The 56,350-nt window shown below is 70.6% G+C and carries 56 protein-coding genes and 2 pseudogenes (1 of these 58 cut by a window edge); 30 read left to right on the top strand and 28 right to left on the bottom strand.

The features are described 5' to 3' along the window. The 3 genes in view from FHR82_RS43360 to FHR82_RS43350 are tightly spaced (at most 12 nt apart) and all read right to left on the bottom strand, a layout consistent with a single transcriptional unit that may run on beyond the window. Positions 1–182, bottom strand: partial view of an urease subunit alpha gene (locus FHR82_RS43360; protein WP_184816540.1) — the 5' end (the start) only. The gene continues 1,528 nt to the left of window position 1, outside the view; the window shows 182 of its 1,710 coding nt (coding positions 1–182); it begins with the start codon at positions 180–182; the stop codon falls past the left edge of the window. Beyond that, on the bottom strand, positions 179–526 hold the full coding sequence (locus FHR82_RS43355) for an urease subunit beta (RefSeq protein ID WP_184816539.1): 348 nt from the start codon (positions 524–526) through the stop codon (positions 179–181). Before FHR82_RS43355 ends, FHR82_RS43360 begins: the two co-directional genes overlap by 4 nt. 12 nt (positions 527–538) lie before the next feature. Then, positions 539–841, bottom strand: a complete 303-nt coding sequence (locus tag FHR82_RS43350) for an urease subunit gamma (protein WP_184816538.1) — start codon at positions 839–841, stop codon at positions 539–541. Between the two features lie 236 nt (positions 842–1,077). Here FHR82_RS43350 and FHR82_RS43345 point away from each other — a divergent pair, with 236 nt between their 5' ends. The 7 genes from FHR82_RS43345 to FHR82_RS43315 all read left to right on the top strand — a co-directional run bounded on the left by FHR82_RS43345 (position 1,078) and on the right by FHR82_RS43315 (position 9,092). Next, a complete protein-coding gene (locus FHR82_RS43345; RefSeq protein ID WP_184816537.1) occupies positions 1,078–2,232 on the top strand; it encodes a citrate synthase 2 in 1,155 nt (384 codons plus the stop codon). 194 nt (positions 2,233–2,426) lie between these two features. After that, a complete protein-coding gene (locus FHR82_RS43340) occupies positions 2,427–3,257 on the top strand; it encodes an ABC transporter ATP-binding protein (protein ID WP_221465031.1) in 831 nt (276 codons plus the stop codon). Next, positions 3,254–4,063: an ABC transporter permease gene (locus FHR82_RS43335; protein WP_184816536.1), complete on the top strand. Its 810-nt coding sequence runs from the start codon at positions 3,254–3,256 to the stop codon at positions 4,061–4,063. Before FHR82_RS43340 ends, FHR82_RS43335 begins: the two co-directional genes overlap by 4 nt. After that, positions 4,039–5,226 (top strand): sensor histidine kinase, encoded by a 1,188-nt coding sequence (locus FHR82_RS43330; protein WP_184816535.1) that lies wholly within the window; start codon positions 4,039–4,041, stop codon positions 5,224–5,226. Before FHR82_RS43335 ends, FHR82_RS43330 begins: the two co-directional genes overlap by 25 nt. Next, positions 5,223–5,843 (top strand): response regulator, encoded by a 621-nt coding sequence (locus FHR82_RS43325; RefSeq protein WP_184816534.1) that lies wholly within the window; start codon positions 5,223–5,225, stop codon positions 5,841–5,843. The genes FHR82_RS43330 and FHR82_RS43325 overlap by 4 nt, the downstream gene beginning before the upstream one ends. An 81-nt stretch (positions 5,844–5,924) precedes the next feature. Then, positions 5,925–7,283 carry a serine hydrolase domain-containing protein gene (locus FHR82_RS43320; protein WP_184816533.1) on the top strand — a complete coding sequence of 453 codons (1,359 nt, stop codon included), beginning with the start codon at positions 5,925–5,927 and terminating at the stop codon, positions 7,281–7,283. Positions 7,284–7,919: 636 nt separating this feature from the next. Continuing rightward, positions 7,920–9,092 carry a thioester domain-containing protein gene (locus tag FHR82_RS43315; RefSeq protein ID WP_184816532.1) on the top strand — a complete coding sequence of 391 codons (1,173 nt, stop codon included), beginning with the start codon at positions 7,920–7,922 and terminating at the stop codon, positions 9,090–9,092. 103 nt (positions 9,093–9,195) lie between these two features. On the opposite strand, the gene FHR82_RS43310 is transcribed toward FHR82_RS43315, so the two are convergent. From FHR82_RS43310 to FHR82_RS43295, 4 genes are read right to left on the bottom strand one after another with little or no spacing between them, the layout of a single operon-like run. Next, positions 9,196–10,371 carry an ABC transporter permease gene (locus FHR82_RS43310; RefSeq protein ID WP_184816531.1) on the bottom strand — a complete coding sequence of 392 codons (1,176 nt, stop codon included), beginning with the start codon at positions 10,369–10,371 and terminating at the stop codon, positions 9,196–9,198. Positions 10,372–10,376: 5 nt separating this feature from the next. After that, positions 10,377–11,051 carry an ABC transporter ATP-binding protein gene (locus tag FHR82_RS43305; RefSeq protein ID WP_184816530.1) on the bottom strand — a complete coding sequence of 225 codons (675 nt, stop codon included), beginning with the start codon at positions 11,049–11,051 and terminating at the stop codon, positions 10,377–10,379. Then, entirely contained in the window at positions 11,048–12,112 is a 1,065-nt protein-coding gene (locus tag FHR82_RS43300; protein WP_184816529.1) for a peptidoglycan-binding protein, read from the bottom strand. Before FHR82_RS43300 ends, FHR82_RS43305 begins: the two co-directional genes overlap by 4 nt. Beyond that, positions 12,109–12,654 carry a hypothetical protein gene (locus tag FHR82_RS43295; RefSeq protein WP_184816528.1) on the bottom strand — a complete coding sequence of 182 codons (546 nt, stop codon included), beginning with the start codon at positions 12,652–12,654 and terminating at the stop codon, positions 12,109–12,111. Before FHR82_RS43295 ends, FHR82_RS43300 begins: the two co-directional genes overlap by 4 nt. A 111-nt stretch (positions 12,655–12,765) precedes the next feature. On the opposite strand from FHR82_RS43295, the gene FHR82_RS43290 reads away from it, so the two are divergent. From FHR82_RS43290 to sepH, 5 genes are all read left to right on the top strand, one after another. Then, the gene (locus FHR82_RS43290; RefSeq protein WP_184816527.1) at positions 12,766–13,425 is read left to right on the top strand and encodes a response regulator transcription factor; all 660 of its coding nucleotides are present in this window, start codon (positions 12,766–12,768) and stop codon (positions 13,423–13,425) included. Between the two features lie 62 nt (positions 13,426–13,487). Further along, on the top strand, positions 13,488–14,651 hold the full coding sequence (locus FHR82_RS43285; protein WP_376706499.1) for a sensor histidine kinase: 1,164 nt from the start codon (positions 13,488–13,490) through the stop codon (positions 14,649–14,651). 54 nt (positions 14,652–14,705) lie between these two features. Next, entirely contained in the window at positions 14,706–15,830 is a 1,125-nt protein-coding gene (gene serC, locus FHR82_RS43280) for a phosphoserine transaminase (protein ID WP_184816526.1), read from the top strand. Beyond that, a complete protein-coding gene (locus FHR82_RS43275; RefSeq protein WP_184816525.1) occupies positions 15,831–16,667 on the top strand; it encodes a phosphoribosylaminoimidazolesuccinocarboxamide synthase in 837 nt (278 codons plus the stop codon). A gap of 129 nt (positions 16,668–16,796) precedes the next feature. Then, complete coding sequence (gene sepH / locus FHR82_RS47050) at positions 16,797–18,482, top strand: septation protein SepH (protein WP_260418211.1); 1,686 nt, start codon at positions 16,797–16,799, stop codon at positions 18,480–18,482. A gap of 128 nt (positions 18,483–18,610) precedes the next feature. Here sepH and FHR82_RS43265 read toward each other — a convergent pair whose 3' ends face one another. Continuing rightward, positions 18,611–18,856, bottom strand: coding sequence for a hypothetical protein (locus FHR82_RS43265; RefSeq protein ID WP_225944048.1), 246 nt, complete (start codon positions 18,854–18,856; stop codon positions 18,611–18,613). A 140-nt stretch (positions 18,857–18,996) separates the two neighbouring features. Between FHR82_RS43265 and FHR82_RS43260 the strand changes: the two genes are divergently transcribed. The 3 genes from FHR82_RS43260 to FHR82_RS43250 all read left to right on the top strand — a co-directional run bounded on the left by FHR82_RS43260 (position 18,997) and on the right by FHR82_RS43250 (position 23,569). Beyond that, entirely contained in the window at positions 18,997–20,781 is a 1,785-nt protein-coding gene (locus tag FHR82_RS43260) for an ABC transporter ATP-binding protein (protein ID WP_184816524.1), read from the top strand. A gap of 73 nt (positions 20,782–20,854) precedes the next feature. After that, the gene (locus FHR82_RS43255; protein WP_311771571.1) at positions 20,855–22,690 is read left to right on the top strand and encodes an ABC transporter ATP-binding protein; all 1,836 of its coding nucleotides are present in this window, start codon (positions 20,855–20,857) and stop codon (positions 22,688–22,690) included. Positions 22,691–23,155: 465 nt separating this feature from the next. After that, on the top strand, positions 23,156–23,569 hold the full coding sequence (locus tag FHR82_RS43250; protein WP_184816523.1) for a DUF5959 family protein: 414 nt from the start codon (positions 23,156–23,158) through the stop codon (positions 23,567–23,569). Between the two features lie 28 nt (positions 23,570–23,597). Here FHR82_RS43250 and FHR82_RS43245 read toward each other — a convergent pair whose 3' ends face one another. Both FHR82_RS43245 and FHR82_RS43240 read right to left on the bottom strand, forming a co-directional pair. Next, positions 23,598–24,194 carry a DUF2537 domain-containing protein gene (locus tag FHR82_RS43245; RefSeq protein ID WP_184816600.1) on the bottom strand — a complete coding sequence of 199 codons (597 nt, stop codon included), beginning with the start codon at positions 24,192–24,194 and terminating at the stop codon, positions 23,598–23,600. A gap of 24 nt (positions 24,195–24,218) precedes the next feature. Continuing rightward, complete coding sequence (locus tag FHR82_RS43240; RefSeq protein ID WP_184816522.1) at positions 24,219–25,004, bottom strand: TrmH family RNA methyltransferase; 786 nt, start codon at positions 25,002–25,004, stop codon at positions 24,219–24,221. Positions 25,005–25,155: 151 nt separating this feature from the next. Between FHR82_RS43240 and FHR82_RS43235 the strand changes: the two genes are divergently transcribed. After that, positions 25,156–26,652: a glutamate-cysteine ligase family protein gene (locus tag FHR82_RS43235; protein WP_184816521.1), complete on the top strand. Its 1,497-nt coding sequence runs from the start codon at positions 25,156–25,158 to the stop codon at positions 26,650–26,652. Between the two features lie 350 nt (positions 26,653–27,002). On the opposite strand, the gene FHR82_RS43230 is transcribed toward FHR82_RS43235, so the two are convergent. The 3 genes from FHR82_RS43230 to FHR82_RS43220 form a co-directional block, all read right to left on the bottom strand. Continuing rightward, a complete protein-coding gene (locus FHR82_RS43230) occupies positions 27,003–28,277 on the bottom strand; it encodes an MFS transporter (RefSeq protein WP_184816520.1) in 1,275 nt (424 codons plus the stop codon). Between the two features lie 89 nt (positions 28,278–28,366). Further along, positions 28,367–28,855, bottom strand: coding sequence for a MarR family winged helix-turn-helix transcriptional regulator (locus tag FHR82_RS43225; protein WP_184816519.1), 489 nt, complete (start codon positions 28,853–28,855; stop codon positions 28,367–28,369). A gap of 16 nt (positions 28,856–28,871) precedes the next feature. Further along, the gene (locus FHR82_RS43220) at positions 28,872–30,320 is read right to left on the bottom strand and encodes an NCS2 family permease (RefSeq protein ID WP_184816518.1); all 1,449 of its coding nucleotides are present in this window, start codon (positions 30,318–30,320) and stop codon (positions 28,872–28,874) included. Positions 30,321–30,340: 20 nt separating this feature from the next. On the opposite strand from FHR82_RS43220, the gene FHR82_RS43215 reads away from it, so the two are divergent. Next, positions 30,341–30,628, top strand: a complete 288-nt coding sequence (locus tag FHR82_RS43215; protein ID WP_311771569.1) for a DUF2530 domain-containing protein — start codon at positions 30,341–30,343, stop codon at positions 30,626–30,628. 489 nt (positions 30,629–31,117) lie between these two features. Here the strand turns inward: FHR82_RS43215 and FHR82_RS43210 are convergent, their stop codons facing one another. Both FHR82_RS43210 and FHR82_RS45490 read right to left on the bottom strand, forming a co-directional pair. Further along, positions 31,118–33,889, bottom strand: a complete 2,772-nt coding sequence (locus tag FHR82_RS43210) for an ATP-binding protein (protein ID WP_184816517.1) — start codon at positions 33,887–33,889, stop codon at positions 31,118–31,120. Next, the gene (locus FHR82_RS45490; RefSeq protein WP_221465040.1) at positions 33,886–35,985 is read right to left on the bottom strand and encodes a DUF3027 domain-containing protein; all 2,100 of its coding nucleotides are present in this window, start codon (positions 35,983–35,985) and stop codon (positions 33,886–33,888) included. Before FHR82_RS45490 ends, FHR82_RS43210 begins: the two co-directional genes overlap by 4 nt. Before the next feature lie 63 nt (positions 35,986–36,048). Here FHR82_RS45490 and FHR82_RS43200 point away from each other — a divergent pair, with 63 nt between their 5' ends. From FHR82_RS43200 to FHR82_RS43190, 3 genes are all read left to right on the top strand, one after another. After that, the gene (locus tag FHR82_RS43200) at positions 36,049–36,843 is read left to right on the top strand and encodes a glutaminyl-peptide cyclotransferase (RefSeq protein WP_376706498.1); all 795 of its coding nucleotides are present in this window, start codon (positions 36,049–36,051) and stop codon (positions 36,841–36,843) included. 67 nt (positions 36,844–36,910) lie between these two features. Further along, on the top strand, positions 36,911–38,896 hold the full coding sequence (locus FHR82_RS43195; protein ID WP_184816515.1) for an MFS transporter: 1,986 nt from the start codon (positions 36,911–36,913) through the stop codon (positions 38,894–38,896). A gap of 10 nt (positions 38,897–38,906) precedes the next feature. Then, positions 38,907–39,383: a DUF2771 family protein gene (locus FHR82_RS43190; protein WP_184816514.1), complete on the top strand. Its 477-nt coding sequence runs from the start codon at positions 38,907–38,909 to the stop codon at positions 39,381–39,383. Here the strand turns inward: FHR82_RS43190 and FHR82_RS43185 are convergent. From FHR82_RS43185 to FHR82_RS43165, 5 genes are all read right to left on the bottom strand, one after another. Then, on the bottom strand, positions 39,380–39,766 hold the full coding sequence (locus FHR82_RS43185) for a cold-shock protein (protein ID WP_184816513.1): 387 nt from the start codon (positions 39,764–39,766) through the stop codon (positions 39,380–39,382). The genes FHR82_RS43190 and FHR82_RS43185 overlap by 4 nt on opposite strands. Positions 39,767–39,861: 95 nt before the next feature. Continuing rightward, complete coding sequence (locus FHR82_RS43180) at positions 39,862–40,239, bottom strand: VOC family protein (protein WP_184816512.1); 378 nt, start codon at positions 40,237–40,239, stop codon at positions 39,862–39,864. A 53-nt stretch (positions 40,240–40,292) separates the two neighbouring features. Continuing rightward, positions 40,293–40,829, bottom strand: a complete 537-nt coding sequence (locus FHR82_RS43175) for a 3'-5' exonuclease (RefSeq protein ID WP_184816511.1) — start codon at positions 40,827–40,829, stop codon at positions 40,293–40,295. Between the two features lie 10 nt (positions 40,830–40,839). Continuing rightward, on the bottom strand, positions 40,840–40,998 hold the full coding sequence (locus FHR82_RS43170; protein WP_184816510.1) for a DUF397 domain-containing protein: 159 nt from the start codon (positions 40,996–40,998) through the stop codon (positions 40,840–40,842). Between the two features lie 2 nt (positions 40,999–41,000). Continuing rightward, on the bottom strand, positions 41,001–41,777 hold the full coding sequence (locus FHR82_RS43165) for a helix-turn-helix domain-containing protein (protein WP_184816509.1): 777 nt from the start codon (positions 41,775–41,777) through the stop codon (positions 41,001–41,003). Between the two features lie 170 nt (positions 41,778–41,947). Between FHR82_RS43165 and FHR82_RS43160 the strand changes: the two genes are divergently transcribed. Next, positions 41,948–42,145 carry a hypothetical protein gene (locus tag FHR82_RS43160; RefSeq protein ID WP_184816508.1) on the top strand — a complete coding sequence of 66 codons (198 nt, stop codon included), beginning with the start codon at positions 41,948–41,950 and terminating at the stop codon, positions 42,143–42,145. On the opposite strand, the gene FHR82_RS43155 is transcribed toward FHR82_RS43160, so the two are convergent. Then, positions 42,132–43,775 (bottom strand): AMP-binding protein, encoded by a 1,644-nt coding sequence (locus tag FHR82_RS43155; RefSeq protein WP_184816507.1) that lies wholly within the window; start codon positions 43,773–43,775, stop codon positions 42,132–42,134. The genes FHR82_RS43160 and FHR82_RS43155 overlap by 14 nt on opposite strands. 107 nt (positions 43,776–43,882) lie before the next feature. On the opposite strand from FHR82_RS43155, the gene FHR82_RS43150 reads away from it, so the two are divergent. From FHR82_RS43150 to FHR82_RS45485, 3 genes are all read left to right on the top strand, one after another. Beyond that, positions 43,883–44,185, top strand: coding sequence for an STAS domain-containing protein (locus FHR82_RS43150; protein ID WP_184816506.1), 303 nt, complete (start codon positions 43,883–43,885; stop codon positions 44,183–44,185). A gap of 185 nt (positions 44,186–44,370) precedes the next feature. Further along, positions 44,371–44,661, top strand: coding sequence for a hypothetical protein (locus FHR82_RS43145; protein WP_184816505.1), 291 nt, complete (start codon positions 44,371–44,373; stop codon positions 44,659–44,661). A gap of 44 nt (positions 44,662–44,705) precedes the next feature. Further along, positions 44,706–45,506: a hypothetical protein gene (locus tag FHR82_RS45485; protein ID WP_311771568.1), complete on the top strand. Its 801-nt coding sequence runs from the start codon at positions 44,706–44,708 to the stop codon at positions 45,504–45,506. On the opposite strand, the gene FHR82_RS43135 is transcribed toward FHR82_RS45485, so the two are convergent. Then, positions 45,474–46,301, bottom strand: coding sequence for a metallophosphoesterase (locus tag FHR82_RS43135; protein ID WP_311771567.1), 828 nt, complete (start codon positions 46,299–46,301; stop codon positions 45,474–45,476). The genes FHR82_RS45485 and FHR82_RS43135 overlap by 33 nt on opposite strands. 50 nt (positions 46,302–46,351) lie before the next feature. Then, positions 46,352–47,146, bottom strand: a complete 795-nt coding sequence (locus FHR82_RS43130) for an HAD-IIA family hydrolase (RefSeq protein ID WP_184816504.1) — start codon at positions 47,144–47,146, stop codon at positions 46,352–46,354. An 89-nt stretch (positions 47,147–47,235) separates the two neighbouring features. Between FHR82_RS43130 and FHR82_RS43125 the strand changes: the two genes are divergently transcribed. The 5 genes and pseudogenes from FHR82_RS43125 to FHR82_RS43105 all read left to right on the top strand — a co-directional run bounded on the left by FHR82_RS43125 (position 47,236) and on the right by FHR82_RS43105 (position 50,687). Beyond that, complete coding sequence (locus FHR82_RS43125) at positions 47,236–47,490, top strand: MoaD/ThiS family protein (protein ID WP_184816503.1); 255 nt, start codon at positions 47,236–47,238, stop codon at positions 47,488–47,490. A 45-nt stretch (positions 47,491–47,535) separates the two neighbouring features. Further along, positions 47,536–48,505, top strand: a pseudogene (locus FHR82_RS43120) (helix-turn-helix transcriptional regulator). Between the two features lie 332 nt (positions 48,506–48,837). Continuing rightward, positions 48,838–49,479, top strand: a complete 642-nt coding sequence (locus FHR82_RS43115; RefSeq protein WP_184816502.1) for a LysM peptidoglycan-binding domain-containing protein — start codon at positions 48,838–48,840, stop codon at positions 49,477–49,479. Between the two features lie 89 nt (positions 49,480–49,568). Beyond that, the gene (locus tag FHR82_RS43110) at positions 49,569–50,258 is read left to right on the top strand and encodes a helix-turn-helix transcriptional regulator (RefSeq protein ID WP_184816501.1); all 690 of its coding nucleotides are present in this window, start codon (positions 49,569–49,571) and stop codon (positions 50,256–50,258) included. 72 nt (positions 50,259–50,330) lie between these two features. After that, positions 50,331–50,687, top strand: coding sequence for a VOC family protein (locus tag FHR82_RS43105; protein ID WP_184816500.1), 357 nt, complete (start codon positions 50,331–50,333; stop codon positions 50,685–50,687). Positions 50,688–50,718: 31 nt separating this feature from the next. On the opposite strand, the gene FHR82_RS43100 is transcribed toward FHR82_RS43105, so the two are convergent. From FHR82_RS43100 to FHR82_RS43085, 4 genes are read right to left on the bottom strand one after another with little or no spacing between them, the layout of a single operon-like run. Continuing rightward, positions 50,719–51,624 (bottom strand): molybdenum cofactor biosynthesis protein MoaE, encoded by a 906-nt coding sequence (locus FHR82_RS43100; protein WP_184816499.1) that lies wholly within the window; start codon positions 51,622–51,624, stop codon positions 50,719–50,721. Continuing rightward, positions 51,621–52,100, bottom strand: a complete 480-nt coding sequence (moaC, locus tag FHR82_RS43095) for a cyclic pyranopterin monophosphate synthase MoaC (RefSeq protein ID WP_184816498.1) — start codon at positions 52,098–52,100, stop codon at positions 51,621–51,623. The genes FHR82_RS43100 and moaC overlap by 4 nt, the downstream gene beginning before the upstream one ends. Before the next feature lie 58 nt (positions 52,101–52,158). After that, the gene (locus tag FHR82_RS43090; protein WP_184816497.1) at positions 52,159–53,541 is read right to left on the bottom strand and encodes an NAD-dependent malic enzyme; all 1,383 of its coding nucleotides are present in this window, start codon (positions 53,539–53,541) and stop codon (positions 52,159–52,161) included. 10 nt (positions 53,542–53,551) lie between these two features. Continuing rightward, entirely contained in the window at positions 53,552–53,737 is a 186-nt protein-coding gene (locus tag FHR82_RS43085; RefSeq protein WP_184816496.1) for a hypothetical protein, read from the bottom strand. Positions 53,738–53,889: 152 nt separating this feature from the next. On the opposite strand from FHR82_RS43085, the gene FHR82_RS43080 reads away from it, so the two are divergent. Then, complete coding sequence (locus FHR82_RS43080; protein WP_184816495.1) at positions 53,890–56,178, top strand: helicase-associated domain-containing protein; 2,289 nt, start codon at positions 53,890–53,892, stop codon at positions 56,176–56,178. Positions 56,179–56,257: 79 nt separating this feature from the next. Here the strand turns inward: FHR82_RS43080 and FHR82_RS47045 are convergent. Beyond that, positions 56,258–56,350, bottom strand: a pseudogene (locus FHR82_RS47045) (ATP-binding protein); the annotation flags it as partial.

Raw genomic sequence — 56,350 nt, 5'->3', positions numbered from 1 at the left:
TGGCCCATGGACTCGCGGATGACCTTGCCGCCACCGAAGACCACCTCGTCGCCGGAGCCCGCCGGGCCGATGGCGCGGTCCTCGGTGACCTCGATGAGGAGATCGGTGTCCGCCAGGCGGATGCGGTCGCCGACGGTCGGGCCCAGCAGCGACGCGTACCGCGCCCGGTCGATCCCGGTCACGACTCGCCCTCGCAGGTTCCGGCGAGTCGCGGTTGCCTTGACTCGGTCGCAAGCTCCCTCGTGCGCAACCCCGGCACGACGCGGCGCCCGCCGAGCGGCACCAGCGACACCTCACGCTCGACACCGGGCTCGAAGCGCACGGAGGTACCCGAGGGGATGTCCAACCGATGACCTTCCGCGGCGTCCCGGTCGAACACCAGACCCGGGTTGGTGGCGGCGAAGTGGTAGTGCGAGCCGACCTGCACGGGGCGGTCGCCGGTGTTGCGGACGACCAGCGTCACGCGCGGCCGTCCGGGGTTCAGCTCGACCGGCTCGGCGGCCGGGAGGATCTCGCCTGGAATCACGGACCGGCTCCTCTAGACGATCGGACTGTGGACGGTGACGAGCTTGGTGCCGTCCGGGAACGTGGCCTCGACCTGGACGGAGTCGATCATCTCCGGCACGCCCGCCATGACCTGCGCCCGCGAGAGCACCGACCGGCCGCTCTCCATCAGGTCGCGCACCGAGCGGCCGTCCCGCGCACCCTCGATCACGTGATCGGTGATCAACGCGACCGCTTCGGGGTGGTTCAGCAGCACCCCGCGCTCGAGCCTGCGGCGCGCGACGTCGGCCGCGAAGAGGACCAGCAGCTTGTCGCGTTCCTGGGGGCTCAGGTGCATGGATGGTGTCTACCACCGTCTGCCGCCGTGTTCCGTGCCGGAAACGTACGCGTTACGCGCTGGAGACGTCCTGGTTCTGAATCGTTCTCCTTAATCGTGACCGAAACCACCGGTCGGGACAATTGCCACAGCGGTAGAAATAGGAGGAAGGTGGGTGAACCGCGCGGCGTCGGGGGACGCTGTCTGCGCACGCCGCGCGTGGTTGTCGGGGACTGGCGGAGAGGCTGGATTTGACGATGCACAGCGCGGTGCGGCAGGTCGAGAACACGCCCGGGAAGGCGGAGCCGGACGACGGTTTCCGACCGGGTCTTGAAGGCGTCGTCGCCTTCCGCACGGAAATCGCCGAACCGGACCGCGACGGTGGCGCACTGCGTTACCGGGGTGTGAACATCGAGGACCTGGCGGGCAAAGTCACCTTCGGCGACGTGTGGGCCCTGCTGGTCGACGGCCGCTTCGGCCAGGGCCTCCCGCCCGCCGAGCCGTTCCCCATTCCCGTGCACACCGGTGACGTGCGGGTGGACGTGCAGGCCGCGCTCGCGATGCTCGCCCCGATCTGGGACTACCAGCCGCTGCTGGACATCACCGACGTCGAGGCCCGCGAACAGCTCGCGCGCGGGTCGGTCATGGCGCTGTCGTACGTGGCGCAGTCGGCGCGCGGCATCGGCCGCCCGGCGATCTCGCAGAAGCGGATCGACGAGTGCGGCACGATCACCGAGCGCTTCATGACCCGCTGGCGCGGCGAACCCGACCCGGCACACGTGCGCGCGGTGGACGCCTACTGGGTGTCGGCGGCGGAACACGGCCTGAACGCGTCCACCTTCACCGCCCGCGTGATCGCGTCCACGGGTGCGGACGTGGCGGCGGCGATGTCCGGCGCGATCGGCGCGATGTCCGGCCCCCTGCACGGCGGTGCCCCGGCCCGCGTCCTGCCGATGATCGAGGAGGTCGAGAAGGTCGGCGACGCCCGCAAGGTGGTCGCGAACATCCTCGACCGCGGCGACCGCCTCATGGGCTTCGGCCACCGGGTCTACCGGGCCGAGGACCCGCGCGCCCGGGTACTGCGGCGGACCTGCCAGGAACTGGGCGCCGCGCGGTACGAGGTGGCGGCGGAGCTGGAGCAGGCCGCGCTGGCCGAACTGCGCGAACGCCGCCCGGACCGCGCCATCGAGACGAACGTCGAGTTCTGGGCGGCGGTGATCCTCGACTTCGCGCAGGTGCCGCCGCACATGATGCCCGCGATGTTCACGTGCGCGCGGACGGCTGGGTGGTGCGCGCACATCCTGGAGCAGAAGCAGACGGGCCGCCTGGTGCGTCCGTCGGCGAAGTACATCGGCCCTGGTCCGCGCGGTCCGGAAGAGGTCGAGGGCTGGGACACGGTCACCCAGTACTGACTCGTGTCATGAAGGGGCCCTTCATCACGCCGGGCGTTACGAAGGGGTCCTTCATCGCACCGAGCGTTACGAAGGGGTCCTTCGGGCATCGCCACCGCGACACACGGCTGACAGCCTGTCCATCGTTCGGTTGACACGCGGAATCAGTCGCGCGGACGTCCCGGCACACCCCGCCCGCGCGACACGATGTCCCCATGACCGCCATACAGGTTCGGGGACTGCGCAAGTCCTACCGGGGGCACGCCGCCGTCGACGGTGTGGACCTCGACATCCGGCAGGGTGAGGTGTTCGCCCTGCTCGGCCCCAACGGGGCGGGCAAGACCACCACGGTGGAGATCCTCGAAGGCCACCGCAAGCGGGACGCCGGCGATGTCGACGTGCTCGGCGCGGACCCCGCCACCGCGGGCCGGGCCTGGCGCGCGCGGCTCGGGATCGTGCTGCAGACGGCGAATGACGCCGCCGAGCTGACCGTCCGCGAGAGCGTGCGCCACTACGCCGCGTACTACCCGAACCCGGCGGGCCCCGACGACGTGATCGAGCAGGTCGGGCTCACCGCCAAGGCGGACGCGCGGGTCAAGTCGCTGTCGGGAGGGCAGCGGCGGCGGCTGGACGTGGCGCTCGGCGTGGTCGGGCGGCCGGAGCTGGTGTTCCTCGACGAGCCGACCACCGGGTTCGACCCGGAGGCGCGCCGCCAGTTCTGGGAGCTGATCCGCAACCTGGCGACCAGCGGCACCACGATCCTGCTCACCACCCACTACCTCGACGAGGCGGAAGCGCTCGCGGACCGGGTCGCGGTCATCGCGGGCGGACGGATCGTCGCCGAGGGCACGCCCGCCACGCTCGGCGGCCGGTCCACCGCGAAGGCGACCGTCAGCTGGCTGGGCCCGGGTGGCCGCGAGACGCGGACGACGGACACGCCGGCCGCGCTGATCCGGGAGCTGGGCGACCACGAGCTCCCCGAGCTGACCGTGACGCGTCCCAGCCTCGAGGACACCTACCTCAGCCTGATCGGAGCACCCCGATGACCACCGCCGCCTTACCGTCCACTGCCGGGCTCGGCCTCTCGAGGGGTGTGGCCGAGCTCAAGCAGTTCTTCCGCCAGAAGGACCACGTGATCTTCACGTTCACCTTCCCGGCGTTCATCCTGGTCCTGCTCGGGTCGATCTTCGACGACGCCTACCCGGGCGGGGTCACGGTCGGGCAGGTGTTCGCGGCCAGCATGGTCGGCGCCGGCATCGTGGCCACGTCGTTCCTCAACCTCGGCATCGGCGTGGCGCTCGACCGCGAGGACGGCACGCTGAAGCGCCTGCGTGGCACACCCATGCCCGCCGCGGCCTACTTCCTCGGCAAGGTCGTGCTGGTGGCGGTCGCCAGCCTCGCCGAGGTGGTGCTGCTGCTGGCCGTCGGCATGGTCGTCTTCGACGTCACGCTGCCGACCGAGGCGGCGCGCTGGTTCACGTTCGCGTGGGTGTTCGTGCTCAGCATCATCAGCTGCTCACTGCTGGGCATCGCGATCAGCTCGTTCGCGAAGTCGGCGCAGAGCGCGGCGGCGGTCACCAACCTGCCCTACGTCGGCCTGCAGTTCATGTCCGGGATCTACATCCCGATCAGCGAGCTGCCGGACTGGATGCTCACGGTCGGCGCCGTGTTCCCCGTCAAGTGGGCGGCCCAGGGCTTTCGCTCGGTGTTCCTTCCCGACAGCATGATGGTTCAGGAGGCGGCTGGATCATGGGAACTCGGGAAGACGGCGCTGGTGCTCGGCGGCTGGTGCGCGATCGGGCTGGTGCTGTGCCTGCTCACGTTCCGATGGACGAACCGTCGCGCGGGATAGCCGCGCACGCCTGGCGGCGCTGGTTCTGGCTGTGGGACCTGTTCTTCGCGCTCGGCTACGCCGCGATGCTGGTGTTGCTGTTCCGGGAAGACGACGCCACGAACACCGACCACGTCGTCGCGGTCAGCGCCCTCACCGCGTTCGCCCTGTGGTACCTGACGTTCGGCAGGCCGCGCATCACCGCGGAGGACGAGTCGGTCTCGGGTGGCCGGATCTACATGGCGGGCGCCGCCGCGCTGCTGGTGCTCGGCGTGGTGTTCCAGCAGTCGATGCTCAACCTGCTGTTCGCCTTCTGCCCGATGGCGTTCATGGCGCTGTCCCTGAACGAGGCGATCGTGGTCGTCATCTCGGCGAACCTGCTGCCGCCGCTGTCGGTCCTGGTGGAGGACGGCTACGAGGCGATGATGCGCGACCTCGTGCCCAGCACGGTGTTCCTCCTGCTGTTCTCGGTGCTGCTGGGCACGTGGGTCACCAGGATCGTGGCGCAGAGCGAGGAGCGGGCCGCGCTCATCAAGGAGCTGGAGGAGAGCCGTGAGGAGATCGGGCGGCTCTCCCGCGAGGCCGGGGTCGCCGCGGAGCGGGCCCGGCTCGCCGCCGAGATCCACGACACCCTCGCACAGGGCTTCACGAGCCTGGTGACGCTCGTGCAGGCCGCCGAGTCCGAACTGGACGGTGACACGGCCAAGGCGCGCAAGCACCTGACGCTGGCGGCCCGCACCGCGCGGGAGAACCTGACGGAGGCCAGGGCGCTCGTCGCCGGCCTCATGCCGACCGCGCTCGGCACCGGCTCGCTCGACCAGGCGATCCGGCGGCAGCTGGAGCGGTTCGCCGAGGAGACCGCGGTCGCCGTCACCTACCAGGCGGAAGGTGACAGCGTGGCGCTGCCGACGGTGCTGGAGGTGGTGCTGCTGCGGATGGTGCAGGAGTCGCTCACCAACGTGCGCAGGCACGCCGAGGCGACCGCGGTGACGATCTCGTTGCGGGTCAACGAGAACCACGCGACGCTGCGGGTGAGCGACAACGGCTCCGGCTTCGACCAGGCCATGCCCGCGGACGGTTTCGGCCTGCGTGGCATGCGCAACCGCGCCGCGCAGGTCGGCGGTACGTTGTCGGTCCACAGTGGAGAGAACGGAACGACCGTGGAACTGGAGGTACCCAGGTGATCCGGGTGATGCTCGTCGACGATCACCCGGTGGTCCGGGAAGGACTGCGGGGCATGCTGGAGGCCGAGCCGGACCTGACGGTCGTCAGCGAAGCGGGTTCCGGCGAGGAGGCCGTGGCGGTGGCGCGCGCGGTCGAGGCGGACGTGATCCTGATGGACCTGCGGATGCGGGACCTCGACGGCGTCGGCGCGACCGAGCAGATCCTCGCCGAGCACCCGGCGCGGAAGGTCGTGGTGCTCACCACGTACGAGACCGACGCCGACATCCTGCGCGCGGTCGAGGCGGGCGCGGCGGGCTACCTGCTGAAGGACGCGTCCCGCGCGGACCTGGCGAACGCGATCCGCGCCGCGGCACGCGGCGAGACCGTGCTGGCACCGTCGGTAGCGGGGAAGCTGGTCGACCGGGTGCGCAGGCCGGTGCCGCACACGCTGTCCGCCCGCGAGGTCGAGGTGCTCAGGCTGGTGGCGAAAGGTCTGACGAATGCGGACATCGGCCGGTCGCTGCACATCTCCGAGGCGACGGTGAAGACCCATTTGCTGCGCACGTTCGGCAAGCTGGGCGTGTCCGACCGGACCGCGGCCGTGACGACCGCCATGTCGCTGGGCCTGCTGCCATGACCAGCGGGTAATCGGCAGCGGCAAATGGTAACGCCCTGACAGGCGCGCGGTCGCGAGGAATGTTCGGTAAGAATGCGAGCCATGCTTCAGACCACCGAGTTCGCACTGCTCCGACGTGTCGCCGCCGAACAGGCGGAGAACCGGGCGCCGTCGCTCGTCACCGCGGTCGTGCGGGGCGGCGAGGTGCTGTGGAGCGGTGCGCGCGGCGAGGTCGACGGGGCCACGCCGACCACCGACACCCAGTACCGCATCGGCTCGATCACGAAGACGTTCGTCGCGGTGCTGGTGATGCGGTTGCGGGACGAGGGCAAGCTCGACCTGAACGACGCGCTGGACAAGCACGTGGCGGGGACGCCGTTCGGTCATCTGACCATCGCGCAGCTGCTGTCGCACACGGGCGGTCTCATGTCGGAGTCGCCGGGGTCGTGGTGGGAACGCAGCGTCGGCGGCGACTGGGACGCGCTGCTGGACCGGGCGGACGAGGACGTCGTCAAGCACCGCGCCGGGGAACGGTTCCACTACTCGAACATCGGCTACGGCACGCTGGGCAGGCTGGTGTCGGAGCTGCGCGGCATGTCCTGGGTGGACGCGCTGAACACGGAGATCCTGGCGCCACTGGAGATGGCCCGCACGACGCCCATGCCCGCGGCGCCGCACGCGCTGGGCTGGGCGGTGCACCCGTACGCGGATGTCCTGCTGCCGGAACCGACCCCGGACGCGGGCGCGATGGCGCCTGCGGGCCAGCTGTGGTCGACGGTGACGGACCTGTCCCGCTGGGCCCGTTTCATCGCGGGCGACTCGGGCACGGTGCTGCACCCGGACACTGTGGACGAGATGCGTGCCCCGGCCGCTGTGGAGGACGGCCCGGTGTGGACCACCGGCTACGGCCTCGGCCTCCAGACGTGGCGCGACAACGGCCGCAGGTTCGCGGGCCACGGCGGTTCCATGCCCGGCTTCCTGGCGAGCGTGGTGGTGGACCCGGCGACGACGACCGGTGCGCTGGCGATGACCAACGCGACGTCCGGTGTGGGCGTGTCCACGCTGACGGTGGACCTGCTGAAGCTGGTGGACGACTACGAGCCCGCCATGCCGGCGGAGTGGCGCCCGCTGACGGAGGTGTCGCAGGAGCTGCTGGCGCTGACGGGCACGTGGTACTGGGGCCCGACGACGTTCGTGCTGAAGCTGATGGCCGGCGGGTGGGTGGACCTGCGCCCGGCGTCGGGCGCGGGCCGGGGTTCCCGCTTCCGCCCGGCCGAGGACGGCGCGTGGGTCGGCCTGGACGGCTACTACGCAGGCGAAACGCTGCGGCTGCACCACCACGCCGACGGGACGGTCAGCCACCTCGACCTGGCGACGTTCATCTTCACCCGCACCCCGTACGACCCGAAGGCCCCCATCCCGGGCGGCGTCGACGACCGGGGCTGGCGCCCGGGCGACTGACGTCCCATGAGGACGTGACGCTTTCGGGACACGACCTGGAGCTGCTCTCGGCTGTTGGTGTTGGGGTGTTCGCCGGTGGGGTTCGCCGGTGGGGTGTTCGCCGATGGGTGTTCGCCGGTGGGGTGTGCCCTCCGGGGGCTCCTCGCCGGAGGGGCAGGTCTCTGGGATGGCCTCTCGGTTTTGCAGTTCTTCTTGCGTTGGGTGCGGGTCTGCCTGCCATCCCGTCGACCTCCCTCCGGGCTATCACACCGGCTCAAGGGGGCAGTCCCAGCATTTGCCGCCGGTTCCGTTGGTTGTGCCCCCTTGATCCGGTGTGATCGGGCTTCGCCAGGTCGACGGGATGGCAGGGAGCCCCTTGGTGGTCGGCTTCCGCCGCGTGCTCGGTTGGCTTTCGTGCCGTGAAAGGCGCTTTCAGGACGTGGCCCGATGGCATGAAGGGCCCCTTCATCACACCGCGCGTTACGAAGGGGCCCTTCATCACGGTGAGCGCAACGAAGGAGCCCTTCATCACACCGGGCGTTACGAAAGCGTCTTTCGGGGCATTGCGGCGACACCGGCCGCCCGGCTCACAAGATCGTTGGGGTGCCTAGTAGTCTCCGCGTGATCGTCTGTCGGGGATGGACTCATAGGAGCGTCATGCCCAACAGAATCGGCGCGGCCGTCATCGGCGCCGCCGCCCTTCTCGTCGCGACCGCGGCCCCCGCCACCGCCGACGCGGTCACCGGCAAGGCCGACTCGGACCTGAACGTCATCGGTTACCAGGTGAACGTCGGCGACGACTGGCTTGCCACGATCCCCACGAACCTGCTCGGCTTCACGCTGTCCGACGGCACGCAGCTCGGCATGTACTGCGTCGAGGTCCACACGGACATCGACGAAGAGCACGACATGGTCGAGCGCCCCTGGGCCGACTACCCCAGCGAGGACTCCCCCTTCAACGAGAACCGCGCGAAGATCAACTGGGTCCTGCACCACGGTTACCCGGCGAAGAGCATCGAGGCGCTCACCGCGCAGTTCCCCGACGCGCACGACGGCATCGACACCCTCGAGGCGATCGCCGCCACGCAGGCCGCCGTCTGGCACTACAGCGACGGCACCGACCTGAACCGTGACGACCCGCTGAGCGGTGACGGCTCCGACGAGCAGGACGCCGAGGACGCGCTCGCGCTCTACGACTACCTGACCGGCGCGGAGAACACCGGCATCGGTGAGCAGCCGACGCCGACCCTGTCGGTGAGCCCGGCGGAGCTGTCCGGCGCCTCGGGTGAGCGGATCGGCCCGTTCACCGTCACCACGTCCGGCACGATCGAGGAGCTGTCCGCGAACCTGCCGGACGGCGTGAAGCTCACCGACGTGGACGGCACCGAGCTGACCACCGCCACGATCGCCGACGGCACCGAGCTGTACCTGGACGTGCCGGCGGGCGCGGCGGACGGTGACGGTTCGTTCGAGCTGAAGGCGTCCGCGGCCGTCGACACCGGCCGCCTGTTCGTCGGCCAGAACTACGACGAGCACCCGACGCAGTCGCTGATCGTCGCGAAGTCGGAGAAGACCACGCTCACCGCGGGTGCGGGTGCCGAGTGGACCGCGGCACCGACCACTCCGCCGACGAGCACGACGACGACGACCACCACCACCACGACCGTGCCGCCGACCACCACGACCACCGACACCCCGGCGCCGCAGCCGAAGAACGACGACCTCGCCGAGACGGGCGCGTCGGTCTTCGCGCCGATCCTGATCGGTCTGGTGCTGGTGGGCGCTGGCATCGGCGCGATGTTCGTGGTCCGCCGCCGCAAGCGGGCCTGACGAGACCGCCGCTGGTGGCCGGCGCGAAAGCCCGGCCGCCAGCAGGCTTGACCACGTGCGCTGGTGGCCGGACGAGAACTCCGGCCACCAGCGCGGGCATGGCCTACGCCAAAGCCTCCGTCGGCGACAGGCGCGCGGCACGCATCGCGGGATACGCCCCCGCGAGAGCACCCACCACGGCCGCCACCGCCACCCCGCCGAGCAACGCGACCGGCGGGAACACGGCGGGCCAGTCCCGGACCAGCGCGTACCCCGCGGTCACCCCGACCCCGACGAGCACCCCCACGACCCCGCCGAGCAGCGACAACAGCACCGACTCCGCGAGGAACTGACCCCGCACCTGCCGCCGCGACGCGCCGAGCGCCCGCCGCAGCCCGATCTCGCGCCGCCGCTCCAGCACCGAGATCACCATCGTGTTGGCCACCCCGACACCGCCGACCAGCAGCGCCACCCCGCCGAGCCCGAGGAAGAGCGCGCTGAACGACGTCTCCGTGAACCGCTTGGCCGCCAGTGCCTCCGACGGCCGCGACACCCGCACCGCACCCGGCGCCGACGGGTTGATCGTCGCGCCGAGGACCGAGCGGACGTCCTCGACCGAGGCGTCGTCGGCCCGCACGTAGATCGTCGTCGGGTGCCCGTCGAAGCCGAGGTCGCGCGCGGCGGGCCAGCCGATCAGCGCGGCCCGTTCGATCTCCGGCGCCAGCGGCATCGCGTCCAGCACACCGGTCACCGTGAACCAGCGGCCGTCGAGCCACACCTGGTCCCCCGCGCCGACGCCCAGCCGGGTCGCGGCCACCGAACCCAGCACGACGGCCGGGAAGTGCTCGGTCACGTCGGACAGGAAACGGCCATCGTGCATGGTGGCGCGCAGCACCCGCGGCAGGTCGGTCCTGGCGGCGAGGACCGCGACCCCGGACGTCTCCTCGACCGGCACGCGGTCGGTGCGGCGGATCGTGGCGTCGACGGTCCCCGTCGCGGACACCGCGGTGACCGGCCCGATCCGCGCGGCCATCGGCACCGCGGTCGGCGGGAGTGACGCGTCGTCGCCCATGATCGTCTGGCCCGGCGCCGCGGTGAGCAGGTTCGTGCCGAGCGTCGCGAGCTGGTCCCGCAGCGCCTGCTGGCTGGACGCCGGGATCGAGATCACGGCCACCATGGCGGCGATGCCGATCCCGATCCCGAGCGCGGACAGCACCGCCCGCAGGGGCCGGGTCCGCATCCCGTGCGCACCGAGCCTGCCGACGTCGGCCGGGCCGAGCCGCCGGGGTCTGGGCAACATCGTCGTCACAGCGGCACCAGCCCGGTGTCCAGGCGGACCTCGCCGTCGAGGACCTCGATCCGCCTCGGGAGGGCCGCCGCCACCTCACGGTCGTGCGTGACGATCACGATCGTCGCGCCGCCGTCCCGCAGGTCCAGCAGGAGACGCAGGATCTCGGTTCCCGTCCGGCTGTCCAGGTTGCCGGTCGGCTCGTCGGCCAGCACCAGCGCGGGCTCGTTCACGATGGCCCGCGCGATCGCGACCCGCTGGCGCTCACCACCCGACAGCTCGGACGGCAGGTGCCACGCGCGATGCGACAGCCCCACCTTCGCCAGGGCCGCGAGCGCCAGGCCCCGCCGCTCGCGGCCCGGCACCCCGGCGTACGTCAGGCCCGTCGCCACGTTGTCCACCGCTGGCTGGCCCGGGGTGAGGAAGAACTGCTGGAACACGAACCCGATCCACTCCGACCGCAGCGCCGACAGCTTCCGGTCGGACAGCAGCCCCACGTCGTGGCCCCGGATCGCGACGGACCCCGACGACGGCCGGTCGAGCGTGCCCATCAGGTGCAGCAGCGTCGACTTCCCCGACCCGGACGGCCCGACCACCGCGACCAGCTCCCCCGTGCGAATCGACAGCGACACCTCGCGCAGCGCCCGCACCCCGCCCGGGTACGTCCGCGTCACCTCCCGCAGCTCGATCACGACGTGGTCACCACCGTCATGCCCTCGGCGAGGCCCTCGCCGGACACCTCGACCAGCCCGTCCGCGAACAGCCCGGTCGTGACCGCGACCAACTCCCCCGACGGCAGCTCGACGGCGTACCCGCCCTCGGCCAGCGCCAGCAGCGCCCCGACCGGCACGGCCAGCACCCCCTGCCGCGCACCCGAGGTGACCACGACGTCGACCGACCCGGAGTCCGCGGCGCCGATGGCACCCAGGTCACCGATCGCGATCGTCGCCGCGAACCCGGCCTCCGCGCCCGGCGCGTCCCCGGCGGGCGTCGGGTTCACGGCGGTGACGGTGCCCGGCACCTGCTTGCCGTCGACCGTCAGCGCCACCTTCGTGCCGACCGGCGCGAGGTCCTCCTGCGTGGACTCCAGTGCCACGGTCACCGAACGCAGCGTGCCGGTGTAGTCGTAGATCGGACCGCCCGCGTCGGCTCCCAGCGCGGCGGTCAGCGTCGCCATCCGGATCGGGCCCGGCGCCACCACCACGTCACCCAGCTCGATCGCGCCCGTCCGGTCCACGCCGAGCTTCTTCTGCCACTTCCCGATCGCGGCCGCCGTGCCCGCGGTGAACTCCTCGTCCGGCGTGCCGAACCCGCGGAAGCCCAGGTCACGCAGGTTCTCCTCGATCAGCCGCACGTCCGGGCCGTCGGTCATGCCCGCGCCGACCGTCCGGTACAGCGGCAGCCCGCCGAGGAACAGCACGACCGGGCGCGCGTCGACCTCGTAGAGCACCGCGCCGCGGTCGAGCACGGCGTCCTGCGCGGGCAGCGCGGTCACGGTGCCGGGGCGGCGGCCGGTCAGCGTCTGCGCCGGGCCGTAGCCCAGCTCGCCGGTCAGGGTCTCCCGTTCGGCCAGGTCCGTCTTCTCGACGACCGCGGTCGCGGGTGGGTCCGGCGCCTCGGCGGCGGCGACCGGCCGGTTGCCAAGGCGGGTCACCGCGACCGCCGTGCCGACCCCCAGTAATGCCAGTACGGTCACGCCGGCCACCAGCCAGCGCACGCGCCGCCGCCCGCGCGTCGCGTGCGGCCCGGTCACTTCCCACCACCCGACGAGACCGTGCCCTTGCCGTCGGAGCACTCCTCCATGGCCTTGCGGAACTTCTCGTCGTCCGGGCCCGCGCCCTCGATCTGGATGCCGGGGTTGTCCATGGTCGGGTCCTTGACGTCGATGCCGTGGTCGCGCAGGCACTGCGCTTCCGCACGCATCCGGTCCAGGTCCTCCGGCGACGGCTTCTCGGGCTCACCGCCGTTGGGCATGAGGTGCTTGCACTCCTGGTCCGCCTTGTCGACCTTCGCCCTGTCGCCGCCCTCGATCGACATCGAGATCCCGCCGTCCTGCGACACCTCGGGGTCCGGCATGTCGACGCCGTGCTCCCGCATGCACTTCGCGTACGCCCGCATCTGGTCCGCGGCCTCGTCGGGGTCGTCGGGTTCGTCAGGGTCGGCCTTGTCCGACGAGGAAGGCGTGTTCCCCTCGGACAGCGACGCGACCCCGTCGGGTTGCCCTCCGCCGCCACCGCATGCCGTGACCAGCGCGAACAGGCCGGCCAGCACCGCGATCCGCCATCGTGGGCCCATGTCGTTTCTCCCTCCGCTTGCTGGCAGCCAGTTCTACGAGGCGGCGGATTCGGCGCCGTTAAGCGAAACCGCTTATCCGGGCCTTATGCCCCGGCGGCGCACACTGACGCCATGCGGGTGCTGGTCGTGGAGGACGAACAGCTCCTCGCGGACTCCGTCGCCGAGGGACTGCGCAGGTTGTCGATGGCCGTCGACGTCTGCTACGACGGCGACGCCGCGCTGGAGCGGGTCGGTGTGCACGCCTACGACGTGGTCGTGCTCGACCGGGACCTGCCCGGTGTGCACGGCGACGACGTGTGCCGTGCGCTGGTGCGGGCCGGCGGCGAGGCGAAGGTGCTGATGCTGACCGCCGCCACCGAGGTCATCGACCGGGTCGCGGGCCTCGCGCTCGGCGCCGACGACTACCTCACGAAACCGTTCGCGTTCGCCGAGCTGGTAGCGCGGGTGCAGGCACTCGGTCGCCGGGCCATGCCCGCGCTGCCGCCGGTGCTGGCACGCGGCGGCGTGCGGCTGGACCGGCCGCGGCACCAGGCGTCGCGGGACGGGCGGCACCTGCCGCTGTCGCGGAAGGAGTTCGCCGTGCTCGAGGTGCTCATGCGGGCCGACGGCGCGGTGGTCAGCGCCGAGGACCTGCTCGAGAAGGCGTGGGACGAGCACGCCGACCCGTTCACCAACGCCGTCCGCGTCGCGGTCATGACGCTGCGCCGCAAGCTCGGCGACCCACCGGTCATCGAGACCGTGCCCGGCGCCGGTTACCGGATGACGTCGTGAGCGGAGCCCTCGGCGCGAACCACGGTGCCGGGACCGCCCGGGGCCTGCGCGGAGCCGCCGTCGTGCTGTCCGTGCGCACCCGTCTCGCACTGGCCTTCGGCGGGCTGTTCCTGCTGGCGGGCGTGATCCTGCTGTTCGTCAACTACGTGCTGGTCAGCCAGGCCCTGCCGCAGCCTTCCGCCTACGCGTCCAGCGTGGTCGAGGGCCGCGACGAGGGTGGCCTGACCGTCACCTACCAGGCCGTGGACGGCGCGGTGGCCGGCTACCGCGAGTCGGCGATCCAGACCATCCTGCTGATCTCCGGCATCGCGCTCCTGCTGGTCGGCGCCATGGCGGCGCTGCTCGGCTGGCTCATGGCAGGCCGCGTGATGCGCCCGGTCGAGCGGATCACCGCGACCGCCCGGCGCCTCGAGGCCGGGCGGATGGACCGGCGGATCAACCTCGACGGCCCGCACGACGAGCTGAAGGAGCTGGCCGACACGTTCGACGGCATGCTCGACCGGCTCGCCGCCTCGTTCGACAGTCAGCGCCGCTTCGTCGCGAACGCCTCCCACGAACTGCGCACCCCGCTCGCCGTGCAACGCACGATCGTGGAGGTCGCGATGGCCGATCCGGCCGCGAGCCCCGAACTGAAGCGACTGGGCGAGCACCTGCTCCACACGAACGAGCGAACCGAGCGCCTGATCGACGGACTCCTCCTGCTCGCGCGCAGTGACCGCGGGCTGGCGAGCCACCAGCTCGTCCGCCTCGACCACGTCGTCGCGACCGTCCTCGACGGGACGCGCCGGCTCGCCGACGAGGCCGCGGTGACGGTCGCGTCCCGGCTGGGGCCGCGGGTCGCCGCCGGTGACCCGGTGCTGCTGGAACGCCTGGTCACGAACCTCGTGCACAACGGGATCCACTACAACGAGCCGGGCGGTTCGGTGCTGGTGGAGGTCGGCGAGTGGCCCGCGCTGGTGGTCACCAACACCGGCCCGCGCGTGCCGGCCGAGGCGGTCGCCGGCCTGTTCGAGCCGTTCCGCAGGCTCGACGCCGACCGCACCTCGCACCGGGCGGGCGCCGGGCTGGGCCTGTCGATCGTGCGGTCGGTGGTCGCCGCACACGGCGGCGAGGTCGCGGCGGTGCCGAATCCCGGCGGCGGCCTGCGCATTAGCGTGACACTGCCATTCCAGCAGGTGGGAGTAACCGACCCCCGAGTGGCGCTCCGGGCGCATGGAGGAGACTGAGGGCGGCAACGGCGCCTGCAGACAACCCTCATCACGTGGAGAGAAGCCGCCCTGATGACGCAAGCCTCGACCGACCTCGTGCTTCCCGCCGACCTCAAGCCCGCCGACGGACGTTTCGGCTCCGGGCCCTCGAAGGTGCGCCCCGAGCAGCTGGCGCGCCTCGCCTCCGACGGCGCGGCGATCATGGGCACCTCCCACCGCCAGAAGCCGGTGAAGTCCCTGGTCGGGCAGGTCCGCTCCGGTCTGCGGGACCTGTTCTCGCTGCCCGAGGGCTACGAGGTGGTGCTCGGCAACGGCGGCACCACGGCGTTCTGGGACGCGCTCGCGTTCGGCCTGGTCCGCGAGCAGGCGCAGGCGTTCACGTTCGGTGAGTTCTCCTCGAAGTTCGCCAAGGCCGTCACCACCCCGTACCTCAAGGACCCGGTGGTCACCAAGGCCGAGCCGGGCACCGCGCCCGCGATCGAGTACAGCCCCGGCGCCGACGTGGTCGGCTGGGCGCACAACGAGACCTCGACCGGTGTCTCCGTGCCGGTGGCCCGCCCCGACGGCGCGGACCAGGCGCTGGTCGCGATCGACGCGACGTCCGCCGCGGCGGGCCTGCCCGTCAAGGCCGAGGACTACGACGTCTACTACTTCGCCCCGCAGAAGGGTTTCGCGTCCGACGGCGGCCTGTGGCTCGCGCTGATGAGCCCGGTCGCGCTGGAGCGCGTCGGCGAGATCGGCGCGAGCGGCCGCTGGGTGCCGGAGTTCCTGTCGCTGCCGACCGCGCTGGAGAACTCGCTCAAGGACCAGACGTACAACACGCCGTCCATCGCCACGCTGTACCTGATGGCCGAGCAGATCGACTGGATGCTCGCGGGCGGCGGTCTCGAGTGGACGACCGGCCGCTCGGCCGAGTCGGCGCGGCGCCTGTACGAGTGGGCCGAGAAGTCGGAGTTCGCGTCGCCGTACGTGGCCGACCCGGCGCACCGGTCCAACGTGGTCGGCACGATCGACTTCGCCGAGGGCACCGACGCGGCGGAGATCGCCAAGGCGCTGCGCGCGAACGGGGTCGTGGACGTGGAGCCGTACCGCAAGCTGGGCCGCAACCAGCTGCGCGTCGCCATGTACCCGGCTGTCGATCCCGATGACGTCACGGCGCTGACCAAGTGCGTCGACTGGCTGGTGGAGCGGATCTAGGTGCAGCACGTCTACAGCGGGAAGGTCCGGGAGATCTACTCCGACGGCGGCGACCTGCTGCTGGTGGCCTCGGACCGCGTGTCGGTGTACGACGTCGTGCTGCCGACCCCGATCCCGGACAAGGGCGCGCTGCTCACGCAGCTGTCCGTCTGGTGGTTCGGCCAGCTCACGGACATCGTGCCGAACCACCTCGTGTCGGCGACGGACGTGCCGGCCGAGTTCGCGGGCCGGGCCATCCGCTGCCGCCGCCTCGAGATGGTGCCGTTCGAGTGCATCGCCCGCGGCTACCTCGCGGGTTCCGGGCTGAAGGAGTACCAGGCCACTGGCGCGATCTCCGGTGTGCCGCTGCCACGCGGCCTGGTCGAGGGCGCCAAGCTCCCGGCACCGATCTTCACGCCGACCACCAAGGTCTCCGACGGCGGCCACGACGCCCCGGCCACGTTCGACGACGTGGCCGCGGTCGTCGGCCTGTCCACCGCGACCCGCCTGCGGGACCTGACGCTGGAGGTCTACGAGCGCGGGGCGGCCAGGGCGGCGGCGAACGGGATCATCGTGGCGGACACGAAGCTCGAGTTCGGCACGGCTCCCGACGGCGAGCTGACGCTGGCCGACGAGGTGCTGACCCCGGACTCGTCCCGCTTCTGGCCGCTGTCCTCTTGGGAGCCCGGCCGCGCGCAACACGCGTACGACAAGCAGTTCGTGCGCGACTGGGCGGCGGGCACCGGGTGGGACAAGAACCCGCCCGCACCGGAGATCCCGGCCGACGTGGTCGAGGCCACGCACGCCAGGTACGTGGACGCGTACGAGAAGATCACCGGTCTGACCTGGCGTATCTGAACCCGAACCGGCAAGATCGGTGGGAACAGAGGCACGTTACTCGGCGCGCCTAGCCCGTCAAGGCGACCCGCCGATCTAACGTGGGCAGCTGGCGAGGTGAAGTCTTTTCTGACGCTCGAGGAGGCCGCGATGCGTGCGCTGCGGGTCGTCGGACTCGGAGAGGATGGCAAGATCGTCATTCTCGAGTCCGACCGCGGCGAGCGCTTTCAGATCCCCGCGGACGAACGTTTGCGTGCGGCGGCCAGAGGAGACATCACCCGACTCGGCCAGATCGCCATCGAGCTGGAGAGCCAGATGCGTCCTCGTGAGATCCAGTCCCGCATCCGTGCGGGAGAGTCAGTCGAGCAGGTCGCGGCAGCGGCCGGCGTGCCGCCCGAGCGGGTCGAGCGGTTCGCGTACCCGGTGCTGCTCGAGCGATCCCGCACTGCTGAGCTGGCCCAGCGGGCGCACCCCGTGCGTGAGGACGGGCCGGATGTCCAGGAGCTCGGTGAGGTCGTCGCGCAGGCGTTCGCCGCCCGCGGCCAGGACTACACCGCCGCGGTCTGGGACTCCTGGAAGGGCGAGGACGGCAAGTGGGTCGTCCAGCTCACCTGGACGGCGGGCCGGTCGAACAACCACGCCCACTGGTCCTTCCACCCCGGCGCCCACGGCGGGACGGTCACTCCTCTCGACGACCACGCCCTCGACCTGCTGGACCCGAACCCGAACCGCGGCCTGCGCACTGTTCGCCCGGTGACGGAGCTGGCGGCGCAGGCCCTGCAGGTGGCGGACGTACGGCGCCAGGCGGTCAACGGTGGCGAGCCGCCGCGCCGGGTCGAGGAACAGGACTACGTACAGGACTTCGAACTGACGGACGACGCGGCGCCGGTCGGCCTGGTCGAGCAGCCGGCACTGCCGGTCGAGGAACCGTACGGCCGCGGTTTTCCGCGTGACTACCGCCCGGATTCCTACCGCGAGCCGGAGTCCTACCGCCCTGAGCCCGAGCCATACCACCGGCCCGCGGAACACCGCACGGAGCCGGCCCGGCAGGCAGAGCGTCCGGCTGAGCGGCCAGCGGAGCGCCCGGCCGAGCCGGTCCAGCAGGCAGAACGCCTGGCCGAGCGCCCGGCAGAGCCGGTTCGCCAGGCAGAGCGTCCCGCGGAGCCGGTTTACCAGGAAGAACGTCCGGCGGAGCCGGTCCGGCAAGAAGAGCGTCCGGCGGAGGCCGCCCGGCAAGAAGAGCTTCCGGTGGAGCCGGTTCAGCAGGCCGAACGCCCGGCCGAGCCGCCACGCCCCGTGGCACCCGCGCGTCCGGAACCTGCTCCGGAGCCCGTCCAGGAACCGGCCCAGCCGGAACCCGCCCGCGCCGAGCCCGCGCCGGAACCGGAGCCCACACCGGAGCCGGAACCCGCGCCCGCGCCGGAACCGGCCGCTGCCACGGCGGCGCCTGCCACCCCTGCTTCCCCGCCGTCCCCACCGGTGAAGGAACCCGCCCAGCCGCGCTCAGCGCGCCCGACCATGCCAGCCATCCCCGAGGAGCAGGCAGCTCCTGCCGCGCGCACCTCCTCGCGCCCGGCGGAACAGCCGGCCCCCGCGGCCGCGGCGAGCACCGCCTCGCCAGCAGCGAGCCCGGCCGCACCAGCAGAAGAAGAGGAGTCCGCGAGCACAACCATGCCCGCGATCGACGAAGCCGCCCCGGAAGACACCCCGGCAGCGAAGACCGAACCAACCCCACCGCCCGCGCCAGCCGCGCCGGCCCGCAAGAAGGGCCGCAAGGCCCGCCCGAGCGTCCCCAGCTGGGAAGACGTCCTTCTCGGCACCCGCAGCAACCGCTGACACAGTCGGCACGCGGGCCCGCTGACCGGGCTCGCGTGTCGACCAGCGGCACCCTGCCTGGCTCGATGCCCTGCAAGCGTCTTTCAGGGCACTGACCGTTCCCGGGGCGGGCCTCCGCTGTCGACCACTCAGACCCGGCCCGCGTGCGGCACCTGATTCAGCAGCTGCAGTGGCCACCCTTCCCGCTCGCACCAGTCCTCGGCCTGCTCACGGGTGAGCCACGTCGTCCCACGGGGGCGTTCGGTGCGCAGACGGGTCCAGCCGTCCGGGGCGAGGACGTGCAACGCCCCCTCCCGCAGCGCGAGCAGCCGACCTTCGGAGTACGCCATCGTCGACTGGGTGCGCAGGAAGCGCACCTCTTCCGGTCGCGTCATGTCCGAATGATCCCGCAGTCTTGACCTCCACCGCACTGGAGGTCGCACTCTGAGCCGACAGCCTCAGTGTTCCTCCGCGAAAAACGGATGCCGCGCCGGGGCGTCTCGCATACGGTCGAGAGCGGCACCGTGGGGAGATCATGAGCAAAACTCAGTCACATCAACCTGCCCGCAGCACGAACATCGCAGCTCTGCGGCGTCTCGGCGCCTACCTCCGACCGGTCCGCGGCCGCATGATCGGCTCCGGCACGGCCGTCTTCGGGTCGATGATCTGCGGGCTCACCATCCCGCTGCTCATCCAGCGGATCCTGGACGGCCCGGTCGCCCACCGAGACACGACCCAGCTCACCTGGCTGATCATCACCATCGCCGCGCTGGGCACCGGCGAGGCCGTGCTGTTCTACACGCGGCGGCGTCTCATCGCCGGTCCCAGCACCTCCATCGAGGCACAGCTCCGCGACGACCTGTACCACCACCTGCAGCGCCTGCCGATCGCCTTCCATGACCGGTGGCAGTCCGGCCAGCTGCTGTCCCGCGCCGTGTCGGACCTCTCGACACTGCGCCGCTTCATCGCGTTCGCGTTCATCTTCCTGATCGTGAACACCTTGACGCTGGTGGTCGGCCTGGTCGTGCTCTTCGTCCTGTCGCCGGTCCTCGGGATCATCTCGCTCGCGTGCGCGGCGCCGCTGATCCTGATCTCGACGCTGTACGAGTCGAAGTACGCCGTCCTCGCCCGCCGTGCGCAGGACCAGAACGGTGACCTCGCCACCATCGTCGAGGAGTCGGTGCTGGGCGTGCGCGTCCTGAAGGCCTTCGGCCGCGGCCGTCACCTCGCCGACCGGTTCACCCGCGAGGCGAAGGCCCTCCGCGCCACCGAGCTGCGCAAGGTCCACACCGTCGGCCTGCTCTGGGCGGCGATCATCGTGCTGCCGGAGATCGCGATCGCCGGGCAGTTGCTGTTCGGCGCGTTCGCGATCGTCGACGGCACCATGACCGTCGGCACCCTGGTCGCGGGCGTCGCCGTCGCCACCTATCTGCGCTGGCCGACCGACTCGATCGGCTGGCTGCTCGCCGAGACCAACCAGGCCGCGACCGCCTCCACCCGCTACTGGGAGGTGCGCGACGCACCGGTGACGATCACCGACCCGCCCGCCCCTCGGACGCTGCCCGCGCACGCCCGCGGTCACGTGCGGTTCGAGAACGTCCGCTTCGCCTACCCCGGCACCGACGAGGAGGTGCTCCGCGGCGTCACGCTGGACCTGCGGCCCGGTGAGACGATCGCGCTGGTCGGCGCCACCGGCTCCGGCAAGACGACGCTGACCGCACTGGTCGGCAGGCTCGCCGACGTCACGGGCGGCCGGGTCACCGTCGACGGCGTCGACGTGCGCGACCTGGCCCTCGCGGACCTGCGCTCGGTGGTCGCGACCGCGTTCGAGGAACCGGTGCTGTTCTCCGCGAGCGTGCGGGAGAACGTGGCGCTGGGCACGACCGGGGCGACGGAAGACGATGTGCGCCAGGCACTTCAGGTCGCGTCGGCCGACTTCGTCCACGACCTGCCGTGGGGCGTGGACACGCGGATCGGCGAGCAGGGCCTGTCGCTGTCCGGCGGGCAGCGGCAGCGGCTGGCACTGGCCCGCGCGGTCGTCGGCAAGCCGTCGGTGCTGGTGCTGGACGACCCGCTGTCCGCGCTGGACGTCCACACCGAGGCCGAGGTCGAGCACGCCCTGCGCAACGTGCTGACCGACGTCACCGCGCTCGTGGTCGCGCACCGGCCGAGCACCGTGCAGCTCGCCGACCGGGTCGCGATGCTCGCCGACGGCCGCATCACCGCGGTGGGCAGTCACTCGGAACTCCTTGCCACGAACGAGAAGTACCGCGCCCTGCTGTCCACCATGGACGAGGAACCGAGCGAGGTGGTCGCATGAGCGGAGCTTGCGGAGCGAACCATTGGACACAGGGCGGCCGCGAGCGGCCGCTCGGAGCCTGCGAGGAGCGGTCGTGAGCTCGCCGACCGAGGAACAGTGGCGCGGGGTGGCCGCGGAGGACAACGAGGAGATCGACGCGCTGGTCGGCAGCCGCCTGCAGGCCAGGTCGCGGCGGCTGCTGGCCTCGCTGGTGCGCCCGCGCCTGGCCACCGCGCTGCTGGCGTTCGGGCTGGTCGTGCTGGAGAACGTGCTGACGCTGGTCGGCCCGCTGGTGATCGCGGTCGCGATCGACACCGGCATCCCGGACGCGATCGACGGTGACACGACCGCGCTGGCGTGGTGCGTCGGTGCGTACCTGGTGTCGGGCCTCGGCGCGGCGGGCATGCGGTTCGCGTTCCTGAAGGTCTCGGGGCGGTTCGGGCAGGACGTGCTGCTGGACCTGCGGGAGCGGGTGTTCGAGCACGCCCAGCGGTTGTCGATCTCGTTCCACGAGAAGTACACGTCCGGCAAGGTCATCTCCCGCATGACCAGCGACATCGACTCCCTGCACGACCTGCTGGAGGACGGCCTCGACGGCCTGCTCACGGCGGTCCTTTCGGTGGTCGGCATCGCGATCATGCTGCTGGTGATGGACGTGCCACTGGCGCTGATCGTGCTGGCAGGCCTGATCCCGCTGATCTGGGTGACCCGCTGGTTCTACCTCCGGTCGCGGCACGCGTACCGCGACACCCGCGGCGCCATCGCGAAGATCATCGTGCAGTTCGTGGAGACCATGAACGGCATGCGCGCGGTGCAGGCGTTCCGCCGCGAGGACCGCAACGAGACGATCATGGCGGGGCTGAACGACCGCTTCCGCGCGGCCAACAAGGAAGCGCTGATCGTGGTCGCGCGCTTCACGATGACCGTGCGGTGGGTCGGCAACCTGACGCTGGCGACCGTGCTGGCGATCGGCGCGGTCAGGGTCGTCGACGGCGACCTCGCGCTTGGCGTGCTGACGGCGTTCACCCTGTACCTGCGCCGGTTCTACGACCCGCTGGACGAGCTGGCGATGTTCGCGAACTCGTACACGTCGGCGATCGCGGCACTGGAGAAGATCTCGGGTGTGCTGGAGGAGGAGCCGATGGTGGTCGAGCCGTCCTCGCCTCGGCCGCTGCCGTCCCGCGACACGGGCCGGGCGATCGACTTCGACCAGGTCGAGTTCCGCTACTCCCCCACCACACCGGTGGTGCTCCCGCGCTTTGACCTGCAGATCCCGGCTGGTCAGACGGTCGCGCTGGTGGGTGCGACGGGCGCGGGCAAGTCGACGCTGGCGAAGCTGGTGGGCCGGTTCTACGACCCGTCGACGGGCGCGGTGCGACTCGACGGCGTGTCCCTGCGCGAGGTGGCGGACGCCGAACTGCGGCACGAGGTGGTCACGGTGACGCAGGAGAACTTCCTGTTCGCGGGCTCGGTGGCGGACAACATCGCGCTGGGCAGGCCCGCGGCGTCGCGCGCGGAGGTGGAGTCGGCGGCGGCAGCGGTGGGCGCACACGAGTTCATCGCGGCACTGCCCGACGGCTACGACACGGACGTGCGCAAACGCGGCGGCAGGCTGTCCGCGGGCCAGCGGCAGATGGTGGCGTTCGCGCGGGCGTTCCTGGCGGACCCGTCGGTGCTGGTGCTGGACGAGGCGACGTCGAGCCTGGACGTGCCGACGGAGCGGGCGGTGCAACGCGCGCTGGAGTCGGTACTGGCGGACCGGACGGCGCTGATCATCGCGCACCGCCTGTCGACGGTCCTGATCGCCGACCGCGTACTGGTGGTCGAGGGCGGCCGGATCGTGGAGGACGGTTCACCGGTGGAACTGATCGAGGGCAGGGGCGGCCGGTTCGCGGCACTGCACCGCACGTGGCTGGAGTCGCTGGCCTGATGCGGGAGCGGTCACGCGCAGGGCCGGACACGTGGCGGGCGGAGATCCGCCGCGTGTCCGGCCCTCGCGTGGTCCGTGCGCTCGTCGAGCCGGGGCTGGCACCTGGAGTCCGGAGGCGGCACGTTCAACGCAGCCACCAGGCGAAGAAACGCAGACTGACCAGGCCGACCCCACCGCGATCAGCCCACCAGAACGGCGCACCGCCCGGAACGCAACCCCCACCCTGTCCCGGGGGCGTCCCGCCTTGCCAGTCTATCAGGGGGTGGCGGAAAAAGCGAGGGGGAGGGGCGCGGTTGTGGACAACTGGACAGGTTGTGGACAACTGGACAGGTTGTGGACAACTGGACAGGTTGTGGACAACCTGTCTCGCACGGCTCACATCCCCCGGCCCGATGTCGGTCTTCCCTGAGACAATGGTCGACCGGGGCCGGAGGCGGCGCCTCGAACAGGGCAAAAGGAGCGCACGTGGCTGATGAACCCATCGATCTGATCCGCTTCGAAGGGCACGGCAACAGCGTCGTCCTCCGCATCACCGGCGCGCAGGAAGTCGTGTCGACCCGGGTGCTGAACGGCGAGTTCCTGGTCGACACCCCGTTCGTGCGCGGCACCCTGAGGGCCACGGTCGTCCCGGCGGACCTCTGGGAGTGGCGCGACGCGCTCGACGGGCTCGACGCAGGCCACGACATCGGCTGGCGCGAGCACACCCGCGGCGCGTCGATGATCATCGAACGCGCCGGGGACCAGGCGCTCGTCACGATCAAGGACGACGACGGCGGCGCGGCGACGACCGTGACGGTCACCGTCCCCCTGCCCGACGAGTGGTTCGACGACGCCTACGGACGCCTCGACCTCACGCTGAAGACCTGGCCGGTGGACTAGCAGGTCCTGGGCGAAGCACGACCTCCGCCTAGAAGAGCACGAACGGCAGCGCCAGCCACGCGACGCCGATGCCCACCGCCACCCCGTACGCGACCCAGCGCCAGATCGGCTGCCGGTGGATGAGCCACAGCGACGGCAGCAGCCCCGCCGTCACCACCGCGTTCGACGCGAGCGCCAGCAGCGAGTACGTCTCCGCCAGCGTGACCGCCAGCGTCACCACCGTCACGACCACCAGCACCGCGCTCGCCGCCGACACGGTCAGCCCGGTCAGCCACGGCACCGGCTCCGGCGGCCGAGGTGGCGCGGGTGGCGGTGCGGGCGCCCGCACCGGCTCGACCACGGACTCGGTGCCCGACAAGGGATCCACGTACCGGACGACCACACCCAGCGCCGTCGCCACGCGCCCGGCCAGCTGCAGCCCGCGCCGTGACACGACCGCACCCGCGGCCGTGCCGGGCTCGGCGCGGCCCACCGCGGCCGCGACCTTCGCCCACTCGTGCAGCGCGTCGGTCAGCTCGGTGCCCAGCGGCAGGCGACCCGGCTCGGTGACCGCGGCACCGTCGACGCCACCGGCACCGTCGTCACCGACCAGCACCGCTCGCTCGCCGTTCGCGCGCAGCTGTATCCCCGACATCGACACCTTCCGAAACTACCGGCCCAGGCCGAGAGCGTAGAAGGCGACCGCACCCGCTGTCGCCACATTGAGTGAGTCGACCCCGCCCACCATGGGGATCTTCACCGCCATGTCGGCCGCCGCGATCGCCTCCGCCGTGAGCCCGGGGCCTTCCGACCCGAGCATCACCGCCGCCTTCACGGGCGGCGTGACCGACGACAGGTCAGCCGCACCAGCTGGCGCGAGTGCCATCACAGTGAAGCCGTTGTCCTGCAACAGCTTCAGCCCGTCCGGCCACGGCGACAGCGTCGTGAAGGGCACGGCGAGCACGTGTCCCATCGAGACACGGACGCTGCGCCGGTACAGCGGGTCGCTGCAGCCGGCGCCGAGCAGCACGCCGTCGACGCCGAGCCCGGCCGCGTTGCGGAACAGCGCGCCGAGGTTCTCGTGGTCGCCGACGCCCTCCAGCACGACCAGCCTGCGGGCACCGTCTATCACGGACGAAACGGACAGCGGTTCGGGCCGGTCGGCCATCGCGAGCACGCCGCGGTTCAGGTGGAAGCCGATCACCTCGGCCATCACCTCGGCGGTCGTCACGTACACCGGCGCGTCGACCGGCGGCAGGGTCTCGAGCTTGCGCCGCACGCCGAGCATCGACCGCACCGGGTACCGTGAGGCGAGCATGCGGCTCACGGCGATCGTCCCCTCGGCGATCACCAGCCCCAGCCCGCCGGGCCGGTCAGGTCTGCGGTCGGCAGTGCGGAGAAAGCGGTACTCGTCGAGCCGCGGGTCGTCCGGGTCGGTCACCTCGATCACGCGCATATGTTACGTGAGCCACACACATGCCTTGCTCTGCGTAACATTCACACTGTAACGATGCACCTTTTTGGCCCCTAGTAACAGCTTCCACCGTGTGTAACGGTTGAACTTCCCGCGCACACGCCGACTGCTCGGATCGGCTGGGAGGGGCGGAATGGGACAGGATGTCGCGACCGGCACGTCCGATCGGTCGGCTCGCCAGCATTACCGTTTGAAGGTCCAGCGCTGTCTGGACGCCCTCGCGAGAATGCTCACGGAGGGCGGCTTCTCCACCTCGCCACCGACGATCGGGCTCGAGGTCGAGCTGAACCTGGTGGACGACTTACTGCAGCCCGCGATGGCCAACACCGTGGTGCTGGAGAAGCTCGACGACCCGTCGTTCACCACGGAGTTGGGTCAGCACAACCTGGAGCTGAACGTGCTGCCGCGGCCGCTGTCCGGCGACCAGGCCCGCGAGCTGGAGACTGAACTGCGCGTGTCGCTCACGGACGCGAACGTCAAGGCGCAGGACGCCGGCGCGGCGCTCGTGATGATCGGCACGCTGCCGACGTTGCGGGAGGAGCACTTCAAGGCCCGCTGGTTGTCGACCAATGCCAGGTATTCCAGGCTGAACGACCAGATCTTCGCCGCGCGCGGCGAGGACATGGTGCTGTCCATGGAAGGCCCGGCTATCCCGGGTCAGCGGGGCGAACGGTTGCGCAGCTCGGCGGACTCGATCCTGCCGGAGGCGGCGTGCACGTCCGCGCAGCTGCACCTCCAGGTGCCGCCGGAGGAGTTCGCGTCCCACTGGAACGCGGCGCAGTGCCTGGCCGGCGTTCAGGTGGCAATTGCCGCCAACTCGCCTTTCCTTCTCCGCAAGGCACTCTGGCACGAGACCCGGATTCCCCTTTTCCAGCAGGCAACTGACACCCGCCCGCAGGAGTTGAAGAACCAGGGCGTGCGCCCGCGCGTGTGGTTCGGGGAGCGGTGGATCACGTCCATCTTCGACCTGTTCGAGGAAAACGTGCGCTATTTCCCGGGCCTGCTCCCGGAAATCGACGACGAGGACCCGATCGAGGCGCTCAACGCGGGCCGCGCCCCGAAACTCGCGGAACTGAGGTTGCACAACGGCACCATCTGGCGCTGGAACCGCCCGGTGTACGACGTCGTCGACGGCATTCCACACCTGCGGGTCGAGAACCGGGTACTGCCCGCGGGCCCGACGGTGGTCGACCTGATCGCGAACGCGGCGTTCTTCTACGGCGCGCAGCGCGCACTGGCGACCGCGGAGCGTCCTGTGTGGACACAGATGTCGTTCCAGGCGGCGGAGGAGAACCTGTACGCGGGCGCCCGGCACGCGTTCGACGCGCAGCTGTACTGGCCGGGCATCGGCTGGGTCCCACCGGACGAGCTGGTGCTGCGCCGCCTGCTGCCGATGGCCCACGACGGGCTGCGCGAGTGCGGCGTGTCGGACGCGGTGCGGGAACGCTACCTGGGTGTGATCGAGCAACGCTGCCTCGCACAACGAACGGGCTCGACGTGGCAACGCGAGACGGTCGCCGCCCTGGAGGCCCGCGGCCTGGACCGCGACGCCGCACTGGTCGGCATGCTGCACCGCTACGTGGAGCTGTCGGACACCAACGCGCCCGTCCACACGTGGGCGGTCACCTGAGAAGTAGCTCACAACAGCCCTGGTCATCGCCGTCGTCGGCGGACCTCCACTCAGGTTCGGTGACCGAACTTGAGACATTTCCCCGAACCAGGAAGTTATCCACAGGCAAGATCGACAACGGCGAGAATGTCGGCCCCACCCGGTAGACTGGCAAGGCGGGGTGCCCCCGGGATCGGGTGGGGGCTGCCCACGTGACAGTCCTGGGTTCAGGGCGACGTGTTTGACCTGGCCATTCATAGACGAGACCCCCACTCCGAGCAGTGCCGTCTGCCGAACCGGAGTGGGGGTCTCGCTGTTCCCGAACTGACTGCCGCTCCCACCACGAAGCGACGAGCTAAGGTTAGCCTAACTTAATCAACGTGCGCAAGCTCCGGTGTTCGAGCCACCAGTGGCCTTCGTACCCACGGCAGGCGCGAGCGGACCTGAATGCCGCCGCGACGTGCGAGGACCCAGCCGCACACCACCGTCGACAGCACGGCGACCGCCCCGCCGATGATGAACGGGGACCGGCCGCCGAACTCCGCGGCCATCCAGCCCGTCATGGGCGCGCCGACCGGGTTGCCGCCGATGAACACCAGCATGTACAGCGCCATCACGCGGCCCCGCATCTCCGGCGCCGTCGACAGCTGGATCGTGCTGTTCGCCGTGTTCATGAAGGTCATCATCGCCAGGCCGCACGGGATCAGCGCCAGCCCGAACGCCAGGTATGTCGGCATCAGACCCGCGATGACCTCGAACAACCCGAACAGGAAACCCGCCCCGACGAGCAGGCCCAGGCCCGGCTTGCGACGCGTGCTCCGCCGCACGGCCAGCAGCGCGCCGGCGAAACTGCCCACCGCCAGCAGCGTGGACAACAGGCCGTAGCCGTCGGCATCGCGGTGGAACACGTTCGCCGCCGCGATCGCCAGGGTCGTGAAGAACGTGAACGCGAACGTGCTCACGCAGAACACCAGCACCAGCACGGCGATGATGTCGGGCCGACCTCGCACGTACCGCAGTCCCGCCATCAGCTGGCCGCGCCGCGACGTGGTCACCGCCGTCCGGTGTAGTTCCGCCGGGTTCATGCGGAACAGCCCGTAGATCACCGCCAGCGTCGTGACCGCGTTCACCAGGAACACCCAGCCCGTGCCGGTCCAGACGATCATCAGACCCGCGATCGCCGGGCCGACGACCCTGGCCAGGTTGAACGTCGACGAGTTCAGCGCGACGGCGTTCGCCAGGTGCTCGCGGCCGACCATCTCGCCGACGAAGCTCTGCCGCACCGGCGGGTCGAACGCGGTGAACACGCCGAAGACCAGGCACAGCAGGTACACGTGCCACAGCTGCACGATCCCGCCGACGTCGAGCAGCCCCAGCGCCAGCGCACACAGCGCCATGCCGGCCTGGACGACCATCAGCAGCTTGCGCTTGTCGATGCGGTCGGCCAGCACCCCGGCCCACAGCGTCAGGAACAGCGTCGGCAGGAACTGCAGCGACGCCGCGACCCCGAGCGCGACGGGGTCGTAGCCGGACAGCTCGAGCACGAGCCAGTCCTGTGCGATGCGTTGCATCCAGGTGCCGACGTTCGAGACGATCTGCCCGGATGCGAAGAGCCGGTAGTTCCGTACCCGGAGCGCCGCCAACATGCTGCGATGTTCGGCGGGTTTCTTCGAGTCCTCGGCGAGTCCGGCTCGAGATGTTGTCGAATCGGTTGTCAGTTCTCTCTTTTCTGCCACTAATCCTGTTGGCTCGCCATCCTGTCGATGATCTCCGCCGCGCGGGAGAGCAGTTCCCGTTCCGCCTCGGTGAGTTCCGCGAGCCGCTTGTCCAGCCAGGCCTCGCGCGCGGAGATGTCCGCTCGGATGTGCGCGCTCCCCTCCTCGGTGATTTCTACGATGGCCTGCCGGCCGTCACTGGGATGCGGTCGACGGCTGACGTAGCCGAGTTCCTCGAGAGCAGCGATCACCCTGGTCATCGACGGGGGTTGGACAACCTCCTTGGCCGCGAGCTCACCTGGGGTGAGGGGGCCACATTTGTACAGGCAGAACAGTGCTGACAGCTGGGTGAGCGTGATCGAGGAGCTGGTCCGCTGGGCGCGGAGCCTGCGATTGAGCCGCACTACCGCCAGCCGTAACCGGCTGGTCAGGGAGCTCTCGGCTACGTCTAGCTCCTTGTTCGACACATCGTTAGCATACCTCACGAGTTGACCCCAGTCACTCAACATCCGCCTGCGCCCGGGCTCAGCCGCCGAACGCCGCCCGAATTGGGCCGATCGCGAAGTAAACCACGAAGGCCGCGGCGACGATCCACATGAGCGGGTGGATGCCGCGGATCTTGCCCGTGGCGGCGCGGATCAGCACGTAGCTCACGAACCCGGCGCCGATGCCGTTGGCGATCGAGTACGTGAACGGCATGACCACGATCGTCAGGAACGCGGGCAGCGCGATCGTGAAGTCGGCGAAGTCGATCTCCTTGATCTGCGCCATCATCAGCACGCCGACGATCACCAGCGCGGGCGCGGCCGCCTCGACCGGCACCGAGTTGTACAGCGGCGTGAAGAACATCGCCGCGATGAACAGCAGACCGGTGACGACGTTGGCGAGCCCGGTCCGCGCGCCCTCCGCGATGCCGGACGCCGACTCGATGTACACCGTGTTGGAGGACGACGACGCCGCACCGCCCGCGACCGCGCCGAGGCCGTCGACGAACAGCGCCTTGCCGGTGTTGGGCAGCTTGCCGTCCTTGTCGACGAGGTTCGCCTCCTTGCCGAGGCCGGTCATGGTGCCGATGGTGTCGAAGAAGTCGGTGAGGACGAGCGTGAAGACCAGCAGGACGGCGGTGATGATCGGCACCTGGATCCAGGCGTCGAAGTTCACGTCGCCGAGCAGCGACAGGTTCGGGGTGTCGACGACCTGGTCGGGGACGCCCGGGTAGCCGAGGTTCCAGCCCTTGGGGTCGGTGCCCATGGACGGCCCGGCGTCGACGATGGCCTCGAGGATGATCGCGAACACGGTCGTCGCGATGACGCCGATGAGGATCGCGCCCTTGATTCGCCGCGCGACGAGGATGCCGGTGAGGACCAGCCCGACGACGAACACGAGCGTCGGCCAGGAGGCGATCGAGCCGTTGATGCCGAGTCCAACGGGGACGGTGGTCCCGGCCGCGTCGGGCAGGCGGCGCACGAACCCGGCGTCGACGAGCCCGATGAGCGTGATGAACAGGCCGATGCCGACGGCGATCGCGGCCTTGAGCGACGGCGGGACCGCGTTGAACACGGCGGTCCGGACGCCGGTGACGACGAGGATGAGGACGATGACACCGTTGACGAGGACGAGCCCCATGGCGGCGGGCCAGGACATCTGCGGCGCGATCGACACGGCGACGAACGCGTTGATGCCGAGACCGGTGGCCATGGCGAACGGGTAGTTGGCGACGAGTCCGAAGAGGATCGTCATGACCCCGGCGACCAGCGCCGTGACGGCGGCCACCTGGTCGACCGGGAGGAAGCCGCCGAACTTGTCCGTGTGCGCCGGATCGTCGGCGAAGGATCCGATGATCAGCGGGTTCAACACGACGATGTACGCCATGGTCACGAACGTGACGACCCCACCGCGGACCTCCCGGCCGACGGAGGAGTCCCGCTCGGAGATCTTGAAGAACCGATCGAGGGCGGCTGTCCTGTTTGCCATGGCCCGGTAGCCTCGCGCATGTGTCCGACGTAGGGAAACCCGACCCGGGAATCGAAACACAGAAGTCACCTCCCCCGCTGCCCGACCGGCTGCTGGCGCTGGCGCCGCTGGTGTACGTGGGGACGGGCCTGTGGGTCGTGCTGACGTGCGTGCTGCTGGTGGGGCATTACGGGTTCGAGGTGTTCCCGCCGATCTGGGTGTGGACCGCGCTGTGGGGAACGGCTCTGGGGCTGATCGGCGTGCCGGTCATGGCCTGGCAACGCGCTGCCTCGCGCCGGGGCAGCCGAGGAGCCCAACGCCTGCGCTGACGGCCTGACGGCCGCTGAACGTCGCTGAACGTCGTCCACGCCACGTCCGGGCAGGTTGCTCGCGAAGCTCCACCACGCCGCCCGAGAGCCCCACCAACCTGCGGCTCGCGCGCGCGTTGCAACCCCCACCCGATCCCGGGGGCGTCCCGCCTTGCCATTCTACCGGCGGGCGGTGACATTCGCGCCGTTGTCGATCTTGCCTGTGGACAACTCGCGAATTCCGGCGAAAGCCTCAAGTACCGCACCGAGAACCCGGCTCCGCCGCGAATCCCTCCGCAGCCCCCCACATCCCGCGACGGCTCGCGCGCGCGTTACCCAACCCCCACCCTGTCCCGGGGGCGTCCCGCCATGCCAGCTTACTAGGTGGGGGTTACGTTTCGGGGTGATCGTGGGTCGTCTGTGGACAACTCATGGTGCTGTGGACAACTCGGCCTTCGTCGGCGTTCTGTGTCGGGGGTGCTCGCTAGGCTGGAATCGGGGGCCGGAGGCCTACGCGTCGCTGTTCGACGGGTCTTCCAGCAGTGCCGCCAGCAGGTGGCGGTCCTCCCAGCGGTCGGTCACCCACGCCAGCGCCCGGCCCAGCCCCGCCGTCGAGTCCTCGCAGTGGACCGTGTCGCCTTCGACCCACCACGGCACTCGTCGCCCGGCGACTTCCAGTCCATCGTGGATGATCGGGCCGCCGTCCGGCACCGGGAGGCCGATCACGTCGCACGCGTCCACCACCGCGCCCAGGTCCGACCACGCCACCGGGTCGCCACCGTCCGGTCCCGCCGGAGCCGCTTCCGACGCGAGTGGGATGTCGAGCAGCTCCGCCAGCGGCGTGGCCAGGTCGGCGTCGATCGCCACATAGCCGTCCGTCACCGGGGCCAGCCACGGGACATCCAGCACCGCACCGTTGTCGGTGACCTCGCCGTCCGCCGTGCGGACCTCCGGAGGTGGGTCCAGGTCGGCCGGGTCGACCACGTCGTCGCGGACGGCCTCGGCCAGTGCGACGTACACGCGCCGGATGGTGCCTCGCGTGATCGTCCTGGTCGGGTCCGCCAGGCGGTCGAGCAGGTCCTCGGCGTCCTCTGTGGACTCCACGGCCAGCTCCCCGCGGACGCCCATCAGCTCCTGGAGATGTGGTTCCAGGTCGGTCGGTGCGGTGTCGTACAGGCCGGCCAGTTCGCTCGCGGCCGGCAGGCGCCAGTGTGCCGGTGGTTCGCCGGCCAGCAGTGCGTGATGCGCGATCCACCACGCTGTGTAACCGCTGCGCAGCGCGCGCCAGGTGTCGGGCTCGCTTGCCAGCAGGCGGATCGCGGCCGGCCACGCGTCGTCGGCGACCAGGTCCAGGTCGCGGATCGCTTCCATCCTGGCCGGCGGTTCCGGCTGGTCGTCCCACCAGTCGGCCTCGTCGGCGAGGTCGTGGTCGGGACCTTCCGGCGCTTCGTCGACGACGATCGTGAAACCGTCCAGGACACCCACCGCGGCGAGCACGGGCGGTGACCACTGCGCGGTGATGTCGTCCGCGAGGACACCGACGGGTGAGTCTTCGGCGAGGACGGTGAGGAACTTCGTGCCGGGGAGGGCGAGTTCGTCCGCGCGGCGGGGTTCACCGTCCGCGTCCCGGAGTGCCAGCGCACCGAGCCACGGCTCGTCACCGGGGCGGACTCCGGCCTCGGCCACCAGTCGCAGCACCGTGTTCACGAGCGCGCCGATGTCCAGACCGGACTCGGCGTCTTCGAGACTGTGCTCGACCTCGCTGGCCATCGCGGCCAGAAGTTCTTCCGCACCACCATGTCGCGCGCCAAGCCGTTCGAGCAGCGGGTGCACGGCGTCGGGGTGCACGACGTGCACACCCTCCATACTGGACAGATCGAGGTCGGCGATGAGCACGCCGCGCGGGCCGGGCACGGTGCGTCCGTCGGCGAGTGGCACCGGCAGTGCGCCGAGGTCGTCCACCACGGACGGATCGTTGTCCACGATTTTGTCCAGCGCCTGGTACAGCTCGCGCCATTCCGTTGGCGGACGGATGATTCCGGTCAGCGCATCGACTACATCGGACAGTCGCAACTGGACCACGTCCAGCGCGGCAAGAGCGGCGGCCTGCTCCACGAACTCCGCGCGCACCAGCCCCGGGATGTACTGTGCGACGGACTCGGCGAGTTCCTTGCTGGGCACGGGAAGCAGCCGCGCTTCCGCCGGGGTGAGCGGCTTGTCGTCGAGCGCGGACGGCAGCCACGGCGATATGCGGAGCTGTTCCAGCACACCGTCGCGCAGCTTCTCATCCACTTCGGACAGTGGAAAACGCGGCAGTGGCACGACTTTCGGTCGCTCTTCGGGCGCCAGCTCGTCAAGCAGGCGCGGGTATGCGCGCGCGGCGGCGGCGAGCACGTGGTCGGTGGCGGCCCCCGGGCGGATCCGCCGACGGGACGGTTCGACGGGAAGGCTCGCGATCAGCCTGGCAGGTAGGGAAAGTCGCTCGTCGGTGGGCGTGGGCGCGTAGAGGACATCCGTGTCCCGTGGTCGCGGGCCACCGTCCACCTGGAGCGCCCAGCAGATCGTCCACTGCGGACGCGCTTCGGCGCCGAGTGCGGGATCCGACGGCAACTCGCCGTGGTCGCGCACGACGACCCATCGGGTGACGCCGTCCGGTCCGTGGATGTCGGCGCCGTCGCGCCACCAGACGTCGTCGCCGATCTCGATGCGGGTGAGCGCGTCGAGGGCGAGGAGGATGTCGCCGGCCTGACCGCGGAACTCGTCGAGGTCGACGGTCTCGCGGAGCGGCAGGCGGACCTCGGTGGTGAAGCCGTCGGGCGGGGTTTCGTCGGTCGGCCAGGGCAGGCGGAGCACGGGAGCGCGGTCGGCGCCTGCTTCGCGGCGGGTGCGCTCGACGTCGAACGCGACGCTGCCGGTGGTGGAGACGATGCGGGGCGCGTCGCAGACCGTGAGCACGGCGGCGAACCCGACACCGAACCGGCCGACGCCATGTTGCTTGGCGGAGGCACGGAGCGAGGCGAGGGCCTCAACTCCTTGGCGCGTAAGGGGTTCACCGGTGTTGGCAACGCGCAGCTCGCCGTCCACAAGGGACACTTTGAGCGTGCCGCCGCTGCCGGCGGCGTCGGCGGCGTTCTGGGCGAGCTCGATGAGCAGCCGGTCGCGGTAGCCGCCGAGGACGAGGTCCTCTTCGGCGTTGGTGTCCTCGCGGAGGCGGGTGGGCGAGGACCGCCACGAGCCGAGCACCGACTCCCGCAACGCGGCGGTGCCGAAGGGATCGGTCACTCGCGGCGGGTGGACTCGTCGGACGTCTCGGCGGTGACCACCGGCTCGATGTCGGCGGGAGCCTCGGCGCTGACCGGTGTGCCGGCGGTGGGAGGACTCGGGTCGACCTTGGGCGCTGCCTCCGGGCTGGTGTCCTTGGGAGTCGGCGCGGAGACGGTGGGGGCTTCCACCGCCGCGACCGCCTCGACGGCCGCGGCCGTCGGGTCAGCCTGCTCCGACTCGGTGACCGGACTGTCCGGCTCGGCCGAGGGAGCTTCCGACCCGGTAACGCCCAGGCCTTCCACCGCGGCGGCCGGCGGCTCGGCGGCTTCCTCGGCGCGGACCGTCGGCTCGGCCTCGGGAGCCGGCTCGGCTTCGGGAGCGGCGGGAGCTTCGAGGGCGGCTACCGACTCGACTGCCGCGGCTGTCGGCTCGGTTTCCGCCGCAGGAGCGTCCTCGGCCGCAACCGGCTCGGGCACGGACTCTGCCGCAGGGGCATCCGCCGCAACGTCCGGCGTCATGGCCGGGGTGCTCGGCTCGGTCTCGGGGGCAGCAGTCACCGGGACATTCGACTCGGTGGCCGGGACGCTCGACTCGGGCGCGAGAGCCGCATGGGCTTCGGGCTCGGAGACGGGGGCGTCCGGCTCGGCTGCCGGGGCGCTCGGTTCGGGCTCGGTAGCGGAAGCCGTCGACTCGGCCACGGGCAACGGCTCGACATCGAAAGTCACCTCGACATCGAGGACGGGAGCCATTGACTCGGCCACCGGTGCCGACTCGGGCTCTGCGGCGGAAGCCGTCGGCTCAGCCTCGATCGGCTCGGCCTCAGGAGCAGAAGCCGCCGACTCGGCCACAGGAGCCAGCTCGGGCTCCACAGCGGAAGCAGTGGACTCGGCCTCAGGCGCGGGAGCTGTCGGCTCAGCCTCGAAGATCGGCTCGGCCTCGGAAGCCGCCGACTCGGCCACAGGAGTCGGCTCGGCCTCGGGAGCTGCAGGAGCGTCCACCGCGGCAGGCGACTCGGGAGCCGGAACCGGCTCTGAGGTGGAAGCATCCGTCGACTCCGTGGTCGGAGCGCTCGACTCGGACTCTGCGGCGGTTGGCTCAGCTTCCGGAGCCGCGGCCGCGGCCACCTGCTCCGCCACCGAGACGTCCGACTCGGGAGCGGGAGCGATCGCCTCCGCATCGGGGACTGCGGGAGCGTCCACCGCACCAACCGACTCAGCCGCCGGAGCGTCCGAAGCCGGAGCCGGGGCGATCGCCTCGGCGTCGGGGACCACGGGAGCATCCACCACACCAACCGACTCAGCGTCGGTCGTGTCGACCGGCTCCGCGTCCACCGGCTCCGCGGCCGCTGGGACCGCGTCCACGATCTCCAGCGGCTCGACGTCCAGCAGCGCGTCGTCGTAGATCAGGTCGGCTACCAGTACCGGGCTGACCTGTTCCACCTCAGCCTCGGAGTGGGCGCCGCAGCCGTACTCGATGTGCACGACGTGGCCGTCCGCGGGGGCCATCTCGTTGCCGCACGTGCCGAAGGCGGCGCGCAGCGAGCCGGCCAGTGGCAGGTAGAAGCCGCACGTGCCGCAGTGGGCCGGGGCGCTGCGGGCCATGTCCGAACGCGGACCGAACTCGCTTTGCTGCCACCTGTCCGCGGCGTCCAGACGGGCCGGACGGGACATCACCCGGACGCGGCCCAGGCCCGCGTCGGTCGCCACCTCTTCCACCGCCGGGTCGTCCGACTCCAGGTACGCCGGGACGAGCCGAGGGTCGTCCGGAGACGTGGGGAGCAGGTCGCCCACACCCAGGTCGCCCGCTTGCACCCGGTACTGCCACGGGATCCACTCGGGCGCCACCAGCGCGGTCGGGCCGGGGAGGAGGACCACCTCGCTCACCGTGACATCGGACGACGGACCGGCCGACGTGATGGTCACAGCCCAGCGCCAACCCTGGTAGCCAGGCTTGTCGGCTTCGAAGAGGTGGGTTACCGCCGCATCGTCCTCGATGTGGTGTTCGACGTAGTCGCCAACGCGCTCGTCGCCCGCCTCTTCCTGCGCGGCGGCACGCGCCAGGTCGACCTCCGCCACGAGGGCGGGGTCGTTCAGGTCAGACTGCTGCACGTTCATCGCCACCGATTGTGCCCCACCGCTCAGCGCGGCCCTACGCCGGTCGTGCAAGGCTTGAGAACTGTGCGGGCGCTTCTCGCTATCTCCGGTGTTCTCCTTCTCGCCGCGTGCTCGGCCGCGCCGACCGAGGCCCCCGCCGAGGGCACCTTGAAAGTCGACGTGCTCGCCACCGTTCCCCACGACCCCGGCGCCTTCACGCAGGGCCTCGAACTGGTCGACGGCGTCCTGTACGAGGGCACCGGACTGGAGGGGAAGTCGAGTATCCGTGCAGTCGATCCGGAGTCCGGCGAGGTGGACAAGCAGGTCGAGCTGCCCGCCGACCTCTTCGGGGAGGGCATCACGGTCGCGGGTGACGTCATCTGGCAGATCACCTGGCAGGACGGGGTCGCCATCCGGCGGGACAGGACGACGCTCGCGGAAGAGGGCAGGGCCGGCTACGACGGTGAGGGCTGGGGCATCTGCCACGACCGGAGCGGTGACCGGCTGATCATGAGCGACGGCGGCGACCGGCTGACCTTCCGGGACGTCGAGACCTTCACCCAGGAAGGAAACGTCCAGGTCACAGGGCCGGACGGGCCGGTGACCCGGCTCAACGAACTGGAGTGCGTGCCCGGCCGGGACGGGCGTGTCCAGGTCTACGCGAACGTGTGGCAGACCGACCGGATCGTCCGGATCGACCCCGAGAACGGACGCGTCACCGCCACCGTCGACCTCTCCGGGCTGCTGCCCGAGGAGGACCGGGCGGGCACGGACGTGCTCAACGGGATCGCCGCCATCCCCGGCACCGACGAGTTCCTGGTCACGGGCAAGTTGTGGCCGACGATGTTCCGGGTGAGGTTTGTCACCACCAGTCCGTAACCTGGAAGTGGGATCCCTTCGACGGGTGGGTACGTCTCGGCTTCGACAAGGCACTTCGTACGGCAGGATGGACGGCGTGATTCGTTCCGGTTCTGGAGACGCTGAGGAGCAGCGGGGGCGCGGCTCCGGGAAGAAGAAGCGTCGCCGTAGCTGGACCAAGCAGCAGGCGCCGACTTGGCAGCCCCAGCAGCAGCCTCCCCCGGCGAACCCGCCGCACCCGCCGACCCCAGCGCACCCGCCGACGCGGGCCTACGAGCAGCCACGCGAAGAGCCCCGTGTGGAGCCGCTGACCAGCGCGATCCCCGCCGCGAGCCACTACTCGCCGCCGGAGGACCTGCGCAAGACCCGGCCCGTCCACCGCCAGCCACCGCCACCGCCACCGCAGCAGCGCCGGGACTGGCGCGACGTGCCGCCACCGCGCCGCCAGCTGCCGCCCGTCCCGTCGACGCGGCCGATGGACTACGACTACGACGGCCGCCCGCCCGAGACCTACGGCCCCGACGGCTACCCCAGCCAGCAGCAACCCCAGGGTCCACAACCGCACGGTCCACAACCGCACGGTCCACAACCGCACGGTGCGCAACCGCAGGGTCCACAACCGACAACGGTCACGCCGGGACCGCCCGTGCCGCCGTCCGCCGCCGCGCCCGGGTTCCCCAAGAAGCTGACCGTCACGCGTGTCGCCGCGATCCGCGGCAAGGAGCTCAGCGGCAAGGCCGCCGCCGCGTTCAAGCGTGCCGTGAACGCCGACGGTGCCGACAAGTCGGGCCTCACCGCGCTGACCTACGCGACGATGCTCAACTACGCGAGCGACGCCGCCATGGCCGTCGCGCTCGCCAACACGCTCTTCTTCTCCGCCGCCAGCGCCGACTCGTCCAAGGGCAAGGTCGCGCTCTACCTGCTGATCACGATCGCGCCGTTCGCGCTGCTCGCGCCGGTCATCGGGCCGATGCTGGACCGCATCCAGCGCGGCCGCCGCCTCGCCATGTGCGTCACGTCGGTCGGACAAGCCCTCGCCTGCATCGTCATGGCCACCAACTTCGACACCTGGCTGCTCTACCCGGCGGCCCTCGCGAAGATGGTGCTGTCCAAGTCGTTCACGGTGCTCAAGGCGGCGGTCACCCCGAGAGTGGTGCCACCGGACATCACGCTCGCCAAGACCAACGCCCGCCTCACCACGTTCGGCCTGGTCGGCGGTGCCGCGTTCGGCGCGGTCGCCACGCTGGTGCTGCAGATCTTCGACTCGGCAGGCGCGCTGTGGTTCACCGCGATCATCTGCGTCTTCGGCGCGGTGCAGGCCATGCGGATCCCCGCCTGGGTGGAGGTCACGGAAGGCGAGGTGCCCGCGTCCCTGTCGGCGCACCCGGAGAAGCCGAGACGACAACCCATGGGCCGCAACGTCGTCGTGGCCCTCTCCGGCAACGCGACGATCCGCGTGCTCACCGGCTTCCTCATGATGTTCGCCGCGTTCGCCGTCCGCGCGCAGACCGAGGGCGAGCCGTTCATGCAGTTGCTGCTGCTCGGCATCATCGCGGGCGCCGCGGGTGCGGGCAGCTTCATCGGCAACGGCATCGGCGCGCGCATGCACCTCGGCCACCCCGACCAGATCGTGCTCACGTGCATCAGCGGCAGCCTCGCCGCGACCCTCGTCGCGATGCTGTTGGAGGGCATCGCCACGGCCGCGATCGTCGGGCTCGTCGGCGCGACCGCGAGCGCGCTCGCCAAGAACAGCCTCGACGCCGTGATCCAGGACGATCTGCCGGAGGAGTCCCGCGCGTCCGCGTTCGGACGGTCGGAAACCGTGCTGCAGCTGGCCTGGGTCTTCGGTGGCGCACTGGGTGTGCTGTTGCCGCCGACGTTCTGGCTCGGCTTCCTGGTGATCTCAGTCATCCTGGCGTTCGGCCTGGTCCAGACCATGCTGACGCGCAAGGGCCAGTCGCTGCTGCCGTGGTTCGGTGGCGAGCGGCCGGTGCGGCCGTGGCGCACGTCGACGGGACCCCAGCAGGTCGCGTTCCAGGAGGGGCCACCGCCGCCGCCGCAGGACCGCACGTAGGCTCACCGGCGTGCGCAAGCTGCTGGTCCTGGTGCTGCTGGTGCTCGCGGGCTGCTCGTCGGCGCCCGAAAAGGAGCCACCACCGCCCCACGTCGACTTTCTCATCGCAGGCAAGAAGACGGCCGCGAAGCCGTTCCTGTACTGCGACGTGAAGGTCGAGAACTGCAAGCGCGACAACACCGCCATGCTCAAGCTGCCGGTGCCCCCGGGCACGCCGGTGAAGGTGACGGTCCCGAAGGACGTCGCCGACACCCCGTGGTCGGTCGTGATCCAGTACAGGACCGCGGCCGGTGAGCAGAAAGCCCCGGTCACGGTCGCCACCTTCTCCCCCGGCAAGGAGACCTCGTTCGAGGCGCTCCCGCCGGGCGAAGGCGACCAGCTGCAGACCCTGGAGGTCAAGCAGGCCGGTGGTGTTCTGGTTCAGGGCGACGCGGGCCCGGAGGCCGTGACCAGGGCGGCGTGGTCGCTGCAGGTGCAGGCCGGTTAGGGATCCAGCTCCCGCGCGACCGCACGGACCACGTCAGCGATCCGCTTGACGTTCTTGCGGTCCGGGTAGCGGCCACGGCGCAGGTCCGGCTGCACCTTGGTCTCCAGCAGCTGGATCATGTCCTCGATCAGGCCGTGCAGTTCCTCGGCCGGGCGGCGCCGTGCTTCGACGACCGACGGCGGCGGGTCCAGCAGTCGCACGGAAAGCGCTTGCGGACCCCGACGACCGTCGGCGACACCGAACTCGATGCGTTGACCGGCTTTCAGGCCGGGCACCCCGGCCGGCAGGGCTGAAGAACGGACGTAGACGTCTTCGCCCCCGTCCTGTGTGACGAACCCGAAGCCCTTCTCCGAGTCGTACCACTTGACCTTTCCGGTCGGCACAACGGTCACCTCCACACACAAATGAACGCGCCCCAGGGCGTACCCAGGACGCGTCATTCCAGCCTAGGCCACTTCGTGGCGGAGGGGGTAGCCGGTTATGCGGGCTGGTGGAGGCAGAGGATGTTGCCTTCGCTGTCAGCGAACCAGGCGGCACGCTCGCCGCCCATGTCGGCGATGTGGCCGACGGTCTTCAGGTCGGCCGTGTCGTAGTCGGCGAACGTGACGCCGCGGCCCTCCAGGTCGCGGATCTCGGCCTCGATGTCGGTGACCTCGAAGCTGAGGACGGTGTGGCCGCTCTGCGCGCCGGGTTCGGCGGGCAGCAGGCCGATCGCGTCGCTTCCCGCGGCGAACACGTGACCACCGTCGGGGGTGGTGGCGCGTTCTTCGAGGCCGAGGGTGCCGCCGTAGAAGCGGACGGCGCGGTCCATGTCGGAGACTGGGAGCATCGTGGTTGTCGGGGCTTTCGTGAGCATGGATTTCATGCTGCGCCGCAGGTCAGCACCTTGGGAAGGGTGGTGACCGGGTGTCACCAGGCGTTCCTGCTCCGCAGGTGGAGGACGAGCGCGGCGATGTTCCACGAGTCGTCGTCGCCGCGGTGGTGACGGCCTTCGAGCGGCAGACCCGCGATCTCCAGAGCCTGTGCCATGCCGGGACGTCTGCGGAGGTCGTGCGCCTCGGTGAACCGGCGTTTGGCGTTGGTGTGGTCGCTGCTGAAGGGGTACTCGACGCCCGTGCACTGCCGCAGGAACTGGTTGCGGTCGTAGTCGCCCCAGCTCGCCCACGGGCGGCGGTTGCTCTCGTGGTCCTTGACCAGTAGGCGGCACGCTTCCGCGAAGGAGACGCCCCCGTCGACCTCTTCCTGCGTGAGGGAGGTCAGTTCCGTGCAGAAGGCGCTGACGCGCGAACGTTGTGGACGCACCAGGATCCGGTGCTTGCCGAGACGGGCGCCTTCGGCGAGGTCGACGACGGTCAGGCCGATCTCGATGATCTCGCTCACCTGGCCGGGCGGCGGTTGGCCGTCCCAGCAGGTGGCCTCGACGTCGACGATGTTGATCAAACTCACATCGGGGAGTTTAGGGACGGCTGCGCAGGAACCCGAGCAGTTTTCGGGTCGCCACCTCGGGGATCGGAAGGATCGCCTGTGGGGACTTGCTGTCTCGGATCGCGGCGAGATCGCCACGCAGCTCGACACAGTTGCCCGTCTCACCGGATCGGGTGGACCTACGCCACATACTCACACCTCTTCAAGAATCCTGCGCACCAACGCCATTGTGGCGGGCGCGGCCAAAGCAATCCTATCGAGCTGGCCGACCAGCCCGAGGTACGTCTCGGCGATCTCGTCGTGCAGGTAGAGACTGCCGTTCCTCGCCTCGACGTTGACCACCGGACTCGTGTTCGGGAACTCCATCAGCAGCCAGGAATGCAGAACCAGCGAATGAGCCTGGTGTTCGGGCACGATCCGAATCCCGATGCCCCTCTCCCGAGCGCCGAGCAAATGCCGCAACTGCTCGCGCAGCGCGTCCGGGCCGCCGAAGGGAGTGCGCAAGGCAGCTTCGCCGATGAAGGCGTAGTAGTCGAGATTCCCGAGAATCTGTTGCCGCCGCAGGCGGGCCATCCACCGCGCTTCGATGACATCGGCGGCCACGCCGCCTGAGCGCATCAGCCCCACCGCGTAGCGATAGGTCTGGAGCAGGCCTGGGACCAGGTTCACCGACCAGTCAGTCAGGCGTATTGCTTCCGCTTCGTAGCTGGCGATGGCGCCCATGTCCATGGGCACGCCGGGCAACGGCAAGTCCCACCAACCGCTGGCGTTCCCGGCCCGTGCCGACTCGATCAGCTCCTGCCGCTGGGCCAGGGGGAGCTGGTAGATGGTCGAGATGGTGGCGACGTCCTCTGGCGAGATGTGCCGCTTTCCCGTCTCGATCCGCGACATCGTGCTCGGCGACCACTGGGCCAGCACCGCCGCCTGTTCCAGCGAAAGCTCGGTGCGCTCTTTTCTGATGGCTCGCAAACGCGCCCCGATGATACGGTCCCGCGCCCGAGGGCCTTTTCGTTCCCCACTCATGTCACATTCTTTCCGCAACCGCAAGACACCCTGTCCTGTCCGCGACAAAGCTACCGTTCGGAAAGAACAAACGCAGACTTGCACCAAGAGAACACAATTGTGACGCGGGAGTGTAAATGAGTCAGGATTTGAACGTTGGCTCGTGGGTGATCGTGCGGCGCGGGTGCCCGATCGCCTACTGCGTCAACGGCGAGGAGATCGAGTTCCGGCTCGGTTCCCGGCACGACGGCTTCGACTTCGTGTTCGAGGTCGCCGCGCTGGAGGCGTTCGTGGAGGCGTCGCAGGAGGTGCTCGCGGAACTCACGCGTGCTTAGCGGCGGCCGCCTTCTGCAGACCGAGCAGCTCCACTGACACCTCGCGCATTTCGACCTTGCGGATCTTGCCGGTGACGGTCATGGGGAATTCGTCGACGACGCGCACGTAACGGGGAATCTTGTAGTGCGCGAGTTTGCCGGTGCAGAATTCGCGGATCGCGTCCGCCGTGAGCGGCTCGGCGCCTTCCTTCATGCGGATCCAGGCCATCAGTTCCTCACCGTATTTCTCGTCCGGCACGCCGATGACCTGGGCGTCGAGAATGTCGGGGTGGGTGTAGAGGAATTCCTCGACCTCGCGCGGGTACACGTTCTCGCCGCCGCGGATGACCATGTCCTTGATGCGGCCGGTGATGTTGAGGTAGCCCTCGTCGTCCATGGCCGCCAGGTCGCCGGTGTGCATCCAGCGGTCCTCGTCGATGGCCTCGGCCGTCTTGTCGGGCTGCTCCCAGTAGCCGAGCATCACCGAGTAGCCGCGGGTGCAGAACTCGCCGGGGGTGCCGCGCGGGACCGTTTCGCCGGTCTCCGGGTCGATGACCTTGACCTCGAGGTGCGGCAGGACCCTGCCCACAGTGGACACGCGGCGGTCCAGCGAGTCGTCCTTGCTGGTCTGGGTGGAGACGGGCGAGGTCTCGGTCATGCCGTAGGCGATGGTCACCTCGGTCATGCCCATCCGGTCGATGACCTGCTTCATCACCTCGACCGGGCACGGCGAGCCCGCCATGATGCCGGTGCGCAGCGACGACAGGTCGTAGGACTCGAAACCGGGCTCGGAAAGCTCGGCGATGAACATGGTGGGGACGCCGTAGAGCGAGGTGCAGCGCTCGGCGGCGACGGTCTCGAGGGTGGCCTTCGGGTCGAAGCCGGGAGCCGGGATGACCATGCAGGCGCCGTGGGAGGTGGCCGCGAGGTTGCCCATGACCATGCCGAAGCAGTGGTAGAAGGGCACGGGGATGCAGATGCGGTCCGCTTCGGTGTAGCCGCACATCTCGCCGACGAAGAAGCCGTTGTTGAGGATGTTGCGGTGCGAGAGGGTCGCGCCCTTGGGGAACCCGGTGGTGCCGGACGTGTACTGGATGTTGATCGGGTCGTCGGCGGACAGCTCGGCCTGCAGCTCGTCGAGGTGCGCGGCCGACCCACCGCGGCCGATGGCGACGAGCGAGGTCCACTCCTCGCGGCCGATGAGCAGCACGTCCTCCAGGTCGGGGCACTCGCCGCTGACCTCGTCGATCATGGCGGCGTAGTCGGAGGTCTTGAAGCTGGGGGCGGCGACGAGCGTGCGGATGCCGGCCTGGTTGAGGACGTACTTCAGCTCGTGGACGCGGTACGCGGGGTTGATGTTGACGAGGATGGCGCCGATCTTGGCGGTCGCGTACTGCGTGAAGGTCCACTCGGCACAGTTCGGCGCCCAGATGCCGACGCGGTCGCCCTTGCCGACACCGAGGTCGACCAGGCCCAGCGCGACGGCGTGGACCTCGTCGGCGAGCTGGCGGTAGGTCCAGCGGCGCCCGGTGGCGTGCTCGACCAGCGCCTCGCGGTCGCCGAAGGCGGCGACCGCGCGGTCGAAGTTGTCCCCGATAGTGTCCCCGAGCAGCGGTTTCTCGGAGCTGCCCGACACGTGGCTGGTGTTCATGTGAGCCTCCCGGGGACGACTGACACCAACGTATGTCTACCGGCGCCCACCGTCACGTTCAACGTTCGTCAACACAGGTTCGCGTCTGTCGACAAAGATGGGAGTCGATGAGCCTCGCCATCACTGTGCACGGGTCGAACGTGCGTCTGGCGGGTGCGGTCGACCTGCAGACCGCGCCCGCACTGCGTGCCGAGCTGACGGAGCTGATCAACGCCGCCGGGCAGGGCGCTGAGCTGCGGGTTGATCTCGGCGACGTGTCGATTGTGGACTCCAGCGGGTTGTCGGCCCTCGTGGGCGCGCACCGCCTGGCCGCGGCGAAGAACTCGCGGCTGATGCTGACGGGGCTACCCGACCACCTCACGCGGATGCTGACCATCACGGGCCTGGACGAGCTGCTCGACCTAGCCTGACTCGTTCTTCGCCGAGCGAAAGTCCCATTCGCTCGGCCTCGCCTCGCTGGACAGCGGCGCTTTTCGCGATGCTCACGTACGTTCGAATCAGCTACGGAAAGCCACGGATCTTCGGAGGTGATCACGGTGCACCCGGTCTAGCGACAGCCCCAGCCCGGGGCGTCACGGAGCCGGAAGGCGACCGGATGAGCAAGACGGACAAGACCCGACCCTGGTGGGTGCGGATCGCCGACACGCCTGGAACAACGAGCGTGGCGGTGCACGACCACCGGTTCGGGGACTGCACCCTGCCTGACGAGATCACTCCCGACAGCATTTTCACCAGCGGTTGCCACTGGAGCAGCACCGGTTACCACCAGACCGGGTGCCCCAGCACCGGCTGCGGCCGCGAGTGGAGTGAGCTCCGGCGCGAGGAGCGCCGCCGCGACCGTCACCAGGCCCGCCGCGCACTGCGCACCTACCGCGGCGAGCACTGAAACACGTGGTCGGTGGCCGCGCGGCTGGGAGAGAATTTCGGCCCGTGCCGCCGTTCCGCTGGGATCTCGTGACGCCCGACCAGCTCGGGTCGCTGCTCGACGACGTCGAAGAACCTCGCCTGTGGTTCCTCGACGAGCTGGTGGCCTGCGCCGCGAAGGTGCTCGCGCGGTGTGGGGACGCGCGCCTGGTGTTCGTCGGCCGATCGCTGGACTCGATGTTCGACCTGCTCAGCGGCGCCATGCCGGACCGGGTTACGCGTCTTCCGCTGTCGCTGGCCGGTCTCACCGAGGCGCACACCCCCAGGGCTCGCGAGGTGCTGATCGAGCACGGCCTCACGCCGTCGGCACTGGCCCGCGAAGCCATCACCTTCGTGGACGTGGTGAGCCAGGGCAGCACGTTCAGCAGGCTGTTCTCGTTGTTTGACAACTGGATAGTGGATACACGGGAACCATGGGACGTGATCCGGCGGCACCTGCGCTTCGTCGGGATCACGTGGGCGAGGAAGACCAGCCCCAACACCTGGCGCTGGCAGCAGCACGCGGACTGGACCGGCCGCCTGCCCGCACGGGCGGTCGTGAACGTCTCGATGCGGGACGTCGTGTGGAGCCACGTCGCCGACCACCAGGCGAAGCTGACCAGGTCGTTCCGCCCGTCGGCGTGGTTCGCCGACGAGGACGGGCCCGACCGGGGCGAGCGCACGCGGCAGGCGCTCGCCGAGGCGGTCGCGCTCGTGGCCTACGGGCGGAGCCGGGGCGGGCGGCGTGCGATCGCACGGGCCACCGACGGTGAACCGGCTCTGCGGGAGAGCTGGTTACGGAGTCTCGTCGCCGGGCTCGTGCGGTGACCAGGGCAGCTTGACGACCAGGCACGGGCCGCCGACGAAGACGCCGCCGTCCACGCCAAGGGCCTTGCCGTTCGCGTACTCGTACGGGCTGTCGACCATGGCTGGGGCGATGCCCAGCTGGTCGGCGATCACGGAGTGGCCGTGGACCACCTGTTCGCCGCCCAGGACGGTCAGGAGCTGGGTGGCGACGTCGGCGCCGTTGGGGCCTCGGAAGGCGTGGCGGGTGGTGAGCCTGCGCCAGACCTCCCACCACTCGACGAGGTCGTCGGAGTCCAGGACCTCCTGGATGTTCTCGTTGATCTCCTCGATGTCGCCGCCCCACACCAGGTACTCGAGGGTGTCCGAGTGCATGAGGAGGTGACGGCCCACCAGCTCAACGGCGGGCCTGCTGATCAGCCATTCGATGTGGCCGTCGGTGACGGCTTCCTGGTCGGTCAGCTGGCCGCCGTTCATCTCCCAGCTGCGGGCGAAGCTGCGGGGGCCGAAGTCCGACGGGACCTCGGTCTCGCCGAAGCGGTGCATGCCGAGCAACAAGATCTCGTGGTTGCCCAGCAGGGCCTGTACCTGGCCGCCCGCGTCCGCCGCCTCGTCCGCGAGGCGCATGACCAGGTCGATCACGCCGATGCCGTCCGGGCCCCGGTCCACGAAGTCGCCGAGGAACCAGAGGTGGTCCTCGCCGCCCGACCAGTTTGCCTCGTCGTCGACCAGTCCGGCGTCGGCGAGTGCGGCGAGCAGTTCGTCGAGGTGCCCGTGCACGTCACCGACCACATAGGTCGTCGGTCCGTCATCCTGCACACCGCGACAATATGCCAGGCCGAAATCGTTCGCTTCGCAGTCGGCAAGAACTAGCCAGGAAACGGGTCGTCCACATTCCCGACCAGCTCAGCGACCGAGTCGATCACGCGGCTCGGACGGTACGGATAACGCTCGGCCGTGTCCGGGGTCGAAATGCCGGTCAGCACCAGAATCGTGCGCAGGCCCGCCTCCAACCCGGAGCGGACGTCCGTGTCCATGCGGTCGCCGATCATGAGCGTCGACTCGGAGTGCGCACCCAGCGTGTTCAGCGCGGACCGCATCATCAGCGGGTTCGGCTTGCCGACGAAGTACGGGCGGTGGCCGGTGGCCTTCTCGATCAGCGCGGCGACCGAGCCCGTGGCGGGGAGCGAGCCCTCGCGGGACGGCCCGGTGGCGTCCGGGTTGGTCGCGATGAACCGTGCGCCCTGCTCGATCAGGCGGATCGCGGTCGTGATCGACGTGAAGCTGTACGTGCGGGTCTCGCCGAGCACGACGTAGTCGGGGTCGCGGTCGGTGAGGACGTAACCGATCTCGTGCAGCGCGGTGGTCAGTCCAGCCTCGCCGATGACGAACGCCGAGCCGTCCGGCCGCTGCGAGTCGAGGAATTTCGCCGTCGCGAGCGCGGAGGTCCAGATCGACGGCTCCGGCACGTCCAGACCGGTCCGGTGCAGGCGTGCCCGCAGGTCACGCGGGGTGTAGATGGAGTTGTTGGTGAGCACGAGGAACTGGTTGCCCTTGGCACGCAGCTCCTCGATCAGCTTGTCCGCCCCCGGGATGAGGTGCTCCTCGTGCACCAGCACCCCGTCCATGTCCATCAGGTAGGTCCACTTGCGAGGTTCGGCCATGCCTCCATTGTCGCGGCTTCGGGCCGGCGCGCAGACAGGCAGCCTGAACATCGACATGTCGACAAATCCGCGCCCGCTAACCTGGAGCCGTGACGAACGTCCGAGTGCGCTACTTCGCGGGCGCCAGGGGCGCGGTCGGCCTCTCCGAGGAGACCGTGACCATGCCGGAAGGCGCGACCGTGCGAGACCTGGTGACCGAGCTGGGCACCAGGCACGGGGAGAAGCTGACCCGCGTGCTGACCGCGTGCAGCTTCCTGCTGGACGGGGTGGCGGTCCGGGACCAGTCGATCGCCGTGCCGAACGACTCTGGGGTCGACATCCTGCCTCCGTTCGCGGGCGGCTGACCTCGCGGACAGATCCCGTCCGCGACCGGTGCGAGACTCGGGCGCATGTCCTCTGCCCGGCTGCTCCGGCTCCTGACACTGCTGCAGACGCGCCGCGAGTGGGCCGGCGCCGAGCTGGCCGAGCGGCTCGGCGTGAGCACCAGGACCGTGCGCCGCGACGTCGGCAAGCTGCGCGGGCTCGACTACCCGGTGCACGCCACCTCCGGCACCGCGGGTGGCTACCAGCTGGGCTCCGGCGCCTCGCTGCCACCGCTCCTGCTGGACGACGACGAGGCCGTCGCGGTCGCGATCAGCCTGCGCACGGCAGCCGGCGGCGGGGTCGCGATCGGGGAAACCGCACTTCAGGCGCTCGTCAAGCTGGAACAGGTGCTCCCTTCGAGGCTCCGCCATCGGGTGAACGCGGTACAGGTGACGACCGTCGACACGCCGAACGACGAGGTCGTGGCGCTGGAGGTGCTGACCGCCGTGGCGTCGGCGTGCCGGGACCGGCAGCGCCTTCGGTTCGACTACGCGGGGGCATACGGCGCGGCGGAGCAGGTCAGGGACGTCGAGCCGCACCGGCTCGTGACCTGGGGAAAAGCGCTGGTACCTGGTGGCGTGGGACGTCGACCGGGACGACTGGCGCACCTTCCGGGTCGACCGGCTGCGGCCCCGGGTGCCGCTGGGCGCCCGGTTCACGCCCAGGGAGATCCCGGGTGGCGACCCGGCCGTGTTCCTGGCGGCCCGGGTCGCGGCGATGTGGCCGTTCCAGGCTTCCGTGCGGCTACCGCTGCCCGCCGATCACGAAAAGATGCGGCGAATGGTGACGTGGGGCACTATCGAGGAGATCGACAAGGGCAGTTGCCGCCTGATCATCGGGGCGGATACGCCTCAGTCGCTTGCCTTCCTGCTCTCCTTCCTGGAGATCGATTTCGAAGTCGAGTCCTCCCCTGAATTGGCCACGGCTTTGCAGCATGTAGCTGAGCGATTTCAGCGTGCAGCCGCCACAGGGTTCGCTCCTGCTTCCGGAACGTGACCCAACGCTCAGCCAACGTGAATTATCTCGGTGCAATCACGGGGTTATAACGGCGCATAATATCGCCCTGACCTGCGGATACAGCTGCCATCGCAGCATCTCGAATAGTGTTACTGTGACGACGGTCACAGCTCTCACAATTTTGCACGCCGGGTATTCGTACGTACCGTCGCTCTCTGGTTGGCCCCGACCAACCGGCAGGACCCGAGTGCCCGGAGCGTCATCCCGATCCGGCGGGCACGAAGGAGATATCCCCCGACTGAAAGAAAGCCTCCGGACCGGGAGAGAGAGCCCCACGGGGCACTTTGACAGACGCTGAGGCCGAGACAGAAATGGCGTATCGAGGCATTCACCGCAAGCCGTCCACTGCCGTTCGTCGCACCATTGCTCGCGTCGTCGTTGCCGGCGTCGCGGTTGGTGCGCCTCTGGCGATTGCTCCGGCCTTCGCGTCGGCCGACCCGGTCAACTGGGACGCGGTCGCCGAATGCGAGAGCGGCGGCAACTGGAGCATCGACACCGGTAACGGCTACGCGGGCGGCTTGCAGTTCAAGCAGAGCACGTGGGAAGCCAACGGCGGCTCGGGCAACCCGGCCAACGCTTCGAAGGCGGAGCAGATCCGGGTGGCCGAGAACGTGCGGCAGACCCAGGGCATGGGCGCCTGGCCGGTGTGCGGCAAGCGCGCGGGCGGCGGCGGTGGCGGCGGCGGTGGCGCGCAGCAGCAGCAGCAGAGCGCGCCGTCGAACAACGACAGCCCCAGCCGCAGCAACAAGCCGGCCAAGTCGACCCCCTCGGTTCCGGTGCTGGTCGCCTCCAACCCCAAGGGCGACTACACCGTCGTCGCGGGCGACTCCCTGTCGAAGATCGCCACGGCCCAGAAGGTGCCGGGCGGCTGGGCAGCGCTGTACGAGAAGAACAAGCAGTTCATCGGCGACCCCAACCTGATCGTTCCTGGTCAGAAGCTCGCCACCAAGTGAACTAGCTAGTTCACGCGAGAAGGGCTCCACCGCGATCCCCCGGCGGTGGAGCCCTTCTTTTGTCGGTGCCCGGGTCTACCGTCCGCGGCGTGAACAGAACGGACCGGCTGTACGGCATCGTCGAGGAGCTGCGGGCCGCCGCACCGCTGCGGCGCAGCGCCCGGCAGCTCGCGGCGCGCTACGAGGTCAGCACGCGCACCATCGAACGCGACATCAGCGCGCTGCAGCAGGTCGGCGTGCCGATCTACGCGGACACCGGCAGACGCGGCGGGTACGCCATCGACCCGGCCCGCACGCTGCCGCCCCTCAACTTCACCCCCGCCGAGGCGGTCGCCATGTCGGTGGCGCTGCGGCAGGCAGGCGGCTCACCGTTCACACGGGCGGCGGGCAGCGCGTTGCGCAAGATCCTGGCCGCCATGCCCGACCACGAGGCGTCGGCCGCCCGCGAGCTGGCGGGGCGGATCGGGTTCCTGGACCCGGCCGAACCACCGCCGATCCCGCTCGTCATCGAGGACGCCCTCGCCGCGCGGCACGTGCTGGCGCTGGACTACGTCGACAAGCACGGTGCGCCGAGCGAACGCGTCGTCGAGCCCGTCATGTTCCTCGCCAGGGAGGAGTACTGGTACCTGGTCGCGTGGTGCCGCCTGCGGGACGAGCTGCGGGCCTTCCGGCTCGACCGCGTGGTCGCCGTGCGGGACACCGGCGAGGTCGTACCGCCCAGGCCGACCGAGAACCTCCGACTACCCTGCCATGTGACACAGGTCACGACGTTCGCGTAGGAAACACCGACAGGACGGTGTCGCCGACGGGCCCGATCGTGGTGCCACACATCCACGAGGGAGGCACCACAGATGGCACACGGATCGGTCGAGTGGTTCCAGATCGACACCGACGACGCCGAGGGCACCGAGCGGTTCTACGGCGAGCTGTTCGAGTGGACGTTCACCGACGACCCCGACACCCCCGCCTACCGGCTGGTGACGCCGAAGGGCGCGGACCAGCCACAGGGCGGGCTGTTCGCGGGCGACCGGAACAGGGCGGCGTTCTTCGTCGTCGTGGACGACGTCGTCGCGGCCACCGAGCGGGCCGAGCAGCTCGGCGGGAAGGTGGTCGACCCGGCGAGGACGACGCCGAACGGGCTGACGTTCGCGCACGTGCTCGACCCCGCGGGCAACCACTTCGGCGTCTACCAGCCACCGGCGCGTTGACCTGCCCGGGCCGGGCCGTGGGCCCGGCCCGCTACGGGCAGTTGACCCACTGGTCGGTGCCGTCGGTGAAGTTCTGGTGCTTCCAGATCGGCAGGCGGGCCTTCACGTCGTCCACCAGGTCGGCGCAGGCCGCGAACGCCTCCGCACGGTGTTCGCCCGCGACAGCGCAGGCCAGGGCCACGTCACCGATGGCGAGCGGGCCGATGCGGTGGCTGACGGCGACCGCCCGCACACCCCGGTGGCGGGCGGCCACGTCGGCGGCCACCTCCTCGATCACGGCCTTCGCCGACGGGTGGCCCTCGTAGTCGAGGTTGGTGACGCCCTTGCCGCCGTCGTGGTCGCGGACCACACCGGCGAACGTGACGACCGCACCCGCGGCGTCGTCGCCGACCAGGGCCGCGTGCTCCTCGACCGAGATCGGCGACTCGCTGATCTCGGCCCGCAGGACCCGCGCGGCCGGCCACGACGCGGGCACGTGGCCACCGCCACGCAGCTGGTCCAGGGCATGCGAGAGCACGCCCTCCAGCACGCCGAGGCCGTCCTTCACCCCGCCGGACGAGCCGGGGAGGTTGATCACCAGCGTCCGGCCCACCACGCCCGCCATGCCGCGGGACAGCACAGCCGTCGGGACCTGCGGCAGACCAGCGCTACGGATCGCGTCGGCCAGGCCCGGGACCTCGTAGTCCAGCAGCCGACGCGTCATCTCCGGGGTGGCGTCCGTCGGGCTGATGCCGGTGCCACCGGTCGTGATGACCACGTCGGTGCCCACGGCGTCCCGCAGCGCGGCCAGCACCGGCTCACCGTCCGGCACGACCACCGGGTCCGGCACCTCGAAGCCACGCGACCGGAGCCACGCGACGATCACCGGCCCGGTCTTGTCCTCGTACACGCCGGCAGCGGCGCGGTTGGACGCAGCGATGACGACAGCGGTGCTCATCGGCCCTCCGGTCGGTTCCAGACCCCGGTCTTGCCGCCCTCCTTGCGCTCCACCCGCACGTCGGACAGCACGGCCGCGGGATCGACGGCCTTGATCATGTCGTGCAGCGTGAGGCCCGCGACCGCCACCGCGGTCAGGGCCTCCATCTCGACGCCGGTCTGACCGCTCGTGCGGACCGTGGCGGTGATGGCCACCGACTCGGTGCCGAGGTCGAAGTCCACGGTCACGCCCGTGATGGCCAGCGGGTGGCACAGCGGGACCAGGTCGGGCGTCTTCTTGGCGCCCATGATCCCCGCGATGCGGGCGACGGCCAGCGCGTCGCCCTTCTTCAGGCCGTTCGACGCCAGCAGGCCGACGACCTCGGCCGTCGTGTTGACCAGGCCGGTCGCCACCGCGACGCGGGACGTGACGGCCTTGCCGGTCACGTCCACCATCCGCGCGGCGCCCGACTCGTCGACGTGCGTCAGATCGCTCACGATCTGGATGTTACGGCTGTGCCGCGCGGGCCTGCCATGGCGCTGCCGCGCGGGACTGCTACGGCGCTGCCGCGCGGGCGACTGCCTCCGCCACCGCGGGCGCCACCGCCGAGTCGAACACGCTCGGCACGATGAACGACGCGTTGATGCGGTCGCCGTCCACCACGTCCGCGATCGCGTCGGCCGCGGCCAGCAGCATCGTGTCGGTGATGCCCCTGGCCTGCGCGTCCAGCAGCCCGCGGAACACACCAGGGAAGGCCAGCACGTTGTTGATCTGGTTCGGGTAGTCGCTGCGGCCCGTCGCCACGACCGCGGCGTGCTTCTGCGCCTCGAGCGGGTCGATCTCCGGGTCCGGGTTGGCCAGCGCGAACACGATCGCGTCCTTCGCCATGGTGGCGACCGCATCGGCGCCGAACAGGTTCGGCGCGGACACGCCGATGAACACGTCCGCGTCCACCATCGCGTCGGTCACCTTGCCGCTCACCAGGTTGCGGTTCGTGTTCTGGGCGAGCCAGGTCAGGTTCGGGTCCAGGTCGTCGCGGTCCGGGTGCACGATGCCGTTCACGTCGACCGCGAGGATGTCGCCGGGGCCCTTCTGCAGCAGCAGGCGGATGATCGCCGAGCCCGCGGCACCCGCGCCGCAGACCACGATCTTGCAGTCCGCCAGGTTCTTGCCGACGACCCGCAGCGCGTTGCGCAGCGCACCGACCACCACGATCGCGGTGCCGTGCTGGTCGTCGTGGAAGACCGGGATGTCCAGCAGCTCACGCAGCCGGGCCTCGATCTCGAAGCAGCGCGGCGCGGCGATGTCCTCGAGGTTGATGCCGCCGTACACGGGCGCGATCAGCTGCACCGTGCGGATGATCTCCTCGGTGTCCTGCGTGTCCAGGCAGACCGGCCACGCGTCGACCCCGGCGAACTTCTTGAACAGCGCCGCCTTGCCCTCCATGACCGGCAGCGCGGCGGCCGGGCCGATGTTGCCCAGCCCCAGCACCGCCGAGCCGTCGGTGACGACCGCGACCGTGTTGCGCTTGATGGTCAGGCGGCGCGCGTCGGCGGGGTTCTTCGCGATGGCCTGGCTGATGCGCGCGACACCCGGGGTGTAGGCGCGGGACAGGTCGTCACGGTTGCGGAGCTGCACCTTCGAGGCGATCTCGATCTTGCCGCCGAGGTGGATGAGGAACGTCCGGTCCGACACCTTGCGGACGTTGACGCCCGGCAGCTCCTCGAGCGCCGCGGTGATCTCCTCGGCGTGGTCGGCGGAGTGCGCGTTGGCGGTGATGTCGACGACGATCCGGTCGGAGTGCGACTCGACGACGTCGAAGGCGGTGATCACCGCGCCGGCCCGGCCGGCTGCGCCGGTCAGGTCGCCCGCGGCGCTCGCCGACGGCGGCGCCTCGACGCGGACGGTGATGGAGTACCCAGGGCCTGGAACCGGCATGGTCCGCTACCTACTTGTTGATCTCGGTCTGCGGGTGTACGTACGGCACGGCGTCGAGCGGGAAGACCAGGTCACCCCAGGGCGCCATCGCACCCTGGCGGTCCGCGACCAGCTCGCTGACGGGGTGGTTGCCGTGGTCGTCGTCCGCGGGCCAGTGCGGATCGATACGGCCGTCGTTGGCGCCCTTCTTGGCCACGCGTCCTCCTTCAGCTCGGGTGACCAGAGATTACCGGAGCGCGGTACAGACAGATTCGCGGAGCTTGCGGAGCGAACGATGAACACAGGGCGTCCGCGGAGCGGCGCCACCGAGCCTGCGAGGTGGCGGTGTGGAGCGTATACCGTGGTCCGGTGCCTGGTCTCACGCTCGTCGACTGGCTGCGCGCCCAGGACGACCACACGCTGGCTGCCCTCCTCGCCGCGCGCCCCGACCTCGCGACTCCCCCACCGTCCGAGTCGGCGGTGCTGGCGGCGCGGGCGGCCGCGCGGGCCTCGGTGACCAGGGCCTGCGAAGGACTCGACACGTTCACCCTCGCCGTGCTGGACGCGCTGGTCGTGGCCGAAGCCGACAAGGAGCCCGTTTCCGAGGAGCGGGTGCGGGACACCGTCGGGCCGGACGCGAACCCGGTGCGGGTGCGGGAGTCACTGGACACGCTGGTGCGGCTCGGGCTCGCGTGGGGTGCCGACGAGCTGTCCGTCGTGCCCGCCGCGCGGGAGGCGGGCGGGATGTTCCCCGCCGGGCTCGGCAGGCCGTCCAAGGCGCTGGACGGGGTGGACATCGCGGGTCTGCTCGCGGACCTGCCGGAGGCCGATCGGCGGCTGCTGACCACGCTCGCGACCGGCTCTCCGCTCGGCCGCACCAAGGACGCGGGCGTGGAGGTGCCGCTCGACGAGGCCACCACGCCGGTGCAGCGGCTGCTCGCCATGGGACTGCTCCTGCGGCGCGACGCCGAGACCGTCGAGCTGCCGCGCCAGGTCGCGCTCGTGATCCGCGGCGACAGTCCGCTCGGCACGGTCAAGCTGGACGAACCCGTGCTGGACACCAAGCAGCAGAAGTCGGCCACCGTGGACGCGACCGCAGCCGGTGAGGCGCTGGAGTTCCTGCGCCGCACCGAGATGGTCGTGCGGCTGTGGTCGGAGGAGCCGGCGGCCGTGCTCAAGGCGGGCGGCCTCGGCGTGCGCGACCTGCGCAAACTCGCCCGCGAGATCGACACCGACGAACGCGGCGCCGGCCTGATCGTCGAGGTGCTGTTCGCCGCGGGCATGATCGGCGACAGCGCGGCGGCGACCAACCCGGAGTGGCTGCCGACGACGCTCGTCGACCCGTGGCTCACCGCGACCCCGGCGAACCAGTGGGCCACGCTCGCCGCCGCGTGGCTCGACATGCCACGCCTGCCGGGGCTCGCGGGCATGCGGGACGCGAAGGACAAGGTGCTCGCGCCGCTGTCGGACGACCTGCGGCGGCCACCGGCGCCCGCGGAGCGGCGGCGGATCCTGTCTGCGCTGGCGGAGCTGCGCTCGGGTACCGGGGTGTCGTCGCCGGACGGTCTCGCGGAGGTGCTGGCGTGGCGGGCACCGCGGCGCGGCGGGCGGCTGCGGGACGAGATCGTGCGGTGGACGCTCGCCGAGGCGACCTCGGTGGGGCTGGTCGCGCTGGGTGCGCTGACCGGCGCCGGGCGGGCGCTGCTGGACAGCGGCCCGGAAGGTCCGGCAGCCGCCGCCAAGCGCATGGCCGACTCGATGCCAGAGCCGCTGGACCACGTGCTGGTGCAGGCCGACCTGACGGTCGTCGCGCCAGGGCCGCTCGAACCCGCGCTCGCGGTCGACATGGGTCACGTCGCGGACGTCGAGTCGGCGGGCAGCGCGACCGTGTACCGGGTGACCGAGGCCTCGGTGCGCCGCGCGCTGGACGTCGGGCGCACTGCGGAGGAGCTGCACGACCTGTTCCGGACGCGGTCGCGGACGCCGGTGCCGCAGTCGCTGACCTACCTCATCGACGACGTCGCGCGCCGGCACGGGCGGTTGCGTGGTGGCGCGACCGCGTCGTTCCTGCGCTGCGACGACCCGGTGCTGCTGGCCGAGGTGGCCGCGCACCCGGCCGCGGCCCGGCTGGAGCTGCGGAAGATCGCGCCGACGGTGCTGGTCAGCCCGGTGGCGCTGGCGGACGTGCTGGCGGAGCTGCGCGACTCCGGGTTCGCGCCAGCCGCGGAGGACGCGCACGGTCAGGTGCTGGACCTGCGGCCGTCGGGGCTGCGGCTGCCCGCGCCCGCCCGGTCCCGGCGGGCCGGAGCGCCGTCGGCCGCGTCGCCGGAGCGGCTGCAGGCGATGGTGGACCAGCTGCGGGCAGGCGATATGGCGGCGGGCACCAAGCGCGGGCGGACGGTGTCGCCGTCGGCGGGTACCGGAGCGGCGGACACGGCGGCGACGCTGGCGTTGCTGCGGGAGGCCATCGAGCGGAACCGCCAGGTGTGGATCGGGTTCGTCGACTCACGCGGGGTCGCGGCCCAGCGGGTGGTGGATCCGTTCCGCGTGGGTGGCGGCGTGCTGGAAGGCCGCGACGTCACGCACGGAGCCGTGCAGGACCAGCTGCGGCAGTACCCGCTGCACCGCATCACGTCGGCGTCGCTGGTCGAGAGCTGAGCCGGTCCCGGCCAGGCCCGACCGGGACCGACAGCGAGGCCCCGCGGATTACCGTCCGCGGGGCTACGTCGCTTCCGTGTCAGCCCGCGCGTGCGCTCATGCGCTGGGTCATGGCGTGCTCGACCAGCGTGATGAGCGTTTCCTTCGTCGACTCGCGGTCCCGGGCGTCACA

The organism is Actinophytocola algeriensis (assembly GCF_014203735.1).
GTDB classification, from domain to species: domain Bacteria; phylum Actinomycetota; class Actinomycetes; order Mycobacteriales; family Pseudonocardiaceae; genus Actinophytocola; species Actinophytocola algeriensis.
Note: the sequence above shows the minus strand (reverse complement) of the source record. Positions and strands in the feature narration are given on the sequence as shown.

What these genes read in the sequence shown, in the direction of transcription:
- FHR82_RS43180 (WP_184816512.1), bottom strand. Translation starts at nt 40,239, where the DNA reads ATGCTCACGAAAGCCCCGACAACCACGATGCTCCCAGTCTCCGACATG.
- serC (WP_184816526.1), top strand. Translation starts at nt 14,706, where the DNA reads ATGACGCAAGCCTCGACCGACCTCGTGCTTCCCGCCGACCTCAAGCCC.
- FHR82_RS43290 (WP_184816527.1), top strand. Translation starts at nt 12,766, where the DNA reads ATGCGGGTGCTGGTCGTGGAGGACGAACAGCTCCTCGCGGACTCCGTC.
- FHR82_RS43170 (WP_184816510.1), bottom strand. Translation starts at nt 40,998, where the DNA reads ATGTGGCGTAGGTCCACCCGATCCGGTGAGACGGGCAACTGTGTCGAG.
- FHR82_RS43340 (WP_221465031.1), top strand. Translation starts at nt 2,427, where the DNA reads ATGACCGCCATACAGGTTCGGGGACTGCGCAAGTCCTACCGGGGGCAC.
- sepH (WP_260418211.1), top strand. Translation starts at nt 16,797, where the DNA reads ATGCGTGCGCTGCGGGTCGTCGGACTCGGAGAGGATGGCAAGATCGTC.
- FHR82_RS43310 (WP_184816531.1), bottom strand. Translation starts at nt 10,371, where the DNA reads ATGTTGCCCAGACCCCGGCGGCTCGGCCCGGCCGACGTCGGCAGGCTC.
- FHR82_RS43195 (WP_184816515.1), top strand. Translation starts at nt 36,911, where the DNA reads ATGGACGGCGTGATTCGTTCCGGTTCTGGAGACGCTGAGGAGCAGCGG.
- FHR82_RS43260 (WP_184816524.1), top strand. Translation starts at nt 18,997, where the DNA reads ATGAGCAAAACTCAGTCACATCAACCTGCCCGCAGCACGAACATCGCA.
- FHR82_RS43155 (WP_184816507.1), bottom strand. Translation starts at nt 43,775, where the DNA reads ATGAACACCAGCCACGTGTCGGGCAGCTCCGAGAAACCGCTGCTCGGG.
- FHR82_RS43150 (WP_184816506.1), top strand. Translation starts at nt 43,883, where the DNA reads ATGAGCCTCGCCATCACTGTGCACGGGTCGAACGTGCGTCTGGCGGGT.
- FHR82_RS43105 (WP_184816500.1), top strand. Translation starts at nt 50,331, where the DNA reads ATGGCACACGGATCGGTCGAGTGGTTCCAGATCGACACCGACGACGCC.
- FHR82_RS43090 (WP_184816497.1), bottom strand. Translation starts at nt 53,541, where the DNA reads ATGCCGGTTCCAGGCCCTGGGTACTCCATCACCGTCCGCGTCGAGGCG.
- FHR82_RS43240 (WP_184816522.1), bottom strand. Translation starts at nt 25,004, where the DNA reads ATGCGCGTGATCGAGGTGACCGACCCGGACGACCCGCGGCTCGACGAG.
- FHR82_RS45490 (WP_221465040.1), bottom strand. Translation starts at nt 35,985, where the DNA reads ATGAACGTGCAGCAGTCTGACCTGAACGACCCCGCCCTCGTGGCGGAG.
- FHR82_RS43100 (WP_184816499.1), bottom strand. Translation starts at nt 51,624, where the DNA reads ATGAGCACCGCTGTCGTCATCGCTGCGTCCAACCGCGCCGCTGCCGGC.
- FHR82_RS43225 (WP_184816519.1), bottom strand. Translation starts at nt 28,855, where the DNA reads ATGTTGAGTGACTGGGGTCAACTCGTGAGGTATGCTAACGATGTGTCG.
- FHR82_RS43350 (WP_184816538.1), bottom strand. Translation starts at nt 841, where the DNA reads ATGCACCTGAGCCCCCAGGAACGCGACAAGCTGCTGGTCCTCTTCGCG.
- FHR82_RS43295 (WP_184816528.1), bottom strand. Translation starts at nt 12,654, where the DNA reads ATGGGCCCACGATGGCGGATCGCGGTGCTGGCCGGCCTGTTCGCGCTG.
- FHR82_RS43145 (WP_184816505.1), top strand. Translation starts at nt 44,371, where the DNA reads ATGAGCAAGACGGACAAGACCCGACCCTGGTGGGTGCGGATCGCCGAC.
- FHR82_RS43265 (WP_225944048.1), bottom strand. Translation starts at nt 18,856, where the DNA reads ATGACGCGACCGGAAGAGGTGCGCTTCCTGCGCACCCAGTCGACGATG.
- FHR82_RS43235 (WP_184816521.1), top strand. Translation starts at nt 25,156, where the DNA reads ATGGGACAGGATGTCGCGACCGGCACGTCCGATCGGTCGGCTCGCCAG.
- FHR82_RS43115 (WP_184816502.1), top strand. Translation starts at nt 48,838, where the DNA reads ATGGCGTATCGAGGCATTCACCGCAAGCCGTCCACTGCCGTTCGTCGC.
- FHR82_RS43220 (WP_184816518.1), bottom strand. Translation starts at nt 30,320, where the DNA reads ATGGCAAACAGGACAGCCGCCCTCGATCGGTTCTTCAAGATCTCCGAG.
- FHR82_RS43130 (WP_184816504.1), bottom strand. Translation starts at nt 47,146, where the DNA reads ATGGCCGAACCTCGCAAGTGGACCTACCTGATGGACATGGACGGGGTG.
- FHR82_RS43315 (WP_184816532.1), top strand. Translation starts at nt 7,920, where the DNA reads ATGCCCAACAGAATCGGCGCGGCCGTCATCGGCGCCGCCGCCCTTCTC.
- FHR82_RS43320 (WP_184816533.1), top strand. Translation starts at nt 5,925, where the DNA reads ATGCTTCAGACCACCGAGTTCGCACTGCTCCGACGTGTCGCCGCCGAA.
- FHR82_RS43345 (WP_184816537.1), top strand. Translation starts at nt 1,078, where the DNA reads ATGCACAGCGCGGTGCGGCAGGTCGAGAACACGCCCGGGAAGGCGGAG.
- FHR82_RS43230 (WP_184816520.1), bottom strand. Translation starts at nt 28,277, where the DNA reads ATGTTGGCGGCGCTCCGGGTACGGAACTACCGGCTCTTCGCATCCGGG.
- FHR82_RS43330 (WP_184816535.1), top strand. Translation starts at nt 4,039, where the DNA reads ATGGACGAACCGTCGCGCGGGATAGCCGCGCACGCCTGGCGGCGCTGG.
- FHR82_RS43160 (WP_184816508.1), top strand. Translation starts at nt 41,948, where the DNA reads ATGAGTCAGGATTTGAACGTTGGCTCGTGGGTGATCGTGCGGCGCGGG.
- FHR82_RS43335 (WP_184816536.1), top strand. Translation starts at nt 3,254, where the DNA reads ATGACCACCGCCGCCTTACCGTCCACTGCCGGGCTCGGCCTCTCGAGG.